We start from the raw sequence: 57,671 nt of genomic DNA, 5'->3' as shown, positions 1-57,671 counted from the left end.
CATTGCGGCAGTCGGTGGCATGATGCTCTTTATGCTGCTGATCCACCGCGTACCGCCGACAGATTTTTTAATGATTCCGCTGATTGGCATTGTCTTTGGTGGCATTATCGAGGCAGTAACGACCTTTATCGCCTATCAAACGGAATCGTTACAGATGCTTAGCGTTTGGCAATTCGGCGACTTCTCTTCGGTATTAGCTGGTCGTTACGAGTTGTTGTGGTTGACGGGCGCATTGTGCGTGCTGGCTTATATTATCGCCGATAAATTGACCATCGTTGGTTTGGGTGACAATATCGCGCTGAACTTAGGGATTAGCAAACGACAAGTGACCTGGCTCGGCGTTGGTATGGTAGCGATGATGAGCGCTGTCGTTGTCGTGACGGTTGGTATGATTCCCTTTATTGGCTTGGTCGTACCCAATATCGTCAGCCGCGTCATGGGCGATAAATTACGTCGTAGCTTGCCCGCAGTGGCGCTCTTGGGCGCATCAGCAGTTCTGCTCTGCGATATTATCGGGCGCTCGATTCGTTATCCTTTTGAAGTGCCTGTTGCGACAGTTTTTGGCGTCGTCGGCACGGTGCTGTTTTTATGGTTATTATTACGTGCGCCTGCTGAGCAATAAGCTATCTCACAATCGTGTCGCTCCTTAATTATTAACTCTTTTCTTAATTTATTCGTCCTGTTGTCTGATTAGATAAGCTTGGCGTTGTTACTAGTATAGGTAGCATAGTAGGATTTATTTATGTTCTCATCGTCTAAGCATGACTTTATAAATGGCAGCTCTACAAAGACGGGCTCAGCAGAAAAGAGTATTCAAGAAAATCGCATTTTAGAAAATGACAGCTACGCTAATACTTCTAGTCAAAACCCTTTAGCAAAACTTTGGACATTTATAGCCAGTCATCCGAAATCCATTGCCATCATTATATTACTAATTTCGATGGCGCTATTTTTGACCGTTAATGTCAATGGATATTGGGATTTCGCCCTGCCATTACGCGCTAAGAAGTTACTGGCACTCATGGTCGTCGGCTATGCAATTGGCGTATCGACCTTATTGTTTCAAACGCTAACCCACAATCCTATTTTGACGCCCTCCCTATTGGGTTTTGACTCGCTATATGTGTTATTGCAAAGCTTATTGGTATTCTTTTTGGGCGCAATTAGCTTTACCAGTATCAATCCTATCGTCAAATTTACCCTCGAAATCGTTTTGATGTTTGGCGCGTCGTTATTATTGTTTCGGTTGTTATTTTCAAAAAGCAGTCAGGATTTGACCCGGCTTATCTTGGTCGGCGTTATCTTTGGTGTATTGTTTCGCAGCTTATCGGCGCTCGTTGCACGGCTCATTAATCCTGATGATTTCGTGGTCGTACAATCGGCAAGTTACGCGCAATTTAATACGGTCAATCCGCAGCTCCTTGGTATTAGCTTCGTTATCTGTGCGATTAGTGCCCTGTTTATTTGGCGCTGGCGTTATCAATGCGATGTCTTAATGCTTGGCAAGTCGCAAGCGATTAACTTGGGCATTAACTACCAACGCCTAGCATTTGGGTTATTAACCGTCATTGCCGTATTGGTCGCCACGGCCACCGCACTGGTCGGTCCAGTGACTTTCTTTGGTTTACTGGTCTGCGCCTTGACCAATCGTATCGCGCGGCACATGTATCATAGTGAGCGCTTGATATTAGTCAGCTTGGTGGCGATGATTTGCTTGGTGCTCGGTCAGACGGTGTTTGAGCAAGTATTGGGTATGGCAGGCGTATTGTCAGTGGTGATTGAACTGGCGGGCGGCTTGGTATTTTTATTATTAATATTTATAACCTATCGCCGTTAATGATGGCTTTTTAAAACTCAACGGTCTAAAACTTTCTAAAAACAAGAACTGCTATGATTAAAATAAATAATGTCTCCCACCATATTGGCAAACAACAAATCCTGCATGACATCACTCTGTCTTTGCCGCCCTCGCAAATTATTGCCTTAATAGGCCCAAATGGTGCGGGCAAATCGACACTGTTTTCAGTGATGGCGCGTTTGCAGCCGCTACAATCGGGGCAGGTCAGTTTTGTTGTAGGTAACGAGGAGCACGATATTGCCAATTGTCCTGCACGGACGCTGTCTAAGACCGTAGCGATGCTTGGACAAGACAACCAAGTACAAGGACGACTGCGCGTGCATGATCTGTTGATGTTTGGTCGCTACCCCTATCATCAAGGGCAGCCGACTGCTGATGATCAGCAGAAAGTGCAAGAAATTATCGAACGCTTTGAGCTTGAACCGTTAGCCGAACGCTTTTTGTCGACGCTCTCTGGTGGTCAGCGCCAACGCGTATTGATTGCAATGATTGTCTGCCAAGATACGCCGTATTTATTGCTTGATGAGCCGCTCAATAATCTAGATATGTACCATGCTGGACGGCTGATGCGTGAGCTACGCGATTTGAGCCATACTGAGCAAAAAACCGTGGTCATTGTCTTGCACGATATCAATCAAGCCGCGCAATTTGCCGATACGGTAGTGACGATGAAAGAGGGGCGCGTGCTAGCAACGGGTGCACCCGTTAATGTCCTGACACATGAGACGATGAAAGAGTTATACAAAGTCGATGTGACCGTACTGAACCATCAAGGTCGTCCGGTGATTGTTGATACGGTTTAAAGATATAATTATCAGTTTTAGCTCAACTTTTGCAAAACCTTCAAACGTTGCTGTCGACCCTTATACCATAGATAGACACCCGTACCAGACAAGGCCACCACGGCTAACCCTAGCATTGCTAAGAATATTTGATACGCCAAATGTCCTACACCGTGACTAATATGTCCCATATGTAGCGTCGATATCCATTGGTCGATTTTATTACCAAATGAGCTTTGCGAACCAAAATTGATGCGCTCAACACCTCCTGTTTCTGCATCAACTGTGATAGACGAAGCACCACCGTGAGTGCCGATATCTTTGTCGGTTTTAAAGCGCATTTGCCATTGCCCTTCCTCCGCGACCCAGCGTATACTCAATAACTGCTCGACGGTTGCCCCATTTTTTTGCGCAGCAATATTCGCCTGCTCAGTTAAATACGCAATACTATTGTCTTTATTGACCTTGGCTTTATTAATAATAGCAGCACTACCCGTTTTATTGCTCACTGGCGCAATAGCTGACAGAACCTGCGCGCTCGATTGATCTGCTTTATTTGCCCTGCCCTTTTCTCTCTCCTTACCTTGCCTACCTTCAAATCCGACCACTGCTTGCATCACAGGTTGATACACCGATTTTAAATTAAAACCGACACTCGACCACGCAATGATAAACAACATCAGCCACAGCCATAACCCGAACGCATGATGCAAATCATAATTGAGCTTAAAGGTATTGGTTTTGCGGCGTATTTTCCACGCCGGTAACCAGCGCTTAATAAAGGACGCACGTTTTTTAGACGCAGCTTTTCGCTGTATTTTTTTATTATTCACCGCTCTAGGAAAAGTCAAATAAAAGCCGATAAAGCAATTAATCGTCCATAGCAGTGCAATCACACCTAATAGCAACTTGCCCATATCGCCAAGCAATAAATCACGGTGCAACCAAAACACTTTCCACATAGTATTGCGCCATGCCCATTCATCCTTATCACGGGTGCCTAATATATCGCCGTTATATGGGTTTACATAGACCTCTTGAAACGGGGCTTTGGGCTGATTTTTGGCGCTTTGACCTCGGACTCTATCGACTGAAAATACCGCAGATTTATCCGCTTCTAATGACGTTGGCATACTAGAAAAATTGTATTCTGGATAGGTGCTAATCACCTTATCATGCAGCGTTGCAATAGGTAGCTGTGGCATACTTTGCTTATCGATGTGAGCCAATTTATGATTAAACATATCATCTAGCTCGTTATGGAAAGCCAATAACGTGCCAGTAATGCCAGCCATGATTAAAAAGCCTGCCATCATAAGCCCAGTATAACGATGAATCCAAAGACAAATACGGCGCAGATTAAATGAAAAAGAAGACAATGAAAATAAGGTCATGAGTGCTGATTCTTTATGAATATATATGATTAATAGTGGTATAGCCAAAGCGCGAAATCTAAAAAAAAGAAAGCACAATTTCCAAAAAAGGGCGATAAAAAAGCCAGCTCTTTTTTATAGAAAGCTGGCTTTTCTGCTACTAAGAAATAAATGCAGGCTTAAAACTGATAGCTTAAAGAAGCTTTGATATTACGACCCGGCTCAAAGTCGGTACTCTCATCTTTTAGCGCATTGAATCTTGAGGCATGGCTGGCATAGGTTTCATCAAAGATATTGTATACGCCAACCGTAGCTTTTAAACCTTCCACTTGTGTTGGCGAATAGCTCATAAAGATATCATGCACATCATAGCTTGGCTTTCTGATGTCATCGCCACCTGTATTTGGCGTCACTGCAGCAACATAGGTGCTACGCCAGCCAAGATCTGTCGTCTCTGTTGGTTGATAAGCCAAGTTGACCATGTATTTATCACCGGTATCTGAGCTACTACCCGTTTGTGAATAGATACTATAACCAGTGTCTTTACCTTTACTACGAGCATGAGCATAGCTCAGCCCCATACTAAAGTTATCCATTTTATAATCAGCGGCAAGCTCAACACCTTTGATTTTATAATCTTCGTCTTTATTGATGGCACCTTGGCAGCTACCACCTAACGCGCCAGTCGCACAATCTAAACCTTTATGGCTACCACCACTACGCACGTATTCAATATAGTTTTCGATATTGGTTTCAAAGTATTTACCGCTTAACTGCAGCGCATCATTAGCGATGGTTAGATCGCGTAATGTAGTCACGATACCCACTTCAGCATTGTCACCCTCTTCAGCCTTCAAGTCTTTATTGACATAGGTACCAGTACCATTTCGATTAAAAATAGCTTGGCTTAAATCTGGACCATTGAACAGCTGGGTATAGCTGGCAAAAACCTGCGTTTGAGGCGCAATCTCATAGCTAGCCGCCAGCGCTCCGACGACGTTATCGTACGTTTTACCAGCAGCAACAAAATCTGGTGCTTCATAGCGATCATAACGCACACCTGGCGTCAGCGTTAATTTACCCATTTGCCATTGGTCTTCTAGATAGACTGAGGTATTTTTAGCAGAATCCTCACCTGATACGGGCAGTTTTGTACTACGATCGAGCGCGCTATAATCTGATTGTTTTTTGTAATGCTCTAACCCTGCAATCAGTTTATGGCGTCCTGAGGTTGCATCAATCACACTGGTGTTTTCAATTTTGCCACCGGTGGTTTTTACTTTTGCATTCCAATCATAGCCTGGCGATTTTTTCGGGTCATTATCACGCGAAATCTGTGTTTCGGTTTGATAAATAGTGGTATCAACGTCGATCAGCGAGTTGACTGGGTTAAAGTTATAGTCAAACGTATACGTATCACGTTTTACTTTTTGTGGAATTGGATCATCGCCGAGGCTTGGAAAATCTGGGCGGAATGGGAAAGTCCCTTCTTTATCAGTACGGCTAAAGCTGGCGCCTACGTGGTGGGCGTCAGCGATATAAGCACCGGCTTTTAATAAGAAACTCTCGCTTTCACTGTCTTCAAACAATTCGCGACCGCTACCATCTTCACCAGAGCTGGTATCACGCTTGCCATAATACGCCAATAAATCCACATTATCAGATGGTGCGCCAAAAACCGTGGCTGACGTCAGTAGCTCATCATTATTACTGGCATAACCTGCTTTTAGTTTGGCACCAATCTTTTGACCTGGTTTAAGTAAATCAGCCGCATCGACCGTTTTAAAAGCGACCGCACCGCCAATCGCATCATTACCGAGCGTCACTGAGTTATTACCTACCGCCACATCTGCTTGTTTGAGCAAATCAGGGTCAATGGTGATATCGCCCATATGATAGAACAGCTTGCCTTCTTGGCGCGCGCCATCAATAGTGACTTTTAGGTTGCTATCTTCAAGACCACGAATACGAATGCGCTGATTGACCGACGACGTACCGCCTATGGTCACGCCTGGCACCACATTTAAAAAATCACTCAAATGACTCGCTTGCTGCGCTGGGGTATAGTCTTCGACATCAACGCCGTCTTCTTGGACTTTTTCACGTACTGAGCTATTGGCGGTCACAGTGATAGTTTGTAAGGTAGTACTAGGCAAATCCGCTGCCGCAACCGCCAGCTGTGACCAGAGAACGGCTGAAACTGCCACCGATAAGACCGTTAATTGATTAGAAAACGTTGCTGACTTGATTTCACGCATAACACACTCACTTTACTTACTATTAGGATTGAAGGATTTAAGCGTCACTATAGAAAAATGGTTCGGGATTTTGCTTTCTTATTCTTTATTGAAAACCTTTGTTATTCGCTAACTTAAACAACTGCTGACTTAAGTAACTATCGGCTAAAAAAACCCATATACGAATAACATTATTAACACTAATGATAATGATTAGCATTTAAATAATGACAGGCATAATAACGAAGTATTAACAATTTGGCAATAAATAATGTGAGAAATTGAGCTTTTTGATAATCTTGCTCAAAAACAAGGGAGTGAGAGTTGCTAGAATTTATAAAAGCGCGATTAAAAAATAGTGGAAAGGACGGGAATAAAAGGCTTTGAACGCAAAGGCATCCCTGATATTAAGCTAATAATAAATTGATGAGAACATCGTGAATATAAAGGTTGGTCGCCATGCTAACGACATATCTCTCACCAATACGCTTATAACTTGTTTTTATTGTACTACTGTACTAGAATACTGAAACAAGACAGCATTTTGCTTATTATCCTGCCTACTACTAAGATTAAATATTATGAGCACCAATCCTTATCGCAGTTTACTGAACCATTTAGCCAACTGTAATGATAGCGCCGCTATCGACGAGCTATTTACTGCATTATTGACCGATAAAGAACAACAAGAAATCGCCAATCGTATTCGTATTTTTGACTTACTTGAACGCGGTATAACCCAGCGTGAGATATCTGAGCAGCTCGGCGTTGGTATCGCCACTGTGTCGCGTGGTGCTAAAGCCATGCAAGCGCATGATGTCAGCGCTTTACTAAAGTCTCATAGAGACAATATATCTATAAAAAGCATACCTATAAAAGACGCTTAATTCATCAAAAATTATGATTTCTTTTTTCCTGATTTTTATATGATAAATCATTGAACTATTTTGGATATTGTTATGACCTCTCCTACTTCTAAGCCTGATCAACCTGCTGCTATTGATATTCCTAGCAAGCCACAGCGTATTAAACTCACGCAAGATATTGACTTCTTTGCGTTATTTAAGCGCATTGAGCGTGCTTTTGAGACCTGTTATTTACTCGAATCATTGGGTGAAGACGGTCATATGGCGCGCCATCATGCCATTGGTTTTGACCCTGTTATGACCATTGCCGCTATCGACCGTACCACTTTAGCGATTACCGATAATAAAACGGCTGAAACCAGTCATTATCAAACGGACAACCCGTATCAGCTGCTACGCACAATCACCCCGCAACACGTCATTGCTCGCGACCAAAGCGGTGGACTAGTCGGCTATTTGGGCTATGACAGTGTCAATTTCTTTGAGCCAAGTGTCAATGCGAAGTCTAACGACGACTTTGAACCCTTTAAATTTGGCGTTTATTTAGATGGGCTGACGCTTGATAAAATGACCGGTGAAATTTTCTATTTCTACTATCCAACTGCGCAGCAAGACAATCGTATTGAGCAAATCAAAGCCTTGCTTGAAGCCCCAATTCCAAATTATGAGCCGCCCACCGTTGAGTTTTTAGGTGATGGTATGAGCCAAGAACAGCATGCTAAAGTTGTCATGCAAGTCAAAGAAGATATTATCTCTGGGCGTATCTTTCAGTGTGAGGTGGGCTTTAAGTCCAAATATCGCATTGCAGGCGATAAGATGCCGATTTATGAAAAGCTGCGTGCGGTAAATCCATCACCGCATATGTATTTTATGAAATTTGCTCAGCAGTGCATCATTGGCGCCTCTCCCGAGCTGCTGTTCCGCTTGCGTCAAGGTGAGATGGAAACCTATCCACTGGCAGGGACTGCTAAGCGCGGCGTCGATATAGTGGAAGACCGTAAGCTTGCCCGCGCGCTGCTTAATGATGCCAAAGAAATTGCCGAGCACAATATGCTTGTTGACTTGCACCGCAACGATATCGGTCGCGTTGCACGCTTCGGTACGGTAAAGGTACGTAGCCTAATGGATATCAAACGCTTCTCACACGTCCAGCATATCTCCTCAGAAATCGTCGGGATTTTGCATCCTGATGAGGATATGTTTAGCGCCCTTGCCAGCAACTTCCCCGCTGGCACATTATCAGGTGCGCCGAAAGTAGAAGCAATCAAGGTTATCAATGAGCTCGAACCCGATGGTCGAGGTGCTTATGGCGGTGCGCTTGGCTCATTTAATTTTAATGGCGATTGTATTTTTGCCATTCCTATTCGCAGTTTGTTTATCAATGGTGAGTCGGCTTATGCGCAAACCTGCGGCGGTAATGTCTACGACTCCAACCCTGCTGATGAATACCTAGAAATCCAGCGCAAACTGTCGGCTATGAAAGTAGTCTTAGACAGCTTTATGCCTGCGTAAATTCATTATATTTTTGCTAAAGAGCTTATGCCTTATGAATGTTTTAATTATCGATAACTACGATTCTTTCACCTTTAACCTTTATCAATACATCGGTGAGATTTTACAGACCATGGACAGTGATAAAGACGGCGCTAAAGAAGCAGCCAACGTCATCGTCAAACGCAACAATGAGATTACCTTGGCTGATGTACAGGCGATGAACCTTGACCGTATTATCATTTCGCCCGGTCCTGGTGCACCTGATGAACCCGCCTATTTCGGTATTTGTGCCGAAGTGATTGAGGTGATGGGCAAAACAACGCCGCTTCTTGGCGTTTGCTTGGGAATGCAGGGTATCGCCCACGTATTTGGCGGTGATGTGGTACGAGCCAGCGTGCCGATGCATGGCAAGGTTTCAGCCATTCGCCATAATAACGCAGGTGTCTATCAGGGCTTGCCACAAGAGATAGAAATCATGCGCTATCATTCGTTAATGGTAAAAGCAGATACCTTACCTGACTGCTTAACGATCACTTCAGTCGTTGCTAATGATAAACATCATGATTTAAGTTTGGCTGAATCAGCGCGAGCAGGTGATGAGATTATGGGGCTACAGCATACAGACTATCCGATTCAAGGCGTCCAGTTTCACCCAGAGTCGTTTGCTACCGAAGGGGCTAAGCGTTTATTAACGAATTTTTTATTACAGGTATAAATCATCATGCTTTTAAACCTAAATAAATCTCGCTTACTGACATATCAACGGCTGTGTTATGCAAGTGTATTTACCAGCCTAATACTAGCTGCTTCTGTTAGCTCAGCCGTGACGCCTGTAAAAGCAAATTTTATATTAGGGATGGACGTACAAGGTCAACGCTTAAACCTTTATCATGGTTGTGGTGAAGGCCGCGTCACTTGTGATGATATGCTACTGGTTGCGCCAGATTTGGGACGCTTATTACAAACAGAGCGGCTTGGAGAAAGACAAAGTAAATTGCCATATACCGTTAAGCTATATCCTGCCAAAACTAAGCATAGCTTATGCAACGATGGCGTGACTCCTTGCGGCTTTCAGGGCTATCGTTTCAAGGGTAAGGATCTCAATGGCTTTATAGATCCTGCAAATAGCGAAATATATATAGAGAATAATCGGACGCAAGAAAGCGCTACTTTCTCCTATAAAGAAGACTCAACTTATTTGCCATTAGCTTCGCAAGCTGAACTTATTGATAGGTTATACCAAAATTCTGATAAAGCATTAAACGATAACTATCTATCAGTTCGAGGTGACATAATAAAAGTATATGGACAAGTTTTGGCCAATAAATTCAAAGAAGATCAGCTTAAATGGGTTATGAATCGCTCAAAAGATTGCGGGGCTGATGCTAAGCATCTGCCAAGGACCCAAGCTGAAAAAGTCTGTTTTATTCAAAAGAATATCAAACAAATGGAAAATTATTTTTATTGGATTGATTGAGGCGTGTCCTCATTTTAATAATAGACTTCTTGCATAAGATCGATGTTTTAGCAGTATTTTTCAGGCAGTATCGAGTTACTTTGGCATCAATAATACCTATTTATGAGTCATCAAATACGTTCTGATATAAGTGGTTCCATTATAGCGGTCTGTTTTAAGTGGTCTATTAATAGATTTGAAGGGTGAAATAACTGGTTCCCTTGGGATATACCTTAATAGTTCTCATAAGTAAGTATGTGAAACTCAAAACCTCCTTTTCTATACTCGTATGGAATATTAATATCGGCATGTAAGCATTCTTCTAAAGTAACTGGATACACATAACTATAATTTTTATCGCCAGTATTATCTAGATTCTCCTTTAGTATAGAAAACTGAGCATGATTTAAAATAATTTCGTAAACTGCAAATTCATCACTTAAAGGATATATATGAATCTCTCTTATAATGTTACTCATGGTATTATCTTCCTATTTTTTATAGTAGGTTCTATATGCAGTCTAGTTTTAGGATCAAATAATCCAATATGATCGTCATACTTCTCTAATTTGCCATGCTAATAATACCGTAGAAAATAATCTATGAATTTTTAATCAGAAAGCTTAATGATAATGATCTACCTATCGGTTTAACAGTCATTGAAGTTGCATCTAACACTAGAAGCTCGATGCCTGTATAGCGCACCGAACGTATTCCCATAACACTTATTACAACAATTTGATTAGGATAAATAATGAATAATGATTTTCTCATTACAATCCATGATTATGAATCTGAAGAAAGAGGATGGATGGATATCGAAGATTTTATTGAAACCAAAGGTTTGCAATATATAGACGAATACTTCGATATAGAAACAGATTTTATTTCTAACATCCAAAACTTTAACAATTTTTTCTCAAAAAATAGATATTTTGATTCCTTAATTGCTAAGATTGAAGTTTATGAATACGACTCTGCTTATAATTTCTACAGGCTAGATGGGGATTATAAAAAACTTAAAGAGTTAAGTGAATGTAGTTTCAGCTACATATCTGATTATAACAAAGAATTTATTTATAGATGTCAATGTAGAGGAATGTGCAGCTTTTGGTTCATAGATGTTTCATCAATGTCCTATATGAAGAATGCTATGGATGCCTTTTTCTTACATGTACATCTTAGCCCTAAAATTGACTTTAAAAGTATATTTAGAAAGAAAAGCAATGTTCTTTATTATTATGATAAAGATACATTAAATACAGATGAAGATTATATATATCCTAAAAACTGTGGTGAAAAAATCTTGTTATAATTTGCGTTGTGGCTCTCTAATCCCTACCATCAATCCAGTAGAAATTAACTTATGATACTTTAATCATATTCTGTACTGTAGGTTTTATAACAGTTAAATTCATATCTAAAATTAGCAGTTTGTTACCCGTGTAGCGCATCAATCAAGATAGAATATGTATGGTAAGTACACCGTGACTATTTCAGATAGTTAAAACATTGATATCATTAGCCCACAGCCTAGTGTTCAAGTCCTCACTAGGGAACCATGCTCATTCCCATACCAGTCTTTATAGTAAACGATTTTAGAACAAAAAAGCCACTGGGTTGGTTAAACTAAAATAGCGATACATTCACACAGATAGGTTTAACGGATATTAGGGAATATTGAACATATACTCATTTCGAACGTAAACGATAAAGACTCATGCAAGTGGTTTAATGCTGATAAAAATAAGGAATGAGCCAAAAAAAATCATCAGCCGATTGACTGATGATTTTTTTATAGCTTAGTACCTGACAACTGAATATATGGCTTATAGCTGAATGCGCTGCAAGAATGCTTGCGTACGCGGATGCGTTGAATCTTCAAATAACTGCTTAGCACTGCCCTCTTCGACTATATGACCGTCTTCAATCAAGACCACATGATCAGCAACATCACGGGCAAAATTAATTTCATGAGTCACCACAACCATCGTCCAGCCTTCAGAAGCCAGCTGCTTCATCGTTCCAAGTACATCTTGCACCAATTCTGGATCAAGTGCCGAAGTTGGCTCGTCGAACAACAATAACGACGGCTCAATAGCGAGCGCACGAGCAATACCAATACGCTGCTGCTGACCACCAGACAACTGGAATGGATACAGATCTGCCTTATCAGATAAGCCGACTTTATCGAGTAATGCCAACGCTTGCATGCGGGCTTGCGCTTTACTTTGCCCTTGTACTACCGTCGGCCCAAGCATGAGATTTTCAATAGCCGTCTTATGAGGGAACAAGTTATAAGACTGAAACACCATGCCAGACTTGCGTTGCAGGGCGAGCAAGGTTTTCTTTTTCGGCTTAGTAGCAAAGTCAACCGTCAAGCTACCATCATCAAAAGCTATAACCCCTTGATCAGGAATCTCGAGCGCATTTAAACAACGCAAAAACGTGGTTTTACCCGACCCTGACGGCCCTAAGATGACCACCACTTTGCCTTTTTCGATGGTCAAGTCGATACCTTTGAGTACTTCATTGCTACCAAAGGCTTTATGAATGTTGCTGACTTGAATCATAAGGTTTCCTGTTGCACAGATAATGCTAAAACTATCATAAAATGAGTCAGTGAACTACTTAGCCACATAGCGATCGAGTCTGATTTCAAGCTTACCTTGGATAAAGGTCAAGAACAGACAGATACCCCAATAAATAATCGCCGCTTCAGTATAAACCAGCATAAATTCATAATTGCGGGCGGTGATAATCTGTGCTTGTTTAAACAGCTCAGTGACCAGCACTAATGACGCTAACGACGTATCTTTTACCAAACTAATAAAGGTATTGGATAACGGTGGCACTGACACCCGCAGCGCTTGCGGTAAAATGACATGGCGAAAAGTTTGCAGGTAAGTCAAGCCAACCGTCGAGCCTGCTTCCCACTGCCCTTTTGGAATAGACAAAATCGACGCGCGTACCGTTTCCGACGCATAAGCGCCAATATTTAGGGAAAAGGCGATAATCGCTGAGGGAAACGGATCAAGCTTGACACCGACACTAGGCAAGCCATAAAAGATAATAAACAGCTGGACCAGCATCGGCGTCCCGCGAATAGCGGACACGTATATACGGGCAAGCCGATAAATAATCTCATGAAACCAGCCCGCACGCGGCACGATACGAATCAATGCCACTGTCAGCGCAATCACCATACCAATTGCAAATGAGATCAATGCCAGCGGTATCGAATAATAGATACCGCCTTTGAGCATCGGCCAAAATGAATTGATAACGATTTGCGCCCGCGCCGCATCCATAAATGGCAATATGGCTAATAAATCAGTTAACACTGAGGTGATAGAAGCTAGCATTATTTTTGTTGACTTATATCAGCACCAAAGAATTCATCGCTTAGCTTGGTTAGCGTGCCATCAGCCACAAGCGCTGCCATTGCTTCATTTAGCTTTGCAACAACGGCGTCATCACCTTTGAGCAATACCAAGCCTGAACCCGTCTGCTCACTAGCAGGAGCCACCAATTTAATCTCAAGATTGGCGTCTGGGAATTTTTTTAGATAATCCAATACGGCAAGATTGTCATTCATCGTAAAGTCAGCGCGGCCTTGTTTGACCAATTGAATCGCCTGCGCCATACCATCGACAGGAACGATTTCGGCTTCGTAACGTTCTGCAAGCTCGCCATAGTTACTGCTCAGCGACTGTGCTGAACGTAGCCCTTTTAAGCTTTCCCATGAGCTATAACGACTATCAGCAGTCGGAGCCAATACCACAGCACCTGACCAGCTATACGCTTGAGCTTTATCATATTTTGCTAAGCGCTCAGGTGTGGTCAAACTGACCTGATTGGCAACCATATCAAAACGCTTGGAATCAAGTCCTGCCAGCATCGCATCCCACTGAGTTTCTTTAAACTCAACCTTTACGCCTAACTTGTCAGCGACCGCGCGTGTCACTTCGACATCATAACCGGTAAGCTTTCCGCTCTCATCATGATAAGTGAACGGCGGATAGGTTCCTTCAGTACCGACGTTAATGGTACCACCACTATTAATACGTTGTAGCAAATCGGAACCACCAGCCGCCGCACTGGTGTCAGAGTCAGTAGTAGGTGATTGATTACAAGCGGCAAGCAATACCGTGCTGGCAGCAAAAGCTAAAAGAGTACGACGTTTCATAAGACGTCCTTATAAAGTAGATGAATAATGCAAAAAATATCAGAACAACAAATAGGGAGAAAACCTAGCAAACTGTTTTGACTAAAAAGCGTACCTGCCTTCTGTCATGCTTGTGTCTATCATGCTTGGCTTTGGTTTCCCGATTTGAGGATACTACGACTATTTTTCAATGCTATTTTTATATTATGTTGCATCGTCCACGCTAAGTGACGGTTAACATTGATAATAATTTTAACGGTCAGCGCTGCTTATGCAACCAAGACTTGCTCATATACTATCGTACTTGGGTAAGAATAAACGTACAAAAACAGTGAGTATGCGTAAGATTGCTAAGATTTATGACGAATACTTTCGATGAAGCAAATACAGCCACTCTTCTATGCGCTATTTTTAAGAAAAAAGACATCAACTGATATACTCAGTTGATGTCTTTTTTACTATCTTTATAAATATGCCTGCTATTTTTTAAACTTATTGGCAAATGTCTTACCCGTTTTGGCATCGACATTTATACTGATAATCTTATTAGCTTTTAAAAGGTCAGCTTTATAGTATAAAGGATGGTCAGCATAATCACGGTTATTCTTAAATTCAATTGCTAATATTTTACCACCTGTTTGCTTTTCAGCAATATTCATCGCCGTCATAATAGTGGTTTTTGCTTTTTTCTGAACTTGGTAATCATTAATATCATCACCGTCTAAACGCTCAGATTCCGTTTTTACCACTTTACCAGTATTGGCATCAACTTTGATTTCATAACTCATGCTGTCTGTACTAAATTCTAACTCATAAACACCGCCCTTGCCCACGGCGTCGCTATCATCGTCATCAAACTCTGCACTGACCAAAATGCCAGAAGCCTTTTTACTAGCAATAGTAATGGCTTGTTTTAAGCCAATCTTTGCCGCTTGCGCAGCGCGTATTTCATTCGTATCACTGGATGCATTAGCAGTTGTACTTATTACACCTGTCGTTAAAGCCAATGTCAGACACGTACTGAGTGTCGCTATTTTAAAGCCATTTAAAACCTTACTCATAAGATTGTCTCCTTATTGATACTGTGTTTTTCTAACGATATTTCTGTTGTTCAATTTTTTATTTAACGTGGTTTTATTCTTTATCATAACCTTGATAAGGTAAGCCTGCGAGGTAAAAAGGTATCCAAGTGTATCGTCGGTGTTTGCAAATAAAAAACCGCGCCTACTTATCGAAGTAGACGCGGTTCTGTTTAATCGGGGAATATCAGCTATTGAGAATAGTATCAGGCGCTATTATATCTAGCGCCCATTAACGCTACTTAGTTCAAGATACCATAAGCACATAACGCATCAGCAACGCGTTTGAAACCAACAATATTTGCACCTGTCATATAGTCGATATAACCGTTATCCGTTTGATGATATTTCTCTGAGGCTTCAGCGGCGCAATCATGAATATTTTTCATAATGCACTTTAAGCGTTCATCAACTTCTTCAAAGGTTTTATATTGGCGTACTGAGTTTTGAGACATCTCAAGACCAGATACCGCGACACCGCCAGCATTGGCCGCTTTACCGGGTGCATAATGCACACGGTGTAAACGCACATGATCAATCGCTTCAGCGGTCAATGGCATGTTAGCGCCTTCGGCAATATACTTGATACCGTTTTCGACCATCAGTTTGGCATCGTCTTCATCGACTTCGTTTTGGGTCGCTGATGGAATGGCGATATCCCCTTTAAAATGCCAAGGTTTTTGATTAGCCAACCATTCGCCGCCAAACACACCAACATATTCAGCCAACGGCTTGTTGTGTGATTTTTGCTCTTTTAGCCAGTTAATTTTTTCTTGATCCATGCCGTTTTCATCATACAGCGTACCTTGTGAGTCAGATACGGTCAGTACCGTTGCACCCAGCATATGGGCTTTTTCAGCGGCATGTAGAGAGACGTTACCGGCACCTGATATCAGTACCTTTTTGCCTTTGATATTGTCGTTTTGGGCAGCAAGCATGTTTTCTAAGAAATATACGGCGCCATAACCAGTCGCTTCGGTACGCATCAAGCTACCACCGAAACCTACACCTTTACCAGTCAATACACCGCCATGCTCACGCGTCAAATTCTTATACATCGCAAACATATAGCTGATTTCACGGCCACCAACGCCAATGTCACCAGCAGGTACGTCAATGTCTTTACTGATATACGGATGCAGCTCACGCATAAAGGCATAGCAAAAACGGCGGATTTCATGATCCGACTTACCTTTAGGATCAAAATCAGTACCACCTTTACCGCCACCCATTGGCAAACCCGTCAAGGCGTTTTTAAAGATTTGCTCAAAACCTAAGAACTTAAGTACCGATTGGTTGACGGTAGGATGGAAGCGGATACCACCTTTATAAGGACCTAAAGCGTTGCTGAACTGTATACGCCAGCCGCGATTTACCTGTACTTCGCCCTTATCGTTTTCCCAATTGATACGAAAAGCGATCACACGGTCAGGCTCAACAAGACGCTCAAATATTTTGAACGTTTCGTATTCGGGATGGGCGTCGTATAGCGGAGCAATGGTGATTGCAACTTCTTTTACCGCCTGAATAAATTCAGGTTGATGGGCGTAACGTGCTTCGACTTTTTCGATTGCCTGACTGATACTCATATAGGTTCCTTAGGGTAAAAATGGTCATCATGCTGATTTACACCGGCGTTTTATCGCTTAAGCACAAACGATGGGAGTTAAAACGCGAATGTGGGATTGAAATCGCTCCTATACGTTATGAGCTATAGAAACTGCTGGGATGAGAAGCCAACTGCTCGTGTCTCTAAATCATAAACTCAGAAGCACAAACAATTTTTATCTCATATCTATATATCATTTTTTTAAGGTATAAGTCTAGTAAATATCGCCATCATCAAAAGTTATGAGGGATTTTTTTATAATTATAAGCTATCGATACCCTTAGCGTGGAAACTTGTTAGTCAGAAAATTTATGCGGATGGTGTAAATTGGTTGGTGCAATCTTATAAAAATCCGAGCGTTCTATAAACTTATTATTATGATATTTCCTGAAGCTTATAACCCTTATGAAACAGCCAAACCAATTTCAGCAAACACGAAATAATGAAAAATAGCATTTTAATCAACTTTTATTTGCTATTAAAACAAACTTAAAGATAGGCGGTTATAAAAACACGATAAAAGGTAAAAAACGGGCAATATTAAGGCTTTGATTGGCGTTCTACCATATCAATATTAATGGTAAGGGTTTATAATATTGCCCACTAGTTAAAGCCTAGAATTAGCACATTACCAATCCCAATTTACCCCTTTATTCATTCGTCACAGAGAAATCGTTATGCGTACAGATTCATTCCAACAAATCTTGGAAGACCTAAACAGCTCATCAGCCGATGTTGAAGCATCTGCTCTTATTTCTAACGATGGTCTTATGATTGCATCTGCGCTGCCAACAGGCGTTGATGAAGACCGCGTCGGCGCTATGTCTGCCGCTTTATTGTCACTAGGTGACCGTGCAGGTCGTGAATTGGCTCGTGGTAGCATCGACCGTATCATGATCCAAGGCGAAAAAGGCTACGTGATTATGACCTCATCAGGCGATGAAGCGGTACTGACCATTATGGCAAAACCAAACGCCAAACTGGGCTTGATATTCCTAGATATTAAACGTGCATCAGAAGCACTGGCAAAACTCATCTAATATTTATTTTTAAAGTTCTGTCGTTACGGTTTTATGCGGTATCAGCGCTACAAACTACTTCATTAATAACACTCTAAATGAAAATTAACGACTTGTCTTATAAAAAATTTTTAAGGTAATGCATACTGTTTATGTTGAATGAGTGATTAGGTTTTCTAAACACTTATTTCCCAAAAGCTTCGATTACCTTATTAAAAGCTTTTAGAATTTTGCACTCTTAATCAGCACAAAGTGTGTATTTAAAGCCTAGTTTTAAGCTTAGGTTTAAGTTTGAGTCTAGGCTTAAAAATTAACGTAAGACAGTATGCTTTAACCAATTCCGCTTTTTAATGATTATCATTAAGATGATAACTAAAGGAGATTACAATGGGTTCTCCACTCCCCGACGCCATGAAGCCTGACATGCCAGCCGAACAAGTCACCATGACTTATCACGATGGCACTTCGCGCACTGTCTATGACACCGGTATCGAACGCCCGTACCCTGACGGTAAATTGATTGTGTCACGTACCGATTTAGACGGCGTTTTGACCCACGTTAATGATGCCTTTGTCGAGATTAGCGGCTATGAAGTCGATGAATTAATCGGCAAGCAGCATTATATTTTGCGCCACCCTGACATGCCAAAAGCGGCCTATAAAGACTTATGGTCGACCGCTGCTGCTGGGCAAAAATGGCATGGTTATGTTAAAAACTTGTGCAAAGACGGTAGCCATTATTGGGTTTATGCCACTGTTGTGCCGAACGTCCGCCGCGGCGAAACCGTTGGCTATACTTCGGTACGCCGTAAGCCATCACGCAGCAAAATTGATGCGGCAATCGCTCAATATGCCCAAATGAAACAAGACGAGGAAGCGTAAATCATGACGACATATAATATGTTAATCGCCCCTGATTTTTCGCCGGAGCGTTTTGCAGGCTGGCACATGTTTAACATCTTGATTCAAAAACGTGCCAATCTTAACATGCATCTAAACATCCCCGCCTCGCATGCTGAACAAGAAGCCATTATCAATCAAGGCGATATTCAAGTCATTTATGCCAACCCTTTTGATGCAGCCACGCTTATCCGCGAGCAAGGCTACCGTGCGGTTGCGCGTCCTATCGGTAAATCTGATGAGATGGTCATCGCCGCTGCAGCAAATAGCGACATTAATCACTTAGAGGACATCAAAGCTGGCGCTACCGTGGCTATGGCTGATAACCGCGATGTAAAATTGATTGGTTTACGCCTGCTTGAAGCGGTCGATATCGAAGAAGCTGACCTCAATTGGACAGTCACTGAGACTTATCAAGCAGCAGCGCGCCAAGTGATTAAAGGTGAAGCACAAGCGGCTTTCTTTTTGGCAGAGATTTTTCATAGCTTTTCACGCTTAACCAAAGCGCAATTGTCGGTGTTAATCGAGAGTGATTTGGCAGATATCAGCCACGTCTTGCTCATTAAAGACGGCTTTCCTGATACAGAAATTCTTATGAATGCCATTCTGAATCTGCATAACGATGATGATGGCAAAGAAGCGTTGGCTGAACTTGGTATGCCGCAAGGTTTTGAAGCCATGGATGAAGAAGACGCTGAATTTATGATTGATTTGATGCAAACTTTACTTGATTAGCCTATTTGCGATTCATGGTTAATTGGCATCTTACTTAAGTCATAGTGGTTATTTAATAGCGTTCGTTTAACAGCGCTCTTTTAATGATGTTTGTTTAGCAGTAATTGTTTCATAGTAACTGCTTAACAATAAGCATTAAACGGCACTTATTGAATAACAGCTATGGCTAACAGGACACTCTTATGTCTGATTTAGATCTCATCAAAGAAAGTGAAATGGCGGCGCGGCGCGTCTATCGTCTTTACTCACGTAAGATATTTATCGCACCGAACAATCGTCATTTTCACGAACAACGTATCAATGCTGCGCTACTTTTAAACGAAAAAGAGCCGCTGCAAGGTGCCGTAGCCGATTTCTTTTATGGCTGCTGGTACGACATCCCCTATGATGTCACCAATATGTTTACCCGCTTGCAAGGTCGCATGCTGCCGCATATCGAGCAAGGCTTTCGTGATTGCATCGATAAAAAAAGCTATATTCAAAAAAACAGCATGCTAGCAACGCGTTGGAGCGTACTGGTATCGCCATCCTTAAATGAACAAACCCAGCGACTGCGTATCAGTAGTGATGACGCCAAAGAAATCGCGAAAGATATCACCAGCGATTTGATGCTCGCGCGTGATAATAAAGACTTTGACACCATAGAGCAAATCGAAAACGAGTTTTTTGCCCATTGTATCGCTCGTCATGACCGTCTAGCATTCTCCTTAGTTTGGTTTCGCTTGGGTAAAAGTGATTGGCAATTCAATGACCGCTGGAATCATTGTCAGCAAAAACTTGATCAAACCACCAAAGCCTAAATGGGTTATTTTTTAATACCATCACAAACCTTCATCTAACTGGTAGCCGCTATGTCTTCTTATTTAAACGCTGATAAAACCTATCTGACTTTGACCCCGGCCGGTATTTTTGAGGCATTTTCGCAAAGTGAACCGACGGCTGAGCAGCTATCCTTACAAGATTTATTGTCGCATAACGAGACACTGTTAGCCGCTGATTGGCTCGAACGCTATTCTGATCAGTGGTTAGATAGCTTTTTAGAACATGGTTGGATTGAAAAACTTTCGCTGTTTTTGCCAGCCCCCAACTTACCATTAGATCAGTTTTTACCCTATGTCGTTTCAAGCTTGTCTGGTAAACGCCGTGCGGCGATTGGTTCTGATGAAGGTTTTTGTCTGGCACGGATTGGTTATAGCCAAGAAGAAGCGGATATGCTCAGTGTGGCTGCTGCTGATTTTTCAGGCTTTATGCTGCGCCAAAAACAACGCGGCTGGGCGGTAGAAAGCCAAGCCATTTCTTTTTTTCAGCAAGTGGATTTGCTGATTCCTGAAACCAGTTTTGTATTTCTCTGGATTGATGGTTCAGGCTACGTGCTTATCATCGATGGTGAACCTTTAACCAACAATCGCGCCTTTGTTGAGCTGGTATGGGCGTTAAAAACATCTGGGCTTAGATTTACCAATTAACTCCTTACTTAATTAAGTTAGCGGCTTGATATAAATGCACCCTTTAATCACAAGGGGTGCATTTTTTATGCCTTGCTATTAGGTGGTCTCATGATGATGGTTGTATAACTGCTGCCACTATCCTTTCCACGCTTTGCTTTTTGCCATTAACACTGCTCCCTGCATAAACTCATACGGCAATAAGAACACCCTCAAAATTAACAGCAAGTTGTCAAATGTTAGGTCATACTGGCTATAACCATTTAACAGTTATCCGTGATAGACATCTACACATTTACGAGCTTCAAACCACCTTTTGTAATACATATATTCCTCGAAAGTGGCATCCTTTGCCAACCCTTGCATTCTTACTTATTTTTTAGGACAGTTTATGACTTCGCTGACCACCGTGCGCGTGCGTTATCAAACCATTGAAATTGGCAGTACCGATATCCATATTTGCACCCTACGTGACAATCAACAATTTAGTGACCCTGATAATGAGGCATTAGACCTCGGTATTTGCTCGGCTTCATGGCCGATGTTTGGCGTGATTTGGCCATCAAGTTTGGTGCTAGCCAATCATATGCTTGATTATGATATTGCTGGCAAGCGCATCTTAGAAGTTGGGTGCGGTATGGCATTATCCAGTTTATTGCTTAACCATCGTCACGCTGATATCACAGCGACCGATTATCACCCAACGGTTGAGTACTTTTTGGATCGAAACACCACGCTCAATAATAATAAAGAGATTAACTTTGAGCGCTTAGACTGGGCAGAAGACAATAGCCATCTTGGCAAGTTTGATATCATTATCGGTAGCGATTTGCTTTATGAAGACCAGCATATTGATATCTTGGCGGAGTTTATTGAACGTCATGCTTTGCCAACTTGTGAAGTCATCGTCGTTGACCCTGGTCGCGGACGCAAAAACAAGCTGACCAATAAAATGGTTGAGTTTGGCTTTAGCAGTAAGCACGTCAAACCTGAGGATACTTCTTATCTTGAGCTACCTTTTAAGGGGCATATTTTGACGTTTTCGCGCTAAACTCTTAGAAGACATGATTGCTTATAGAATAGCTTTTAAAATAAAGAAAGACGCCATTTTACGGCGTCTTTTTTATAAATTTTATAGCATGACTTATTGCTAGTGTCATTCATAAGCTTACGAGTTTATAAGCGGCTAACCAAAGGTGGTTGTACACGTGAATACATGATTAATGAGATACCATTAGATATCAGCTCAACCGCCAATAGGACGCCGAGAATATAGGTCGCTGACTGCGGATAGCTGGTAAAAATCATGATAGCCAACGCAATTGAGATAAGCCCTGAGATTAATATTGGCACAAAAGCTACCGTTCTACGTAAACCAAAAGCGACAACCACTCTGACGATACCTGTTGCCATAAATAAAATAGCAATAACCATAGTCAAGGTTAAGATACCTTGTAGCGGGTTTTGTAGCAGCTCAATACCGATAAATATGCCAAGTACACCACCAATAGCCGCCAGCACTTTACCCGTCGTGGTACAAGCACGAAACAGGGCGATAAACTGTAAAACACCAACGAGAAGAAATACAAATCCAGCCAATTGTTCGGCGGCGAAACTGGCGCTAAGAGGGTTAAAAAAAGCAAAGATACCACCCAAAATACTGATGATACCAACTACTAGCCATAATGTACGACTCATAAGACGCCCTTATTTCATAGTTAACAAAAATCAAATTATATATCAGACAATTTGCACTCTTGTACGACCGTAGTAATAGATTCGAGTATTCCTGTTACTATTTAAGTTTGGGCATTGCATTGTAATCATAAGCCTGATATCTGCTATTTGAGTGACACTCCTAGCTCTTCTCTCTTAACTATCTAATACCATATTAAGCCACATAGCACATCGTCAACCCAGCCCTGTTGTCTGGCATAAGCGAGCTGCTCTGAGGTATCGATATCGTAGCTAAGCTTAGGATTATTCACCACTGTCAATTGATGCGGCGGTAACGCTCTAATTAAATGACGTAGGCCTTTGTCTCCACTTAAATTAAACTGCCACTGTTTAAGTAGCAGATAATCAATAACCAATGGTAGACCAACGATAAGATTTGTCGACTCATGACTGGCACCAGCTTTACGCTCACTATGCCCATCTTTTGGCAACGTATCGAAAATCTGCCAATGCCCATAACCGCTGGCAACCACTAAATGCTTATCGGCTAGCAACTCTTTTGCATGTTCAAGATCCAATAGAATTTGGTCAACACCCATGATTAACACTCGATCAACCACTTTATGATTAAAGTTTTTATCATTAACAAATTGAGTTAGCGCCTCAATAGCAATATAAAGACTGTGTCCCATACCTGTTTCGGGAGTTTGGTTGATAATAATTTTGACATTTAGATGGGTGTCGCTCAGTTTTGCTATCTCATTGGCTATCTTCCCTGCTCCTTTAGGAATGACAATGATGATAGCTTGCGGACTTGTAGTTATTGCGAGTTGTAGCATATGCCTAATGAGAGGAACACCATTTTTACAAAGCAGCTGTTTGGCTTGACCAAGACGACGACTGAGTCCACTGGCTAGAATAATAATGGCATGATTGGTTTGCTGGTTAGAGTTTTGATTTGGTATTGCGGCGCTATTTGACGTCGAATCATTTTGATTCATATACAGCTCAATATTTCAGGTTTGGTATTATTGCTATCTAGAAAATTAACAGGCGCAGTCTGCTTATGCATAACGGCGCTTATTTGTGCCATGATGCCAAGTGCTAAGGCTTCAGGGCCGTCGCCGCCTAATTTATAACCAATTGGATAATGGAGTTTTTTCACGCCGTTATTTAGACACTCAGGATTATTTTTAACTGCACGAATCTCATTAACTAAGCGCTCGGTTCGATAACTTGGGCCTAATTGTCCAAGATACTTATAATGAGTAGGATGTTCTAATAATAGCGAAAGACGGGCACGGTCTTGGGTCAAACTGTGCGACATCAACGCGACAGCCGCATTATTACTCAGTTTAAGCAGTTTTTCATCATCGTCTAATGATACCGCCATCACGATATCAGCTTCGGGAAAACGCAATCGCGTGGCATATTGGGCGCGGCTATCGATAACGGTGACATGCCAGTCCTGTAGTTTGGCCATGCTCACAAGCGGCATCACATCATTACCAGCGCCGCAAATAAGCAAACGGTGTTGCGGCTGTAGACGCTCGATGAGCCATTCTGTGGTTATATCGCCATTTTTTAAGATAACGTATTCGGTGTTTTTGTCAGAAATCTCATACGTTGATAGAGTTTTAACTAACTCTTTAATCTCGTGAGTAAAAGCATTCGAGTCGTCAATCAAAGCTTGAGTGCAAGTGTTAACATTACTAATAAAAGTTGTTTTATCTTCAGCAATATAGTTTTCTAAATCAAGGCGCAGTCCAATCGGCAAATGGCGATTATCATTTGAGCGAATTAAAGTCGCTATCGTTGCAGGTTGTTGGCTACGACGAACATGGTTAATAACTTCTAAAAACGGCATTGCGGCCGTCAAACGCTCAAACAGCACATGCACCTTGCCGTTACAGCCCAAACCAAAATTTAGCTCACTGGTAAAGTTATTCTCGCTGTTAAAATCGCTATTATCGCCATATCCGACCTCTTCATCCAACTGCTCATCACCAGTTTGATAAACCTGCACATTAGCGCCGTTACGCGTCAACCAAAAAGCACGTTTGATAATATGCGGCTCCAAGCAGCCACCGCTAATCATGCCAACCGAGCGCCCATCAGCGCAGATAAGCATCATTGCGCCAGCCCGACGATATGCCGAGCCTTCGGTGCGCACTACCGTTGCTAACACCGCATCGATGTTGTGCTGCTGTACTTCGCTAGCTAGTTTCAGAATATCAGCGACCTGATTCATAACCCCTCTTATATGTTATTTATTCTTATTTTAGTTTTAATGATTAAATCCAGGATTTTTATCTCGTAAAAACCCACTAGTAATAATCGCTAGCGGGTTGCTGATATCAGTTATTAACTATGAGTTACCAACTCGTTTATTCCAATTATCCTATTTATCTGGATTACGTAAGGATAACTACTCGGGCAATTCATAAAGCAGCTTATCAAGCGTGATTGGGAAATCGTAAACGCGCACGCCAACTGCGTTATAAATCGCGTTGGCGATGGCTGCTGCCGCGCCAGAAATCGCCGTCTCACCAATCCCTTTGATATGCATGGGGTTGGTATAAGGGTCATCCTCTTCCACCAATATCACCTCTAGTTGCGGCACATCGGCATTGACCGGAATATGGTATTCAGCAAGGTCATGGTTACAGAGGCGACCATCGCGCTTATCATGGATGACTTCCTCCATTAGCGCCGAGCCGATGCCAAACACCATGCCGCCATAGCACTGCGAAGTAGCGGTTTTATGATTTAAAATTCGACCAGCGGCGAATGCACCTACCATGCGTTTCACGCGAATCTCGCCAGTCACTCTATGCACGGCCACTTCTGCAAAGTTAGCACCAAAAGACGCCTGACGGTGGCTCTTGGCATTTTTACCCGGCGCGATTTGACCTTTAGCACTAATCTTTTGCTCATCGTATTCAGCGATAATATCTGCCAGTGCATAAGACTGAAAATTGCTAAAATCGTATTTTTCTGCAGCAGACTTGGGTAATGCTAAACCTGTTTTTTCAGTGACTTGATGTTTTAAATCTAGCGCTTTATCTTTAAGCGCTTCTACCGCTGCTTCTAAAATACTAGGCTCATGCTCGCCTGCTTGTTTAATCTGACCTTTATCCAGCTGAATAGTATCTGGATAAAGACCAACTTTTTCTGCCAGCATTTCACGCAGTTGCTCACAGGCGAGATAAACCCCACTACCAGCGCTTGCTGCGCCCATGCTACCACCTGAACCAACTGCAGGTGGCAATTCACTATCGCCCAATTTCATCTCGATATGGTCTATCGGCAAGCCCAGTAAATCAGCGGCCACCTGAGAAAACACCGTATAAGAGCCAGTACCGATATCAGTCATATCGGTTTCGATAATGGCTTTAACGCCAAGTGCTTTGGAATGATCAATTTTCAGTGTCGCCCGCGCTTCTGAAGGTTTTAACTGGTTACCGCGGGCGGATGCTGCCATACCAGTGCCAATCCACCAATCGCCCTCTAACTGACTGGAAGGTTTAGGGTTACGCTGCTCCCAACCAAACTGCGCGGCCCCTTGCTCCATACAGGCAAGCAGTTGCCGCGTTGAAAACGGGATATCTTGGCTTGGATCTTGCTCAGGCTCGTTACGGCGGCGCAGCTCAAGCGGATCAATATTCAATTGCGTGGCCAATTCATCCATCGCACATTCAACCGCAATCATACCGACCGCTTCGCCAGGCGCACGCATAGAGCCAGAAAGCACCTGATTCATATCTACTTTTTTATAATTAACGCGGCGATTTTCACCGCGGTATAAATATTTAGTAGACAAAGCCGTCGGCTCAAAAAATGCCTCACCCGGTAAATTACTACTGACGGTATCGTGAATCATGGTATTGATGATGCCATCTTTATCACAGCCGATAGCAATACGTTGACGAGTGTTTGAGCGCCTGACGGTCGCTTCCATCACTTGCGGACGCGTCATACTAATCAGCACAGGGCGCCCAAGCTCTTTTGCTGCAATCGCTGCGGCAATCGATTCAGGTGCAATGCCTAACTTACTACCGAAGCCACCGCCGACAAAATAAGAGATCAATTGCACCTGATCTTTATTTAAGTTCAAAGCGTCCATCACTTGCTGCTTACAAGAGGCGATCATCTGGTTTGAGGTGTACATGATGAGCTTATCGTCTTCCCAATAGGCCAGCGTCGCGTGCGGCTCCATCGGCGAATTGCTCTGGCTTGGCGTATGATAAAAGCGGTCAAGCGTAACGGGAGAATCGGCAAGCCCTTGTTCTGGATCACCTTTTATAGCATTTTTATCTGCACCTTTTTTTTCATCGACATCATGGGCGCTTGCAAGCTCTTTGGTAAAGTTCAATGCCGCTTGTTCAGTTTCGTCTTTATAAATGACTTTGATAGCGTTAGCACCTTCGGTCGCCGCCTCAAAGGTTTCGGCAATGACCACGGCAATCGGTTGCCCATGATAAAAAATCTCGCTGGCGCCCTGTGTCGGCGCTTTGGTTTCGCCGCCTTGCTGTGAGTTTCGCAAAAAATGCTGCGGATCGGTAACGACTTTAATGATGCCAGGAATATCATCTAAAGCGCTACTATCGATATTTTCCACTTGTCCTTTGGCAATCTTGGCACTGACTAACACGCCATACACTTGATTTTCTCTATAAATCTCTGCCGAATAAGGCGCTTTTCCGCTGACCTTTAGTGAGCCATCGACACGGTTAATGGGTTTACCGACCAAATTGCTTGCCGTTTTATCAAAAAGCGAATCGACAGGCTCATTCATCATCATTTTTTTGGTAGGTTCTGACGGCAATACTGAGTCCAATAATGACATGATTATGCTCCCTCGCCCGCTAAAGCGCGCTGAATGACTTGTTTTAATAAACGACGTGTCAGTGGTATTTTAAAATCGTTTTGACCGTAACCTTTGGCATCTTGTAATAATAAATCTGCGGCTTGCCCGATAGTAGCGTCATCACCTGTGGTATTGGTTAATAATCGCTCGACCGCTTCATTGCGCCACGGCTGAGTACCGATACCGCCAAATGCCAAACGTACTGTCGCTAAATTACCATTATCATCGCTATCTATGACAGCGGCGCAAGAGACCAAAGCAAAAGCGTAAGAGGCGCGGTCTCGAACCTTGTCGTACGTATGCATACCTTTGATAGGGGCTGGTAGTACAATATGAGTAATAAGCTCACCAGACTCTAAAACGTTCTCGATATGCGGTGTGTCTTTCGGCAAACAATAAAGATCTTTAATCGCAATATTACGTGTGCTGCCATCTGCTTTCACCGTTTCAAGCGTCGCATCAAGCAAACGCATCGCCACCGCCATATCGGAGGGATGTTGGGCAATACAAGCATCACTGGTACCTAATATGGCAAGGGTGCGGTTCTCGCCATTGATAGCGGGACAGCCGGTACCGGGTTCACGCTTATTGCACGGGCTATCGGTTTGATAAAAATAATAACAACGCGTACGCTGTAAAAAGTTGCCGCCAGTCGTAGCTTTATTACGCAGTTGCCCAGTCGCGCCTGCCAAAATAGCCCGAGATAATACTGGATAATTGGTAATCACTTCTGGATGCGCCGCCAAATCACTATTGGTCACGAGCGTGCCGATACGTAATCCATTGTTAGCAGTCGTTTCGATTTGCTCGAGCTCTAGGCGAGTCACATCAACCAGTTTGATAGGCGTTTCAATTTCTAGCTTCATCAAATCAAGTAAGTTAGTACCTCCAGCGATAAATGACGCTTCCTTTGAACTGGCAGCAATCGCCGCTTGCTCAGGCGCAGTAGCACGGATGTATTCAAAGCGTTTCATGAACGACCTCCTACTTGCGCCGTATGGTTTTTATTTTGTGACGGCTTGTTTTTTGAAGGTTTGCTAAGCTGCGTTTCACTGGGCGGCGGTGACCAAATACCTGTGACGCTTGAAACATCGGAGCCTTTTTTGGTTATAGTTTTAGCAGCAGCTTTATCTTTTATCTCACTCTCCAAAACCTGCGAGATGGCATTAATAATATTTGGATAAGCAGAACAGCGGCAAATATTGCCACTCATACGTTCAGAGATTTCTTGTACTAGCAAGCCGTCAGGATTTTGCAAATCTGTAGTCACGTAGCTTGGCCAATTTTGCTTAATCTCTTCAATTAAAGCAGTCGCTGAACAAATTTGCCCCGGCGTACAGTAACCACACTGAAACGCATCGTGGTCTTTAAACGCTTGCTGCAAGTCTGAGAGCGACTCTGGCAAGCCAATGCCTTCGATAGTGGTAATGTCATCACCGTCGTGCATAACCGCAAGCGTCAAACAAGAATTGACCCGTCGGCCATTAATCAGCATGGTACAAGCGCCACATTGACCGTGGTCGCAACCTTTTTTGGGTCCAGTTATTTGTAGATGCTGACGACAGACATCGAGCAATGTCGTGCGCGCATCGAGATTATCAAAGTGATAATCTTGCTTATTAATCGTTAACGTCAAAGTAGACATGCTGGCTTCTCGCTGGCAGATAATAGATGAAAGTGATGAAAGTGATGAAAGAATAGTTATAGACGCTTTTGAACAAGCGTTAATCAATTTATTATGTCTTATCAAAAACGGCGCTTTGTTTTTACTTTGTTGTCATTACAGTGTAGTTTTTTAATCAAACTTAGTTGACAAACATTTTTTACCCTGCATTAACCTTAGTTCTAACCTACTTAATACCTGCTCTCGGTCATGTTAATTTTTAAATAGAACCTGTAACTCAGCAACCATTGTAATCATCTTCTCATTCTCCTAGTATTGATTGAATTAGCTCTCTCAACTCTTTATACAGAACTGTTATAAAAAAACTTCATAAATAAATAAAGCATCACCAATAAAATAGGTAGGAAAATATGGACAATTCAAAACAGCCACTGCGCATAGATATCGTCTCAGACGTGGTTTGCCCTTGGTGTATTATCGGCTACCGTCAATTGGCTGAGGCGCTTAAGCAAACCAATACCGAACATGAAATATATTGGCATCCGTTTGAGCTAAACAGCAATATGCCAAGCGAAGGACAAAACTTACGCGAGCATATTATGGAAAAATATGGCTCTAGCAAGGAAGAATCAGATGCGAGCCGCATTAGAATGACGGAAGCAGGCTCTGAAGTCGGCTTTGAGTTTAATTTCAACGATGACACGCGTATGCACAATACTTTTAATCTGCATCAGTTGTTGTACTGGGCTGGTCAGCAAGGGCAAAAGCCGATGCATGATTTAAAGCAGGCGTTATTCAGTGCTCACTTTACCGATGGTCGCAACATTTCTGATAATACAGTGTTGGCCGATATCGCAGCGGAAGTAGGACTTGATCATGACGAGGCGCTCGCGGTATTAGAAGAGCAGCGTTTTGCCAAAGAGGTACGCGCAGAAGAGCGGCACTGGCAGCAGCAAGGTATTCAAAGTGTACCAGCGATGATTTTTAATGAGCGGCATTTAGTCAGTGGCGCACAAGGCGTAGATAATTACGTCAATATTTTAGAACAATTGGCCACTATGCAAGATTAGGTAATGAAAAAACATAGCTCAGCTTAAGGGTTATTTATCATGTAGATACCCTTTAAATTTCAGCCATTATTCAAACCACTTAAATATTAGACATCGTCATTGGCATGTCTATTAGGACAGTTTTATATGAGCAAAGACAAACTGATCACCTTATCAGATGAAGCAGAAGAAATCGTTTTGGATAAGCTTAGAGATTATATAAGCGAGGAATTTGATGTCGATATTGGTAATCTGCCCGCTAAGTTTTTATTAGACTTTATCATCGAAACCATAGGACCACATCTATACAGTCAAGTGATTGATGATCTTGAACCTTGGCTATACGATAGGTTTACGGCAGTGCTAGAAGATATGCATAGCTTTAAAAAAGATTAAAAAAATAAAAAAATGCCGCCCTGTAATAGGAGCGGCATTTTTATTTAATAACGCTAAAACAAACCTAGCTATACTTTTAGAAATGCACCACAGAGCGAATACTCTCGCCTTTATGCATCAAGTCAAAGGCTTCGTTGATATCTTCTAAGGGCATGGTATGGGTAATAAAATCTTGTAATGGAATCTCACCCGCTAAATAACGCTCAACGTAGCCTGGTAACTCTGAGCGACCTTTGACACCGCCAAATGCTGAACCGCGCCAGACGCGCCCAGTCACTAATTGGAACGGACGAGTTGAGATTTCTTTTCCAGCACCGGCAACACCGATAATAACTGATTCGCCCCAACCTTTATGACAGCACTCTAGCGCTGAGCGCATGATATCGACGTTACCGATACATTCAAATGAATAGTCAACGCCGCCATCTGTCATCTCAACGATGACATCTTGAATGGGTTTGTCGTAATCTTTTGGATTGATACAGTCAGTTGCACCAAGTTTTCTTGCTAGCTCAAACTTGCTTTCGTTAATATCAATAGCAATGATACGGCTGGCTTTGGCCATTTGCGCGCCAATAATCGCTGATAGTCCAATACCGCCCAAACCAAAGATAGCAACCGTTGCACCTTCTTCAACTTTCGCCGTATTCATCACAGCGCCCATACCAGTGGTCACGCCACAACCAAGTAAGCAAACTTCTTCTAACGGTGCTTCTTTATTAACCTTTGCCAATGAAATCTCTGGCAACACCGTATATTCAGAAAAGGTTGAGCAACCCATATAATGGTAAATTGGCTGACCATCTTTGTAAAAACGGGTGGTACCATCTGGCATTAAGCCCTTGCCTTGGGTTTCGCGTACCGCTGAGCAAAGGTTGGTTTTGCCCGATAGGCACATTTTACACTCGCCACATTCTGCGGTGTATAACGGGATAACGTGATCACCGACTTGGACGCTAGTCACGCCTTCGCCGATTTGCTCAACGATACCGCCACCTTCGTGGCCCAAAATCGCTGGGAACACACCTTCTGGGTCTTCACCAGATAACGTAAACGCATCGGTATGACAAACGCCGCTAGCAATGATTTTGACCAATACTTCGCCTTTGCGCGGTAGCATCACGTCCACTTCTTCGATAGATAGTGGCTGATTAGGACCCCATGCAATAGCGGCTTTTGATTTAATAAATTTGTCTGACATATTATTCTCTCTTTTTTAATTAATTTTATCGTTTATTACCTGCAGACTAATTTAGCTTATAGCGCTTGCTTGATAGAGGCAAGTACTAGTTATATCAGTCTGTAAAGCGTTAATTTTATACTGTCCATTATAGTTGTTTCTGCTGTGATAACAATATGCTATATTTGCAAATATCTTTTACACACTGGTAATAATCATGCGCTGGGATGGCATTAGCGAGTTCGTTTATGTGGCGGAGTACGAAAGCTTTACGCGGGCGGCAAAAGAATTGGGCATCTCAACCGCGCAGGTCAGTCGCCAGATAAGCGCTTTAGAAAAACGCCTTAATATTAAATTGCTCTATCGTACGACGCGCAAGGTATCACTGACAGAAGAAGGCCGGGTGTTTTATCAGCATTGCCGCGGTGTGCTTGACGGCTTGGATGCAGCTGAGCAAGCTGTGAGCAACTTACAATCAAAACCACAAGGTAGGATTAAACTGACCGCTCCTGTCACTTATGGCGAGCAGCAATTATTGCCCCTCGTTAATGATTTCATGGTGCAATACCGTGATATTGAAGTGACAGCTTTTTTGAGCAATCAAAAAATTGACTTGATTGAGGGTGGTTATGACTTGGCGATTCGTATTGGCAAATTAAGCGACTCAACGATGATGGCAAAAAAACTTAGTCATCGAACCAATTTTGTCTGCGCCGCGCCCGCTTATCTAGAAAAATACGGCATACCATATTCTTTAGCCGATCTAAGACAACATAACTGCTTGCTTGGCACGCGTGATTATTGGCACTTTATAGAAGATAGCGACAATGCTAACAATGCTGATAAAGAAACAAACCTACGCGTCTCTGGTAGCGTGCAATATAACAGCGGTCACAGCCTAGTTGATGCCGCTTTAAAAGGGCTGGGTATCGTGCAGCTGCCTGATTATTATGTGCAAAAACACTTAGCGTCCGGTGCACTGGTTAGCGTATTAGATGATTATAGAGAGCCCGAGGAAGGCATTTGGGCGATTTATCCGCACAATCGTCATTTATCACCAAAAATTCGCTTGTTAGTGGATTTTCTTGCGCAGCATTTGGCTTAAATATAAAACGTATTTATTGGTCTTACTTAAAATAAATATTATACAGTATGGTTAAGAAATATCTGTAGTATGAGAAGAAAAGTATGTAACACCGCCAATCGTCATTAAGTAAAATATGCTAATAAAAGGACTTTTTATGCTTAAAACTATCTCTTTCGCGGCCTTAGCTTTGACCCTATCTTCTTGCGCCAGTGTTGAAAATATTTTAAATTCCTCTAACAACAGTGCTGCCATTAAAGACGTGACCACTTCTGTTGATGGCAAAAAGGGGTTGGTAACGCTGCAAAGCAATCACTCCGTCAAGGATACCGCTGATAAACTGGTGTCAATTATCGAAAGCAAAGGCATGAAAGTATTTGCGCGCGTCGATCATCAGAAAAACGCCCAAGGTGTCGATTTAATATTAAGACCGACGCAAGTGATTATGTTTGGTAACCCGACAGCCGGTACGCCGCTGATGAATTGCGAGCAAAGCGTCGCCATCGATTTGCCACAAAAAATCCTGATCAGTGAGGATACTGACAAAAAGGTTTGGCTCTCGTACAACAATCCTGAATATCTAAAAACCCGTCATAATATTAAAGGTTGCGACACCGAGATTGCTAACATCGCGAAAGCGCTTAACAGTGTTAGTAAAGCCGCTGTTGCAAAATAAGCTATTAGTAAGAATTTGAATAAATAAAAAGGTGGCTGAGCAAAAGCATCATCCACTTTTTTCATAAGTTTGATTTTTACATCTTGAAAAACAATAACTTCTTAGCAATGCTCAGACCGTGCTATTTGCTCATGCAATTCTAGCTTTAACTTCTTTGCACATTCGATAATTTTTTTGCGACCAGCTGGTATAGCGCCATACTCAAGCGCCGTTTCGCGCATTTGTACCGTGACATCATAATGTGGATAACTGGCGTTTCGATGGAATAAGCGCTTATCTACGTTAATCAGTGCGGCAAAATCATGCAATTCTTGCAAGGTATCCGCCAGCATATGGCACCATTTATAGCCTTTAAATTCTATCTGCATAAAATCTACATAAATTGCCATAGAGCTGACTCCTTGGTACTTCTACTTTTCGTCTTAACATTTATTTGCTTCAGCTAACAATCTTAGCTTGTTATTTTAAAGCATTTACTACTCACCAATCAATTTAGCCTGGGTAAACGAAGCTTGCTAAGCTAGCATTGAATGTAAGAGCTGTTTTAAGCTAACTACTTTAAGGAATAGGAAACACCTTGTCATAAATCCAGTTGTAAACAAAGGTATAAACCAGATAAAAGGTCGACATCGCGATATCCATCTTAAACGCTTCCCTCAGGCTGATATTCAAATACCATGCAATCACGGGTAAAAATAGCAACAATAGCGCGCCCTTAAATAAAACTGCCTGAAGCACGCGTATTGCTACGGTCTTTTGCACCGCGCCGCGTAGCCTGAGCATAGCTCGGTCAAACAAAATATTATAAAAGTAATTTCAAAAAGTCGCGACGATAGAGCCCGCCACTGCCATTACACCCATCAGATGCAGCTCAAACTCCAATACTAAGCTCGCTAGCGGTGCAAAGATATTAGACCTATAACCTCAAACCTTAAGGCGTGACGAATTCGGTCTTTTTTGTTACGCATGAAACTTCCTACTTTATTTATCAGCTCTTTTTATAGACTTTGCTAATAGCTTATCCTCTTACCACTGCGCCTAAAATCGTTTGATTTTTTGATGTAATGAATCCTAGCACTCATAATTGATCAGATAAAAAATTGCTTTATAGAAAAAAGATGCAAACCAGTTCATGGGTTGCATCTTTTACAGTAGAGATTCAGAGATTACTATTATGAGTTTTCGTGTTTAGCGCAAGAAGCAGGTTTCCAATAAACCTCTGATACACCAAAAGCATCATCTCGCATTCTGCCTTCATAGCCTTTATCAAAGATGATTTTATATTGGCAAGTCTCTACCTTATTGTTAGCATCATAGAACTTAAGAATATAATCCCATTCGCGCGCATTAAAGCCTTCACTAAAATGAGGAGTTCCTATTAATTTATAAATCTCATCTTTGGTAGTCCCTACTCTAATTTTTGCCACATCCTGATGATTAACGATCGTGCCACCTTTCTGCCAAGCTTTATTAGGGTCAGGGAATACTAAGTCATCAGGATTGACAGCGCCTTTTTGTGCGCTAGGTGTCAAATGCCAAGTTGGCATTATATTTTTTTGCGCACAGCCAGACACCGTGAAAAGCAATGCGGTCGTTACTAACAAACCATAATGAGCGACAGGTTTTTTCATTATTCATTCCTTAATATTTTTTATGGGTAATATGGCAACGCATCTCTATTACAAATAAGCGCTGCCATAAAAAGATATAGCAATACTAGTTCTAGAAATGAAAGCCTGCGCCAATCGCTCCGCCCGCATTCCCCTGTGTATCTGCTGTACCATTTGCCTTAATTACCCAGCGACCATTATCAGAGACTTTAGATACACCAACTGCAACAGCACTTTGACCATTATAGGTAGCGATACCACCACCTACCATTGACTTACCAGGTATATAAGCTTGTGGAAGAGATGACATTGCCATAGCAGCTGAGATGCCTGCATTCGCATCATCTTCTACTTCATTAATTTTATAACCTAGCTCATTGATACTGTTACCAAGACGCTTATCTAAAGCATTTAACTGCCCAAAGTTGACCGCATCTTTCACTTCGATACCATCAGCGACTCCAGTAATGGTTTTGTCACCAGCATATATGCCATCGACAGTCATACTCGGACCATCTTTAATAATCACACCTTTATTGTTGATCGTCGTATTGCCAGTCGTCACACTATCGACACTAATATTACCGTTTAAATCAAACTTAATGCCGTTACCAGTCGCCGTGGTGGTGATATTATTGCCGCCTTCAAACTTAAGAGCAGTACTACTACCTATTGGCTTGTTAATATTGTCACCATTATCAGCACCAAAGCTTAGACCAGCATCAAGTCGGTCGGTATTGGCTTTAATATTATCAGTATTAACTTTGATATTTTCATTATTGGCTTTGATGTTGTTAGCATTAGTTTTAATACTGTCAGTATTGGCTTTAATACTTTCATTCGCCTGAGCGTTACCATTATTAATAGAAGCGATAGCATCATGAATAGTGGCTTCACCTGTATTGCCAATGCCATTACTACCAGCTACCAATTTGCCATTTTCATATTTAGCGCCACCACCGATAATACCAGCGACACCACCACCCAGACTATCTAGTTGTCCTTTATTGACTGCATCTGATACCTTTAATCCATTGGCGACGTTGGTAATAGTAGTTCCTCCACTAGTAACAACAATATTGCCATTGTTGCCGGTGCCAGTCGAAACAGAAGTGCCAGCCAAGGTAATATTGCCTTTATTGATATTGCCATCTTTTTTATCATACTGAACGGCCGCATCATTAAGTGTGGTATTGCTCCCACCGATGTTATCAATTTTGGCATTGACGGCCTTTAGCTGAGAGACGTTAACGGCATCAGAATCGGCAGTACCAGCAGCCACACCAGTGATTTGACGGTAAATACCAGCCTCCGCATTACCTACAGCAACCGCGCCTCTATTACTCCTAGTCGCTAGTATGAGATCATTGATATCATTAATATTTGCTAGATAACCGATAATGCCACCTTTGGTAGTTGTACCGGATTCGCTACCCAATACTACTGAACCAGCGACTGTTTGTGTAACATTATTCCCTAGAACAAAAGTATCGTCACTATCGATATTATTGTTGTTACCTACAGAATAACTACTACTACCGTCGATAATATTTGGATCACCAAAAGCGCCAGAGTTATCGCCATTAACAATATTGCCAGTACCAATGGCAATGGACTGATTACCGTTAGCTTGAGAGCCGTTACCAATGGCAACCGAAGAAGCGCCTTCAACACGTGTGTTATGACCTAAGGCAATCGAAGACTCAGCGTTTCTAGTAATAATGGCATTGACGCCAATCGCAGTTGAGTTATCTCCACCAGCACTAGAATCGTTAGTTAATGCATCGCCAACCGGAGGAGCAACTCCATTAGTATGAGAGAACTTCACACCCTCAGTATTCATTTTTTGTACAGTTTCACCAATAGTTAGGCGATCTGTTACTCCTTGCCCTCTAACATTATAAGTCAGGAATAAGGAGTCTAAATCCTCATTATTCACATTATTGTTAACAATTTGGTCCGCGATATTGACGGTGATTTCATCACCATTTTTATCAAATATCTTGACTTTAGTGACGTTATCTAACTGACCTTTATTCACTGCATCAGCAGCATTAATACCGTTTGCAATGTTAGTAAGCGTAGTTCCACCACGGACAACAATATTATTATTATTCTTGTCTTTACCAATAATAGTTGATGCGCCCGCAAAACTGACTCGGTCGTAATTCACCGTATTATCCGTATTACGATCATACTGAACTCCACCTGCTGTTATATTCCCAGTAATGGCATCTAACTGGCTTTTATTTACAGCGTCTGTTGCGTCCTCTCCCGCTAACACACCGGTGATCTTCTTGTTGCCAGCATTGAGACCAGTCTTGGTCACGCTTGGTCCACCAGTAATGGTTAAACCGTTAGTGTCCAATAGGCTGTCACCTGTTTGAACACTGGTCAATACCAAATCATCTTTGGTCTTAATAATATAATTGGCTGAGCCATCATCATTGGTATCAGCTGTGACTTCGACATTCTTACCAGAAGTAACGGTGGTCTTAGATTTGATAATGTTGCCAGCATTCGCAGCGATGTTAGTCGTATTGGTTGTAGTACGAGTATCAAGATTGCCTAACGCATCACCAACGTTATTGAATGTATCTGGCGTCGCTGTGCCGTTAGCAAAGGTGTATGTTGGCGCAGTGACTGTGCCAGTAGTGGCATCATACGTTGCACCGCCACCTAAGTTGGTTGCAATAGAACCAGCCGTAGTATTCAGCTGACCACCATTGATGGCGTCTTTACTGCCACTCGTGGTCGCACCGTTAGCCACATTCACAATCTTCTGACTGTTTGCATCAAAGCCATTGGCTTTTACTTGACCGGTAAACGTTGGAGCATCAACAAAGCCAATCACAACGTTGTTGCCTGTTTTTGAAGCAGTCAGGTTGTCATTACCAGAGGTGATGGTTTGGACGGCACTGTCCGCTTTACCAAGACTTGCTTTACTCGCCGCATCTAACTCAACGGCATAGTCTGTCACGTCATTAACAGTGGTACCTGTCTGAACAGCTAACCCACTATCAGTAGCGGCAGATACGGTGCTCTTTGCAGCATTGACAGTGTATTGGGTGTTGCTTCCAGTGGTGATATCACTCACTGTGGTGTTGTTACCAGCAACGACAGAGCTGGTTTTTAACTGGGAAACGTTGGCCGCATCTGTGGGGGCTATGCCATCAGCAACCCCTGATAACACACGGTTGCCCGCCGTACCCGCGAAATTAACGCTGGTGCCAGCAGTTTGACCGCCTACAGTAATCGGTGCTGTACCATTTGCTTGCTTTACTAAACCCGCCGTACCATTGGTTAAACCTGCGATGTTGCTGGTGTTGGTGGCGATGTTAGTCGTATTGGTCGTAACTTTGGTATTGATGGCATTAAGCTGGCTGCCATTCACCGCATCAGTGCTGGTATCACTTAAGGTACCTGCGGCCACATTGATGATTTTGTTGCCGCCGTTATTGAGACCGGCATTGGTTAAGGTAATATCAGTAATACCAACAGGGCTAGTAGCCGCTTTGGTAATTGTGATGCCTGTGTTGCTTAGTTTGCTGGCACCAGTGGTGACACTACCTGTTGTACCAAGATCAAGGGTTTTATTTAAGCTGACTTGCACACCGTCAGTTGTCGTGGTGCTGGTTAGGTTGTCATCACCTTTTACGTTGATGGTATCGCCTAAAGAAAATTGGTTATTGGCTGTACCATTACCTACTTTAATGCCAAGGTTCGCTTTACCCAATGCGGTATTAGCAGTTGTGTTCGCGGTATTAGCAGTCGTATTTGCTGTATTGGCCGTAGTTTGTGCAGTGGTGACGTTTTGGTTGGTGCTGTATAACTGACCACCATTCACAGCCTCGGTGCTGGCGGCCGCAACGTTGCCATTTGCAACCCCTGATAACACACGGTTGCCCGCCGTACCCGCGAAATTAACGCTGGTGCCAGCAGTTTGACCGCCTACAGTAATCGGTGCTGTACCATTTGCTTGCTTTACTAAACCCGCCGTACCATTGGTTAAACCTGCGATGTTGCTGGTGTTGGTGTTTACATTCGTATTAGTAACAGTTAAAGCTGAGTTAGTGGCGGCCAATTGACTACCATTAATTGCATCTGTACTGTCAGTGCTAATTTTACCACCAGCGACATTCCTTATTTGACGTTCAAACCCTGCTGAACCAACTGACACTTGCGCACCTGTTTTAACAGGACCATTTACACTATCTAATACATTACCAGCGAAATTGTAAGTAACACCATTGATAATAATAGACTTTTCGGATGTAGCATTTTTATCTGTCGCAGCGCCTGCACCAATCGCAACAGAACCTTCTTTAGAAGCATTTGCTGATACACCAAACGCTGCAGAAGCAATACCACTGGCCTTAGTCTGAGTACCAAATGCGGTGGACAGCGCTCCACTTGAAACCGATTGCACACCAATAGCTACTGAAGCTTGACCACTAGCTGCTGTGTTGGGAAACTGTGGAATGTCAACTAAATCACGACCAGAATACTTCCTGAATGAAGTATTGACATTGCCAGAGTTATTGTTAGTGCCAGTACTAGTGACATTACCATCCGCATCTACATTAGTTCTAGAAGCTTGGTTTAGATCATCACCACCAATAGCTATTGATGAGCTACCAGATGACACAACATTAGCACCAAGAGCTATAGACTGATCACCGCTAGCTGTAGTGAATTGTCCTCCCGCTGCACCTCCAATGGCGATCGACTGACCAGCGGTTGCCTTAGCATTCTGACCTAATGCTATACTGCTAGAGCCAGTAGCCGCAGCGCCTGCACCACAATCGATTGCATCGCCGGTTGCGCATAACGCAGTTGCTTGCATGCTAAAACCCGCTGCAATCAGTCCCGTACACACAGCACTCCAACGCAAAATATTCACGCCACTTGCAACTACGCTACCATTAGATACTGTTGTACTTGAAGTAACAGCACTGCCAGACGACTTGCCACGACTTTTTGCATATTCTGCAACGGCCATAAAACAATTTAATGAGGCATTCCAAATAACTTTGTAATTACGGTTCATACTGAATTTTCCTGTCTTCATTAAAAGATGAATAGCTTAGTGGTTATGGCGGAACATAGATGAGCACAAACTACTAATACGCTAAACTGCTATATCTAAAAATTACTTAATTAAGATTTAAAAGCCTATAAATATTTAGAACTTTTGTTTATTACATTTTAATACATATATATACAGAAGCACAACGTCACTCATCTTAGTATTAGAACCGTTCATCAGGTTTTTCAGTAAGATAGAATTTATTTGTTCAAAATATATATTCGTTTAAATACATATATAAAAAATAGCATTCTATTAACAAAGGTAGGGAATATAGAACTAAAGTTTATATTAGGTATATAACTAAATAGTCATTCACCTCCTAGCTAAAATAAACCTCAAAAACGACTTTCTTTTGATAGCGTAAATCTCCCGTTTAAATTTAGTTAGTTATGATGGATGCAAAAAAGCCCCAATCTTGTGATTAGGGCCTCTTTGTATAATTTAAGTGACTAAGTGGTTCTTTTAAAATTATTTAGAACAATTCACTTGCATCTTTCTTGAGCTGTTTAAGCAAAGTTCGATATTCGCTATCACTGGTTGCAAGGGTGCTTAGACGTCCATAACGCAGCTGCCGATAAGCTTGTTGAATCTGTATGATTTTTGCTTGGACGTTTTCAGGTTGACCGTTAGCGGTTAGCTTATTAGTTTTATTAATCTTAGCACTATTTTGACTACTGTAATCATCAATTGCGCTTGCCAAGCGCGCAAGCCAGGCTAATTGCCCTTCGCTATCATCACGAGCAAGCGATTTATCCGCTTTACCAATGCGTTTTGAGAGTTGTGCAATTGGTAGGTCTACTGGATGCCAACGTTTGCGACGACGTTGCCAGATAGCGAAAACAAGAATGACCATCACTGTAATGGCACTCGCCGCCAACCAGACAATCTGCTGCATGATTGAGCTAATATTAAACCATTTGAGCAATGAGTCAGCTTGTTTGTCCTGATCATAACCAACGACGTCTTTTTGCCAATAGTAGCTGGCTTGGTCTGATAGACGGCGTAAGGTTTGTAACATTTGATACTGCTGATAGCTGATTTGCGCACTAGCGCCATCACCGAACATCGCCGCTCCTTGCGCCTGCGTCAGCGCATCCATGCCTTGCTCAACGCGCTCAGGGGCGACAAAAGCCGTTGGATCGATACGTACCCAGCCTTGACCGTCAAGCCAAACCTCAGTCCAAGCATGGGCATCCTTTTGCCGTACCTCCCAAACATTGCCGCCGCGGCTCAGCTCGCCACCTTGATAGCCAGCGACGACGCGTGCTGGAACACCAGCGGCGCGCATCATAAAGGTAAAGCTGGAAGAATAGTGCTCGCAAAAACCTGCCTTGGTGTCAAATAAAAACTCATCAATACGATTGTTATTCAGCCTTGGCGGTGACAATGTATAGCGAAATTCCGTTTGGTTAATCCAGCGTTCGAGTGCTTGTATATAACGTACTGGGTCTGAACCTGACTGAGCAAAAAGCTGCTGAGCCAGCGCTCGTGCTTGCGGATTCCCTTTATTAGGCAGTGTAAGGTTTAAACGGCGCGACTCCTCAGAGAGAATTGGATCGATACGCATCGGCGCAAACTGCAATACATCGTAGCGCAGCTGTTGGGTAACCGGCTGGTCCTTTAATAAAGTAAAGTTTGAGGTAATACTGATATCTTGCTGCTGAGCAAAAGGATAATCGAGTCCAAACAGCCAGTTTTGCTGCGTCGGCTCTAGAATAATCTGATAGCTAGTAGGCGCAATTTTCACCTCATTAGGGACAGTCGCCAAAGCATTTTCAATCCAAAATGGTATTTGCTGCGTCGGCTGCCATTGTCGTTGCTGAGGACTAGGACGCCACGTTACCCCGTCAAAATCGCTAAATACCAAACCGCGCCAATACAACTGCTGCTGTGGCGGACGCTTATCTGCAAATTCCACCCGAAAAGCCAGCTCAGTCGACTGACTCAAATTAGCAAAGTCACCGGGCGACATACTATCAGAGACGCCCGTAGTCGCTTGCTGTCCCGACAGCTGCACTGACCATAGTGGCGGCAAGCGCGGAAAGAATAAAAACAGTACAACTAGTAATGGCAATGCTCCGATGCCGAGCACGCCTAAAGTACGCAGACGACCATCACCGCGAGTATTGCCATCATCGTTGAGCGCAATAAATGCCAATAATACAATGACCGCGCCCAAGACCACTTCTAAAGTGGTAACAATACCTTGATCCATCAAAAACAGCGACGCCAGTACGAACAGTGATAAATTGAGCACCACATAAGCATCACGGCGCTTGTACAATTCCCACAGCTTACTGATAAGGCACAGGACTAAAAATGCCACGCCCATATCCAGTCCAAACGCCGTATTATAAGTAAGCCACAACCCCGCCAGCCCCAATAAAAAGCCGAGCATCTGCATGCCTTGATAGACACGTTTTAAATGCGTCAGTTTTTTAAACTTAGCCTTAAGACTCGGTAGCTGGGCAAAAATACTGACCACTGCGAAACCGATTAGCCACAACGGCAAATGCGCGGCATGAGGTAAAATGACGATAATTTGCGCAATTAATACCCAATAATAGGCTGGCAAGGCGAGTAGCTTGCGGTACCATTTATGATTACCAACAAGAGCCGTGGGAACATTACTGTTTTGACCTAAGGCCAATTGTTCAAAGCTTGCAAGACTTATCTCTGTATCATTTGCAGGGTAACCTTTTAAGTTGCTCATGGTAATTTTGCTAACCTTAATAAGCAGGTTTGCGCAAACACCTCACCTTCACCCATCTTTGCAGCAGAATAATTATCAAAGGGCGTATCATTGGGTAAGCGCATATTAAATGGCACGCCTAGTTCACCTAATTTAAGCGCCCCATACGCCATTTGCGCTAATTTTTGTTCATGATGTGCCGCTGGCATATCGGCATAGTCCAACGTTTGCTCATGACCGACCGGATCAGCAAAATGCTTGGTAAACATTCCCTGACCGCGCGCCACATGCCCCCAAGAAACCCGTGCTAGCGACTCGCCTTCGATATAATTATCGAGCCGCTCAAAGTCATCTTGGCCTTGTCGATACTGTCCGCCTGTTGGTAAATCTTCCTGACTTACGATGGCATATTGCGCCTGCCAATCAAACGTTTCAGGTTTTGGATAAACCCACGCGCTACGGGCAAAATAAACATAAGACCATGCGCGCATGATACCTAATGGGTAAACGGTTTTGATTTTTAATCTTGGTAGTTCAAATGCTCCACGAGTATGTGTCTGCACCGGCAAACGAATAATTTGCTCGCCTTGTAGTCGTGTGACCAGTATTGAGTTTTGATTATCAGCGCTAGATTTATTTTTTTTATGGGCTTTTTTGCCCGTCTTTTCGCTTTTTTGCTTAGCTATCTGCTCAAAGCCTACTTGATCAAAGCTTAATAATAACTGCCGTCTTGGCTGGCGGCTTTCATTACGCAGCTGCAAAGTGACCCAAACAGGCGCACCTGCTTCTGCCATCGTCACGTCAAGCAAACGTACTTGCAGACCCGAAATGTGAGCAAAGGTTAAATGAAAACTGATAAGCCAAACGCTAACCAGATAAAAACACAGACCCAACACCAAGTTATTGCCATAGTTGATACCAGCGATAAAGGTAATAATCAATAACAGCGCAAATAGCATGCCTTCGCGACTAAAGAAAATATAGACGTTACGCAAATTCAGTGTAGCGCTATCGCTTTTGGGCGCACGCGCGGCAAACCAACGGCTTAATAATGAGCTAGCTGGTACGGTTAAGGCTTTTGGCAAAATGCTCATGACTACCCTATCCTTACCATAAAAAAATTTAAACGATTAAACAACGACAGCCACATCTACCAATATACGTTGGGCGATGGTTTGCGTCGCTTGTCCACCAGTCACATGCGCCGGTACAAAGCGCTGCCCGAGGCGATGATCCGTAACAGCAGCAAATACCGCTTGGATATCCTCAGGCGTTACCTCCATATGCCCTGACACATAAGCATGAGCCTGTGCCGCACGCTGTAGCGACAGCACACCACGCGGTGATAAGCCATGATACTCTTGGCTTGCGCGTGTCTTAGCGACCAGCCTTTGCAAATAATCTAATACCACATCAGCGACGTATACCTGCTTAACCCCTTGCTGCGCTAATAATACCGCTTCGGTATCAAGTACCGCAGGCAACTCCTTTAATAACGCACGGCGGTCTTGACCTTTTAGCAGCTCGCGCTCTGCAGCAGGCGATGGATAACCGAGTGACAAACACAATAGAAACCGATCAAGCTGCGATTCAGGAAGCGGATAGACGCCCGCTTGCTGCAATGGGTTTTGGGTAGCAATGACAAAAAACGGCTGCGGCAATGGATAGGTTTGCCCATCTTGCGTTACTTGTCGCTCCTCCATCGCCTCTAATAATGCACTTTGGGTCTTAGGACTTGAGCGGTTAATCTCATCAGCGAGTAACAGCTGAGTAAAAATTGGCCCAGAGCGAAACTCAAACTGCTGTTTACTTTGATCAAAGATACTCATACCCAAAATATCGGCTGGTAGCATGTCATTGGTAAACTGCACGCGGCTAAAACTCAAACCGAGTAGTTGTGCCAAACCTTGCGCCAAGGTCGTTTTACCCATACCCGGTAAATCTTGTAGCAACAGATGCCCGCCTGCCAAGATACCGCTAAGTGCCAGTTTAACTACTTGCGGTTTGTCTAGGACGATTTGATTTAATTGGGTCATTAACTGAGCAATTTGTTGCTGATTATAAAGATAGTCGTTAGCAGTATGGCTCATTATCGATTCTTGGCTCATTTTTCAAAGGAATGGTTTATGAAATAAATCCTGTTAATTTAAACATTATTTTATATCATCAGTTGTTGGTACTGGTGCCCGCAGCGTTGATAAATAAGCAATCACATCAGCACGTTCCTTAGCATCTGGCATCGGGTCTGAAAGCATTTTTGAATCTGGCACGGCTTTCTCGGCATCAGCGATATAAGCATCAAGCGTCTCAGCATCCCATACCCAACCTGATGTCTTAAGCCCTTCACTATAGGTGTAGTCTTCTAGCGCTCCTGCGTGCGCACCGTAAATATTCATCAACTGCGGACCTTTTTTATTGAGTCCAGGATTTAGCTGATGACACTGACCGCAAGCATCTTGATATATCAGTGCCCCATTATCAGCATCACCCTCAGTATATAGTGGTAATGTCACAGGAGCGCGATAATCAGGGGGTGTTTTTTCACAAGCACTGAGCAATAACAAAGCGGCAAACATAGCGCCTAATTGATATTTTTTGACAATAGACATGTTGTGGTAATCTTTCATTGAGGGGCGTTGGCTATGTATGCGTCTAGCTCGACTATAATACAAGGTAAAGATTGACAAACATACATAGCACTGGATAGAAAATATATGTGTAGTTGCTAAAAGTTGAATCTACTTATTTAGCCAGATTTAACTCTCGCCTGATACTTTTATGCTATTGCTAGGCCCTTCTAAATAATAACCCTGTAGATAGCGTGCGCCCACGCTCCAAGCAACCGACATGGTCGCGGCATCCTCAATATAAGGCATCAAGACATCAACATTAATCTCACTCGTACGAGCGATAAGTGCTTTGACCGTTTCTAAGTTCTCAGGGTTATCAATGCCTTCTACATAGCTGCGAGCTAGGCGCACCATATCAGGTTGCACAAAGTTAGCAAGTTCAACCGACTTAGCTGATGAACCAAAATTATTGATACCAAGCTGACAGTTAACTTGACTAAGGGCTGCAAATTGCGATTTTGCCACGGTTAAATGGTCAGCAATGTCTTTTTCATTAAACTGTAAGGTTAATGCAGCCGCTTTACCGCCTACCGCATTGATTAGTTGACTGGCAACGCTCGGCAGTTTTTTATCTATCAATGAAGCATTGGTCAGTTGCACCAATAAGCGCGCATCCGGATGGGATTTACGTACCTCATTGATTTTCTTACAGGCGTTAATAAGTATCCAGCGATCTATTTTTTCAAGCAGTTTATGCGCTTTAGCCACTGCCATAAACTGATCAGGGGTTAATACCGTATTGTCTGCATCTGCCAGTGGCAAGCGCAGATATACTTCAAAGAAATCACTGCGATCGTTATTAATATCATAGATCGGCTGGAATGACAGCTCAAAGCGATTGTTGGCAATAGCATCGACTAAAGATTCGGCAAGGGCATGATCATCACTATTGGCATGTTCACTGGCGTCGTATAAATGATAGGTTCCGCCATGGTTGGAAGTCTCAATCATAATCTGACTGATGGCATCTAGCGCCCGCTCAAGCAACACTCTTGGCTCAGGGGTATTTTTCTCTATCTTAACGATAGCAATACTTGCCGTGGTATTTGTCGTCCGCTTATCAACCTCGATCAACATCTCACTGATGGTCAAAACGATTTTCTCAGCCAGTTGTTCAAGCGCGGCGCTGGTTTGATTCTCTACCAACACCGTAAAAGCCGTGTCACTAAAACGACTGACATGGTTTCCTTCCACGATCTCGTCTGTTACCAGTTTATCTAAGGCATAAGCGACTTGCTGAACGGTGATATCGACGCCTTGTAAACCCAAACTACTTCTGATTTTACCAATATTATCAAGCTGAATGTAGAGTAACCCTGCTGTCAACGCGCCTTGTTTTGCCTGTTGATAGAGCGTTGCCAACTGCTCTTCAAAGCTGCGGCGATTATCAATACCCGTTAAGCTATCCTTACGCTCAGCCTCTGCCAAGCGCTTCGCAACTTCGGCGCTATTGCTGTTGTTTTGCTGAATAATAATTTGGGTGACCGGTTCACCGTCCAGAGTTGCCGAAGCTAACTGTAATTTTGCCTCAAACGTACTGCCATCGGTGCGCTTGCTTTCAAAGTTAAACTCAACGTCTTTACGACTGCCTTTCTCAAATTGACGCAGAAACTGCTTAAAGCCTTTTACATTCTCTCCGCCAGAAATTAAGTCAACAACGGGAACACCTATCGCATCATTTAAAGACTCAAAACCAAATAGTTGCAAATATGGGTCATTAGCAAAAATATGAATACCTTGATCGATATAAGCGACGGCACTTTTTGAGTTTTTAATGAGCACGTTTGCGCGTTGTTCGGCCCCAGACAGTACATGACGTAGGGTTGTAAGCTGGCGACGAGCAAGCAAATTATCATGCAGCAAGCAAATAGACATAATAACGGCGGTTTCCTCCTCCGCACAAAGTGCCTTAACCATCGTGCTATTTACAATTGATGGCAAGCCTTCTTCATTATGAGCGTTGGCCGCAGTGTCTTTATTTATCAAGCAAACTGAGGGTAAGTCAATATTTTGCTCTTGAATGATACCGACTACATCGGTAAAGTTCATATCATAAGCCTGACCAAAAACCAACACATCCCATGGTTGACGTAGCGACTTTAACAGCTCTTCCTTATCATCCAAAAAACCTAAGTTCACACTATCGTAATATGAACCTAACAAGTCGACAAGACGCTCTGCATAAAGCTGGTCAGCATCGATGACTAATAGGTTTAAGATGGACTGAGTACGCATAGGAGGCCTTTTAAATCATAGGAGCAGTTTCGTCATTATAAACAATAATTTAACTCACTGCTGCTTAAGTTACAATTGCAATGCTATGTTATAAACTATTAAACAAACTTAAACCAAATACGCTTAACCTATTATAAATTCTTAAGTATTGACTGTCCCAAATTTACCTAAAGCATTTAGGGATAACCGTTTAAAGTTGCACCACTTCATATTGGCTAAACTCATCAGTCGTCAACAGACGCCGCCCTAAACGCAGCGTTTTTTGTTTGGTATTGATACGCATCATGACTTTATCACCTTCTTGAAAATAAGAGGTGGGTACTATGAGACTACAATCAGTCTGTAGCTGCTCATCGTCACCGATGACAAACGCGGGTACAAAATGGCGACTGCGACTGTCTCTATCTTGCAGGCGAATACCACAAGCGATGAGCTGATGGCCAAGGACTTGCCAATCAAGTTCAGGCTTTTCACGGTCCATATCTAACCAGCGCACCACTCCTATTGAACACTCATGTGAGGCTGATTTATCAGAGCGACATAATAAGAAAAGACTCATGATTCTCAATGGCGGCGGTGCAATAACATCTAGCACGTCATTTTCTGCAAAATCTACTGTATCTCCTCCTTTTTTGCCGCTATATTTTGCTTTAGGCGTAGTTTTTCCATCATTGCTTACACCGACATCTGGCTCTTCTGAATCTATTAGAAGGCGCAAGGTGCGAAAGTCGGACAAGTCATTATGGCTATCAAACGTTTCTACCCTGAATATTGTATTAGGAGAAATGGTATTGGCAGACTGTTTTTTTGGCAAGGTGTCATAGCGAGGCTGCTGCTGGTCAGGTAGGTTTTTGGCGCAAATCAACATTGATAAGCTTTGCTCACTACTAAGTCGATAGTGAATATTATTAAAGCCAGTAATGAGCTGTGCCTCTTGTGCGGCACTTTGTTTGATGGGTAGCGTCAATGGCGGCTGGATATAGCGGTAGCTTAACGTCATGGCGATAGTGTTCAGTAAATAACACTCAACCCCTTCTCGACCTTCCTCGATGAGTTTGAGAGACCGTGATTTTAAATAGACGATTAGCGGTGCCAGTTCTATAAACACACAATCGTGATGGGCGTCGTAGGGGTTGATGGCAGAATGAGCGGTCAAATACGTCGGTGGATTGTCACTGTGCAAATTAACAAATACCTTTGTCTCAGTCTGCGGCTCTACGGAGGTGACGAGATGCTCGCTCCACTCTAGTAGCAAACGCTGTACCACTAAAATATTGGCTCGGCGCATAGCGCGTACGTTCAATAAACTATGCAAGCATAGCTGACTATATAATCGATGAATATTATCCGCACAGTGGGTAATGATATAAGGGTTTAAGTCAATATTAACGGTATGCTGTTGGCAAGCCCTATAATACAGCTGATTGATATTGGACCATAAATAGGCGGCGGGCTTTTGATAACAAAGTGCGTCTTCAAACAACAGCTTTTGATAGATCAGCAGCGTCTGATAGCTAGCGACGGCCAAAGTAATCGGTGAGGATCTTTCATTAGTAAAATAGCGCTGCCAAAGATTGGATGATGGTTGCTGCTGTTTATCTGCTAGAAAAGCATTCTCTCGCTGTATGACGCCATCATATACCATAATTATTAAATAATACAGCGACTTAACCTGTGCCACATAACCGAGCTGATAATCGTTAAAAGCCGCTGTTTCATATATATAATGCTGACGTAACGTTGCAATCAGCTGATTGGCGGCATCGATCACCATACTGAGCAATGTCAGGCGCTGCCGATCATCTATATTTGCCACGCGCAATTCTGTGAGCACTTGTTCTAGCTGCTCTATTTGCTGCGCCTCTGTTTGCATAGGCAATAGCAACGCCCATTTACGCAAATGCTGCTCATCGCTATTCATTGATTGCGTTAAATTAAGCGACTTCGTCAATGCCTGCAGTGTGGGCGCATCAGTATTTAGATATTGTTGAAACGTCGATAAATTTACCATTACTATCCTTAGTAATTACGCACGTTATCAATAGGTTTATGGACATTTAATGCGTTATTTGCATGAGCAACATTAATTCTGCACATGAGAACTAACTGACATACTAATGATTCATCAGAGGCAAAAATTTTAATCGTTATTTGTTCACTAAATTTTTAATACCCTATATTGCCCATTTTAGGCCTCATTGTAAATATTAATCGGTACTTTAAAGGGCTTATTTGGCAACTCTCTGACCAATTTTGGCACTAAATAACCAGGCAATATTGCAAGTAACGACCAATAAAGCGCAATCGCGGCGCGCTCGTCACTATCAAAATGAGCCGCGCCTGCCACTTTATCTAACACATGCAGATAATAAGGCAGTACTCCAGCCGCAAACAAGCGCTGATTGAGTGCCGTTTGCACCGCTACACTATCATTGATATGCTTTAATAGTACCGCTTGGTTTAATAAGGTGACGCCAGCCGCGCGCGCACGTTGCAAATATTCAGCAGTTAGCGCATCAATTTCATTAGCATGGTTACAATGAATCACCATCACGATTTGGCAGCGACTTTGCGACAGCCTATCCAATAGCGCCTCATCTAGACGCGCTGGAATGACCAATGGCAAACGAGTATGCAGCCTAATTGTGGTCAGTTGTGGAATCGCTTCTAAGATATCGAGCCAAGCAAATAAGCGTCTGTTGGTGACATTTAATGGGTCGCCGCCGCTCAAAATCACCTCATTGATTTCAGGATGGGCGCTGATATAGTTGATAATATGCTCTTTGGCATCGGCGGTTGGCATATTGGCGCTATAGTCGAAATGCTGGCGAAAGCAATAACGACAATGAATCGCACAGGCACCGGTAATCGTTAACAATACTCTTGATTGATATTTATGCAATAAACCTTTCACCGGATTGTGCGTATTTTCACTTAAGGGATCTGCCACGTAACCGGTCACAGCGATTTGTTCTTTTTTATGGGGCAATACTTGTTTGAGCAAAGGATCCTGACTGTCACCGATGGTCATTTTTGCCACAAAACCTCGTGGTACACGCAGCTGAAAGTGCTCAGGTATATAGATCTCTGAGCGCAGTGATTCTAGCTTTAACAGCTCGAGCAGCTCATCAATAGAGGTTATCGCTTCGGATAATTGCGTTTGCCAGTTTTTTTGTGTGATTAAATGGTTTATCATGACAACCTTATACCTGTGCCCAAAAGCCGATATTATACGCTCTTAGTGCGTCCGCTATCAAAGCGTACGAATTATTCATAAAACCTTGAGCGTCATAGGCGGTTTTAGCACAGCAAGGCGCAACCCCCACATCCAATTATTGATGACAATACTTACAACCCTTAGGAGTGTTCCGTGGCAAGTTTTTCTACTAACGAATTTAAAGCTGGTCTCAAAGTCATGCTCGATGGCAATCCGTATGCCATTCTAGAAAATGAGTTTGTCAAACCTGGTAAGGGGCAAGCCTTTAACCGTGTCAAAATGCGCAACCTACGCAGTGGTCGTGTGCTTGAGCAGACGTTTAAATCAGGCGATAGCTTAGAGGCGGCGGATGTTATCGATACTGAAATGAACTATCTTTATAACGATGGTGAGTTTTGGCACTTTATGCACCCTGAGAGTTTTGAGCAATTACAAGCCGACAAAACCGCGATTGGTGATGCGCTAAAATGGTTAAAAGAGAACAGTAACGCCCTTTGCACCATTACTTTATTCAATGGTTTGCCGTTATCAGTTACTCCGCCTAACTTTGTTGAATTGCAAATTACCGAAACCGATCCTGGTGTCCGCGGTGATACGTCAGGTGGTGGCGGCAAACCTGCAACCCTAGAGACAGGTGCGGTGGTACGTGTGCCATTATTTGTCCAGCAAGGCGAAGTTGTCCGTGTTGATACGCGCACCGGTGATTATCAAACGCGCGTTAGCTAAGCGTCTTGAAGTTCTATATGCATTATTAAAAATAAAAAAGCTTAACCACTTATTAGCGGTTAAGCTTTTTTATTTTTAATAATGCATTTTTAGGTTAAGAACTATTCTTCCATTGATTGCTTATGCATTAGCCAATATTGCACCAACGCATTAAGCTGTTCTTGTTTAAATGGCTTGGTGCAATAATCCTGCATACCGACATCAAGGTATTTTTTGCGCTCGCCATCCATCGCATTGGCGGTCAAGGCGATAATAGGTGGTAGCTCTTGTGGATCATAAAGCTCATGCAGTTTAATAGTTGCCTGTACACCATCCATAATCGGCATATGATGATCCATCAAGATAACATCATACAACTCAGGATTTAAAGCAAAAATCTCAATCGCTTGTTGCCCATCGGTGACATGAGTGACCGTATGACCGCTATTATTGAGCGCTTTTTTGGCAATCATGGCGTTAACGCTATCATCTTCGACGAGCAAGATATGACCGATAAGCTCATGACTGGGTTCTGCCATACCAAAGTCATTTGAATCTTGCCATTTCTCATAAGCGCCGTTATCGATAGTAGGTAACGGCAGCAATACAGTAAAGGTCGTCCCAATACCGACGGCACTGTCCACTTCGATATAGCCACCCATCAACTCAACTAAAGACTTACAAACAGACAAGCCAAGTCCTGTCCCGCCATAAAGGCGATGGGTCGATTTATTGGCCTGATCATAAGCGTCAAAGATCGCTTCCAATGATTCAGGCTTGATGCCGACGCCGGTATCCGTCACTTCGATACATAATGTCATGCCTTTATAATGAACCATGCCACTATCATCGGTGTCGTAATGAACGCTATTATCATTATCTATACGCTGTTCTAATAAACTTTCTTCATAACCTGTAGAGCCATGGCAATTATATTTATCCTCACAAGGATTGTTTTGCATATGCTTAACGTCAATCGTCACTCGACCACCCTCACGGGTGAATTTGATGGCATTATTGACCAAATTGACCATCACTTGTTTGAGCCTTACCGGATCACCTTTGATATAAGGCGACAGTGATTCTGTATAATGATAATCTAAAATCAAGCCGCGCTGACGGGCTTTAACAGCAAATAAGCTCACCACTTCATTACAAAGGCTCGAGAGATTCATCGGAATAGAATCGATGGTCATTTTGCCCGATTCTACTTTTGATAAATCTAAGATACCGTTGATAATCGCCAGCAAATGCTCATTTGAGACTTTGATATTATCAACATATTCTTGTTGCTCAGCACTGAGCTTGGTTTCACTTAACATCTCAACCATGCCAATAATGCCATTCATTGGGGTACGAATCTCATGACTCATATTGGCCAAAAACTCAGACTTCATCTCATTGGCATGTTTCGCATGGCGCTGTTGGTCTTGGAGCTGCAAAGCATCGGCAGCCATAGCGGCAAACTGCGCTAATATCTTTGCATCCTTATCTGTAAAATCATGATGCGGTTGTATATCCATCAAGCACAATGAGCCTAAACGGTAAGTTTTGCCATCCTCATGCATAATAATCGGCGCGCCAGCATAAAAACGCAGATGCGGTGATTCCGTTATCAAGGGATTTTGGCCAAAGCGGCTATCCTTTGTCAAATCAGGGACAACAAAGACCTCATCCGACAGCACGGTATAATTGCAAATAGCGACTTTGCGCGTTGTCGTACAAATACCGCCAAGCCCATGTACCGATTTTAGATACTGGGTTTCTTCGTCCATAAAAGTGATGGTGACTATGGGCATATTAAAGAATAGTTTAGCAAGTGCGGTTAAACGCGCAAAAGCAGGTTCCTCATTATTATTAAGTACCTGATATTTTTTAAGCTTATTGATACGCTCAACTTCATCGGCTGCGATGGGATAACCGTTTTTTGGCAAATTAGATGTAGACAAAATGGACTCCGTTAATTCGTATCAGACGCTTGGCTTAACCGCCGCCTGCTTAAGCAATAATTGTAATGCCTCGCTTACCATTAGCATCGCGACCACCGAAGTAACGACAACCGCCGAGCCATAGCCGCCGCAGTGCAAACCGCCTGTCTGGCAACTTTTATCGACGCGCGGTGGCTCTGTCGAATAAACGCATTTGATGCCAAACTTTTCTTTAAGCGCACTATTGATGCCTTTTTCGTGACGCAGTTTATTGCGTAACTTAGCCAATAATGGATCTTGATAACTGTCGCGTAAATCGCTCACCTTAATCTGGCTTGGGTCTATTTTACCGCCCGCCCCGCCCGCACAAACCAATTTTAATTTATTAAAGCGGCAATGCAGCGCGATGGCAAGCTTGGCGTTCATGTCATCGACGCAATCTAAAATCACAATCGGATTGTTTTGCGCCGCCGCTTTAGCTTGCGCGCGACTGGGCAGTAATGCCCCAACGTTCTCAGGAGTCAAAAAATCATCTATCAAATGTAGCGTTACTTTTGGGTTAATCTCGCGGATGCGGGTCGCCATCGCCGCAATCTTACTTTGCCCAAAGGTGCTGTCTAACGCTGGCAGCTGACGATTGACATTAGAAGCAACCAATATATCTAAATCAATCAAAGTAATAGTGCCAACTGCGGTGCGAGCGAGCGCTTCTGCTGCCCAAGAACCAACACCACCGACACCAATCACATAAACATGCGCTGCAGCAAAAGTATCGACAGCAGATGCGCCATAGAGGGTTTGCGTACCTTTAAAGCGGCGCTCATACTGCTCATTAGAATCATCAGTCATATCAGAGCTTTCAGAAATAATTTGGCGCTCACTGTTATCAATGACATCTGAATCAACTAGACTAGTTAAAGTATCTGACTTTGTTGTTCTGTTCTGCTGTAATTGCACTTTTTCACTCATAACAAATTAAAGCTCGGTTAAAGAATTTCTATTATCAATCAATATCTTTTGCTATTACTAGATTGTATAACGCCAATCGGTGCGCAAAGCGTTGCAACTGTTGTGCCACAATTTCTCAGCTAAAATCGCCAGCGGTACATCGAGTAGCTCACTTAAGCTACTTAATACATAAGGTAAGTTAGCGGGAACATTTCTATTATGAGCCGGCGCATCGCCCCATTCATTATCTGGGCTTTGTCCGAGCGCCGACTGACTACTGCCAAAATCCTGACACATAATAGGCGTCATATCCGGGCAGTCCGTTTCAATCACCAAACAGTCAATGCCGTAAGTATCGACAGCTGCCTGAATCGCGCGGCGTAACTTCTTGGCATTTGGATTGGTCACTTGACCAGTCACCCCAAGCTTAAAGCCCAGTTTTGCAAATGCTTTCGCCTCTTGCTCGCCACCACTAAAACTATGAGCAATACCGCCAAGCTTATGCGCATCATAGTCATGCGTTTTTAATAAAGCCAACGCCTCAGCGTGCGCTTTACGAATATGCAACATCACCGGTAACTTGTGCCTAACCGCCATGTCCAGTTGTGCCTTAAAAAAATACTCTTGCTTTGCAAACATCTCAGGCTGTTTCATTTCCTCAGTAAAAGTATCAAAGCCGATTTCACCAATGGCCAAAGGACGCTCTTTATCCAGCATCTGCGCCATACTTTTTAGATGCGCCTCAGTATGCTGCTCTATATAAAAAGGATGTAAACCTAAGGCAATATGCGCATTAACAGGTGTTTCTTTTTGCTCAGTCGCCTTCTCTATCATAGAGTGCGGCTGTTTATTAATAAATTCTTTAGTTTCGTATAAACGGTCAAAATGCCGGTGTAAATACCCCACCAACACCAGATGGCGTACGCCTTGCTGATAAGCCTTTTGTAGTTGCTGATTTCTATCAACGTCAAAAACTGGTGCATCAAAATGCGTATGGGTGTCGACTAAAGGGTAAATGGTGGGTAGTTTCTCATTAGCGTTAAATGAGGCATCAATCGCAGTCATCAATAGACTCCCAATTTAATTATTTTTATAACGTTTTTTCAATAGAAATATATTTTTATCAGCAATACAAAGAGCAGCTATAAAAGCCACTATTTTAGTGCTGATTGCTATTCTTTAATCATCTTCTTTAGGCGTCTTATTATTAACTTTCTTTTTAGCGTTATCTGCTAATTTTCTATCTGCCTTTAGGCTACTGCGGCGCGGAATAAGTAACAGAGCTATACCAACCACACCTAAGGTCAACCATTTATTTTTATTATTATTATTGTTATTGTTAGAATTACTCATTATTTTTGCCTATATTTTTTGGCTAGTTTTTACTTGTTATCTTAAAAATCACTTATTATTATAAAAATCATGCTATTCAAAACTATAGTAACTTAAGCATAGCTATAGAAAATTGTTTATAAAAGCAATATGTTACTAAATTCACTTTGATTATACGCCGCTTGAAGATTCACTGTGTTTATCTGTGTTATGAATACACAAGCTAATGTACGGCAACTATATCATGCCGTACATTTAAATATGATTTCGGTTTAATATTATTTTAAGAGTGACAGTTTAGGAAGGTCACTTGTAAATCATACGCCATTTGCTTTTAGCGCTTTAATGGATAAGTCGTGATACCGCTGCTGCTTGGGCTATCTACTTTGGTAAAGCCTTGAGAAGACGTTTTTGGCGTTTGGTCACGTTTAGGCACCAAAGGATTAAGCGGCATCAGCTCATAGTCGGCACTGACATCACCATTCCAACCTTCTGTACCACTAAGCGGCAACTGTTTAATCGTACCGTTTTTGTCGATAACCAGTTGCAGGACACGCATCTGATTGTATTTGCGCTCAGTTACACTAGCGACAGCCCCACCGTCACGTAAGATAGTTGGTTGTAAAAATATGATTAAGTTACTCTTTTGGGTCGTGTCATTGTCAGAGCGAAACAGGCGACCAAACAAGGGAACATTACCCAAACCGGGGACTTTTTGTTGGCGTGTAGTGGTGTTATCGCGCATCAAACCACCTAATGCAATGGTCTGCTGATCATCGGCTAAAATCGTGGTATTAATCAGGCTTTTATTGGTAATAAGACCGCTAGCATTGCCCGCGCTGCCCGGTACCACCGACGAGACTTCTTGCGAAACCTCTAAACGTACAGTGCCATTTTCACCAATATGAGGAATGACATTTAAATTAATACCAATGTCTTGACGGTCGATGGTCTGGAAAGGGTTGGTCGAAGAATCACTGCCTGTGGTATAAGAACCGGTGACAAAAGGCACGTTTTGACCAACTAAAATACTGGCCTTTTCATTATCCAAGGTTAGAATCGAAGGCATCGACAGCAAATTGGCACTGGTCGATGAATCAAGTGCTTGTAAGATAGCGCCATAAAACTGAGTATTGCCTTTGCTGTCTTTCTTACTATCACCGATTCCAATTAAAGCCCCTGCAATCGAACCTGCTGCGGCACTGATACCTGCACCACCTGACAAGGCGGCTGCTGCAAGTGAAACGGCACTCGCACCAACGTTATTAAAATTCACCACGCCATAGCCACTATTGGCATTACCCAGCGCCCACTGTACGCCAAGCTGAGTAGCATCATCGCCTGATACCTCAACAATCGCCGCTTGAATCAAGACTTGTGCGCGACGGCTATCGAGCTGATTGACGGCATCTTCAATCTCAAACATCAGCTCAGGCGCGGCATTAACGATAACGGCATTTTGGGTTTCATCAGCGATAATACTAAAAGGTCGACCACCGATACCGGTGCCTGCACCACCCGAACTGCTAGCGGATAAAGCTGCACCAGTATTGCCAGTAGTGTTGTTAGTAGCACTATTGGCAATCGCACTAGCGCCGCCACTATTGAGTGAGGAGCCTGTACTAGCCGCATCATTTAAAGAAGCAGACTCCAAGGTTGATGTCGCACCAGAGCTATTAATAGATTGACTGGCAAGTAAGCCGCG

At 42.8% G+C, this 57,671-nt stretch carries 50 protein-coding genes and 1 pseudogene (2 of these 51 only partly in view); 19 read left to right on the top strand and 32 right to left on the bottom strand.

Annotated features, from left to right (window positions below; all coding sequences use genetic code 11):
• The 3 genes from JMW39_RS06085 to JMW39_RS06075 form a co-directional block, all read left to right on the top strand.
• A protein-coding gene (locus JMW39_RS06085; RefSeq protein ID WP_265088445.1) for an ABC transporter permease crosses the window boundary here: on the top strand, positions 1–622 show its 3' portion. Its footprint begins 488 nt before the window's first position; only the last 622 of its 1,110 coding nucleotides appear in the window; the start codon falls outside the window, past its left edge; it ends in the stop codon at positions 620–622.
• A gap of 120 nt (positions 623–742) precedes the next feature.
• The gene (locus JMW39_RS06080) at positions 743–1,837 is read left to right on the top strand and encodes an iron chelate uptake ABC transporter family permease subunit (protein ID WP_201544826.1); all 1,095 of its coding nucleotides are present in this window, start codon (positions 743–745) and stop codon (positions 1,835–1,837) included.
• A gap of 53 nt (positions 1,838–1,890) precedes the next feature.
• A complete protein-coding gene (locus tag JMW39_RS06075) occupies positions 1,891–2,661 on the top strand; it encodes an ABC transporter ATP-binding protein (RefSeq protein WP_201544824.1) in 771 nt (256 codons plus the stop codon).
• 17 nt (positions 2,662–2,678) lie between these two features.
• On the opposite strand, the gene JMW39_RS06070 is transcribed toward JMW39_RS06075, so the two are convergent.
• On the bottom strand, positions 2,679–4,034 hold the full coding sequence (locus JMW39_RS06070; protein WP_201544814.1) for a PepSY-associated TM helix domain-containing protein: 1,356 nt from the start codon (positions 4,032–4,034) through the stop codon (positions 2,679–2,681).
• Between the two features lie 158 nt (positions 4,035–4,192).
• Positions 4,193–6,271 carry a TonB-dependent receptor domain-containing protein gene (locus tag JMW39_RS06065; RefSeq protein ID WP_201544812.1) on the bottom strand — a complete coding sequence of 693 codons (2,079 nt, stop codon included), beginning with the start codon at positions 6,269–6,271 and terminating at the stop codon, positions 4,193–4,195.
• A 560-nt stretch (positions 6,272–6,831) separates the two neighbouring features.
• Between JMW39_RS06065 and JMW39_RS06060 the strand changes: the two genes are divergently transcribed.
• The 4 genes from JMW39_RS06060 to JMW39_RS06045 all read left to right on the top strand — a co-directional run bounded on the left by JMW39_RS06060 (position 6,832) and on the right by JMW39_RS06045 (position 10,087).
• On the top strand, positions 6,832–7,137 hold the full coding sequence (locus JMW39_RS06060) for a Trp family transcriptional regulator (RefSeq protein WP_201544804.1): 306 nt from the start codon (positions 6,832–6,834) through the stop codon (positions 7,135–7,137).
• Between the two features lie 72 nt (positions 7,138–7,209).
• Positions 7,210–8,628: an anthranilate synthase component I family protein gene (locus JMW39_RS06055; RefSeq protein ID WP_201544802.1), complete on the top strand. Its 1,419-nt coding sequence runs from the start codon at positions 7,210–7,212 to the stop codon at positions 8,626–8,628.
• A 34-nt stretch (positions 8,629–8,662) separates the two neighbouring features.
• Positions 8,663–9,325, top strand: coding sequence for an anthranilate synthase component II (locus JMW39_RS06050; RefSeq protein WP_201544800.1), 663 nt, complete (start codon positions 8,663–8,665; stop codon positions 9,323–9,325).
• A gap of 108 nt (positions 9,326–9,433) precedes the next feature.
• Complete coding sequence (locus JMW39_RS06045; RefSeq protein WP_201544798.1) at positions 9,434–10,087, top strand: hypothetical protein; 654 nt, start codon at positions 9,434–9,436, stop codon at positions 10,085–10,087.
• A 212-nt stretch (positions 10,088–10,299) separates the two neighbouring features.
• Here the strand turns inward: JMW39_RS06045 and JMW39_RS06040 are convergent, their stop codons facing one another.
• Positions 10,300–10,545: a hypothetical protein gene (locus tag JMW39_RS06040; protein ID WP_201544796.1), complete on the bottom strand. Its 246-nt coding sequence runs from the start codon at positions 10,543–10,545 to the stop codon at positions 10,300–10,302.
• Positions 10,542–10,631, bottom strand: a pseudogene (locus tag JMW39_RS13390) (hypothetical protein); the annotation flags it as partial. The gene JMW39_RS06040 and the pseudogene JMW39_RS13390, both read right to left, overlap by 4 nt.
• A 189-nt stretch (positions 10,632–10,820) precedes the next feature.
• Here JMW39_RS13390 and JMW39_RS06035 point away from each other — a divergent pair.
• Complete coding sequence (locus tag JMW39_RS06035; protein WP_201544794.1) at positions 10,821–11,381, top strand: hypothetical protein; 561 nt, start codon at positions 10,821–10,823, stop codon at positions 11,379–11,381.
• 514 nt (positions 11,382–11,895) lie between these two features.
• Here JMW39_RS06035 and JMW39_RS06030 read toward each other — a convergent pair.
• The 5 genes from JMW39_RS06030 to gdhA all read right to left on the bottom strand — a co-directional run bounded on the left by JMW39_RS06030 (position 11,896) and on the right by gdhA (position 16,902).
• The gene (locus JMW39_RS06030; protein WP_201544792.1) at positions 11,896–12,639 is read right to left on the bottom strand and encodes an amino acid ABC transporter ATP-binding protein; all 744 of its coding nucleotides are present in this window, start codon (positions 12,637–12,639) and stop codon (positions 11,896–11,898) included.
• A gap of 54 nt (positions 12,640–12,693) precedes the next feature.
• A complete protein-coding gene (locus tag JMW39_RS06025; protein WP_201544979.1) occupies positions 12,694–13,377 on the bottom strand; it encodes an amino acid ABC transporter permease in 684 nt (227 codons plus the stop codon).
• Between the two features lie 53 nt (positions 13,378–13,430).
• Entirely contained in the window at positions 13,431–14,255 is an 825-nt protein-coding gene (locus JMW39_RS06020) for an amino acid ABC transporter substrate-binding protein (RefSeq protein WP_201544790.1), read from the bottom strand.
• Positions 14,256–14,713: 458 nt separating this feature from the next.
• Positions 14,714–15,295 (bottom strand): PepSY domain-containing protein, encoded by a 582-nt coding sequence (locus JMW39_RS06015; protein ID WP_201544788.1) that lies wholly within the window; start codon positions 15,293–15,295, stop codon positions 14,714–14,716.
• Positions 15,296–15,555: 260 nt separating this feature from the next.
• The gene (gdhA, locus tag JMW39_RS06010; RefSeq protein ID WP_201544786.1) at positions 15,556–16,902 is read right to left on the bottom strand and encodes an NADP-specific glutamate dehydrogenase; all 1,347 of its coding nucleotides are present in this window, start codon (positions 16,900–16,902) and stop codon (positions 15,556–15,558) included.
• Positions 16,903–17,599: 697 nt separating this feature from the next.
• Between gdhA and JMW39_RS06005 the strand changes: the two genes are divergently transcribed.
• From JMW39_RS06005 to JMW39_RS05980, 6 genes are all read left to right on the top strand, one after another.
• Positions 17,600–17,962 carry a roadblock/LC7 domain-containing protein gene (locus JMW39_RS06005; RefSeq protein WP_010201036.1) on the top strand — a complete coding sequence of 121 codons (363 nt, stop codon included), beginning with the start codon at positions 17,600–17,602 and terminating at the stop codon, positions 17,960–17,962.
• Positions 17,963–18,328: 366 nt separating this feature from the next.
• On the top strand, positions 18,329–18,823 hold the full coding sequence (locus tag JMW39_RS06000; RefSeq protein WP_201544784.1) for a PAS domain-containing protein: 495 nt from the start codon (positions 18,329–18,331) through the stop codon (positions 18,821–18,823).
• 3 nt (positions 18,824–18,826) lie between these two features.
• Positions 18,827–19,576, top strand: coding sequence for a PhnD/SsuA/transferrin family substrate-binding protein (locus JMW39_RS05995; protein ID WP_201544782.1), 750 nt, complete (start codon positions 18,827–18,829; stop codon positions 19,574–19,576).
• 182 nt (positions 19,577–19,758) lie between these two features.
• Positions 19,759–20,376 carry a hypothetical protein gene (locus JMW39_RS05990; protein ID WP_201544781.1) on the top strand — a complete coding sequence of 206 codons (618 nt, stop codon included), beginning with the start codon at positions 19,759–19,761 and terminating at the stop codon, positions 20,374–20,376.
• A 51-nt stretch (positions 20,377–20,427) separates the two neighbouring features.
• Positions 20,428–21,042 carry a hypothetical protein gene (locus JMW39_RS05985; RefSeq protein WP_149488847.1) on the top strand — a complete coding sequence of 205 codons (615 nt, stop codon included), beginning with the start codon at positions 20,428–20,430 and terminating at the stop codon, positions 21,040–21,042.
• A 370-nt stretch (positions 21,043–21,412) separates the two neighbouring features.
• The gene (locus tag JMW39_RS05980) at positions 21,413–22,072 is read left to right on the top strand and encodes a class I SAM-dependent methyltransferase (protein WP_201544780.1); all 660 of its coding nucleotides are present in this window, start codon (positions 21,413–21,415) and stop codon (positions 22,070–22,072) included.
• A gap of 125 nt (positions 22,073–22,197) precedes the next feature.
• Here the strand turns inward: JMW39_RS05980 and JMW39_RS05975 are convergent, their stop codons facing one another.
• The 6 genes from JMW39_RS05975 to JMW39_RS05950 all read right to left on the bottom strand — a co-directional run bounded on the left by JMW39_RS05975 (position 22,198) and on the right by JMW39_RS05950 (position 29,213).
• The gene (locus JMW39_RS05975; protein ID WP_201544779.1) at positions 22,198–22,719 is read right to left on the bottom strand and encodes an HdeD family acid-resistance protein; all 522 of its coding nucleotides are present in this window, start codon (positions 22,717–22,719) and stop codon (positions 22,198–22,200) included.
• Between the two features lie 182 nt (positions 22,720–22,901).
• Positions 22,902–23,699, bottom strand: coding sequence for a nucleotidyltransferase family protein (locus JMW39_RS05970; RefSeq protein ID WP_201544778.1), 798 nt, complete (start codon positions 23,697–23,699; stop codon positions 22,902–22,904).
• Positions 23,696–24,949: an XdhC family protein gene (locus JMW39_RS05965; RefSeq protein ID WP_201544777.1), complete on the bottom strand. Its 1,254-nt coding sequence runs from the start codon at positions 24,947–24,949 to the stop codon at positions 23,696–23,698. The genes JMW39_RS05970 and JMW39_RS05965 overlap by 4 nt, the downstream gene beginning before the upstream one ends.
• Before the next feature lie 177 nt (positions 24,950–25,126).
• Positions 25,127–27,547, bottom strand: a complete 2,421-nt coding sequence (locus JMW39_RS05960; protein WP_201544776.1) for a xanthine dehydrogenase family protein molybdopterin-binding subunit — start codon at positions 27,545–27,547, stop codon at positions 25,127–25,129.
• Positions 27,548–27,549: 2 nt separating this feature from the next.
• Entirely contained in the window at positions 27,550–28,542 is a 993-nt protein-coding gene (locus tag JMW39_RS05955) for an FAD binding domain-containing protein (RefSeq protein WP_201544774.1), read from the bottom strand.
• A complete protein-coding gene (locus JMW39_RS05950) occupies positions 28,539–29,213 on the bottom strand; it encodes a 2Fe-2S iron-sulfur cluster-binding protein (RefSeq protein ID WP_201544772.1) in 675 nt (224 codons plus the stop codon). The genes JMW39_RS05955 and JMW39_RS05950 overlap by 4 nt, the downstream gene beginning before the upstream one ends.
• Before the next feature lie 389 nt (positions 29,214–29,602).
• Here JMW39_RS05950 and JMW39_RS05945 point away from each other — a divergent pair, with 389 nt between their 5' ends.
• Both JMW39_RS05945 and JMW39_RS05940 read left to right on the top strand, forming a co-directional pair.
• Positions 29,603–30,262 (top strand): DsbA family oxidoreductase, encoded by a 660-nt coding sequence (locus JMW39_RS05945; protein WP_201544770.1) that lies wholly within the window; start codon positions 29,603–29,605, stop codon positions 30,260–30,262.
• 126 nt (positions 30,263–30,388) lie between these two features.
• Complete coding sequence (locus JMW39_RS05940) at positions 30,389–30,637, top strand: DUF2164 domain-containing protein (RefSeq protein ID WP_201544768.1); 249 nt, start codon at positions 30,389–30,391, stop codon at positions 30,635–30,637.
• A gap of 76 nt (positions 30,638–30,713) precedes the next feature.
• On the opposite strand, the gene JMW39_RS05935 is transcribed toward JMW39_RS05940, so the two are convergent.
• The gene (locus JMW39_RS05935) at positions 30,714–31,838 is read right to left on the bottom strand and encodes an S-(hydroxymethyl)glutathione dehydrogenase/class III alcohol dehydrogenase (RefSeq protein ID WP_201544766.1); all 1,125 of its coding nucleotides are present in this window, start codon (positions 31,836–31,838) and stop codon (positions 30,714–30,716) included.
• Between the two features lie 196 nt (positions 31,839–32,034).
• On the opposite strand from JMW39_RS05935, the gene JMW39_RS05930 reads away from it, so the two are divergent.
• Together JMW39_RS05930 and JMW39_RS05925 are read left to right on the top strand one after the other, a co-directional pair.
• The gene (locus JMW39_RS05930) at positions 32,035–32,922 is read left to right on the top strand and encodes a LysR family transcriptional regulator (RefSeq protein ID WP_227679417.1); all 888 of its coding nucleotides are present in this window, start codon (positions 32,035–32,037) and stop codon (positions 32,920–32,922) included.
• Positions 32,923–33,058: 136 nt separating this feature from the next.
• Complete coding sequence (locus JMW39_RS05925) at positions 33,059–33,577, top strand: DUF302 domain-containing protein (protein WP_201544764.1); 519 nt, start codon at positions 33,059–33,061, stop codon at positions 33,575–33,577.
• Positions 33,578–33,678: 101 nt separating this feature from the next.
• Here JMW39_RS05925 and JMW39_RS05920 read toward each other — a convergent pair whose 3' ends face one another.
• From JMW39_RS05920 to epmB, 11 genes are all read right to left on the bottom strand, one after another.
• On the bottom strand, positions 33,679–33,966 hold the full coding sequence (locus tag JMW39_RS05920; protein WP_201544762.1) for a DUF4031 domain-containing protein: 288 nt from the start codon (positions 33,964–33,966) through the stop codon (positions 33,679–33,681).
• A 169-nt stretch (positions 33,967–34,135) separates the two neighbouring features.
• Positions 34,136–34,360 carry a chlorhexidine efflux transporter gene (locus JMW39_RS13315; protein ID WP_201544760.1) on the bottom strand — a complete coding sequence of 75 codons (225 nt, stop codon included), beginning with the start codon at positions 34,358–34,360 and terminating at the stop codon, positions 34,136–34,138.
• Positions 34,361–34,749: 389 nt separating this feature from the next.
• Positions 34,750–35,208: an outer membrane protein assembly factor BamE gene (locus tag JMW39_RS05910; protein ID WP_201544758.1), complete on the bottom strand. Its 459-nt coding sequence runs from the start codon at positions 35,206–35,208 to the stop codon at positions 34,750–34,752.
• 91 nt (positions 35,209–35,299) lie between these two features.
• Positions 35,300–40,237 carry a YadA-like family protein gene (locus JMW39_RS05905; protein WP_201544756.1) on the bottom strand — a complete coding sequence of 1,646 codons (4,938 nt, stop codon included), beginning with the start codon at positions 40,235–40,237 and terminating at the stop codon, positions 35,300–35,302.
• Positions 40,238–40,751: 514 nt separating this feature from the next.
• The gene (locus JMW39_RS05900; protein WP_201544754.1) at positions 40,752–42,992 is read right to left on the bottom strand and encodes a transglutaminaseTgpA domain-containing protein; all 2,241 of its coding nucleotides are present in this window, start codon (positions 42,990–42,992) and stop codon (positions 40,752–40,754) included.
• A complete protein-coding gene (locus tag JMW39_RS05895; RefSeq protein WP_201544752.1) occupies positions 42,989–44,065 on the bottom strand; it encodes a hypothetical protein in 1,077 nt (358 codons plus the stop codon). Before JMW39_RS05895 ends, JMW39_RS05900 begins: the two co-directional genes overlap by 4 nt.
• A 36-nt stretch (positions 44,066–44,101) precedes the next feature.
• Complete coding sequence (locus JMW39_RS05890; RefSeq protein ID WP_201544750.1) at positions 44,102–45,061, bottom strand: AAA family ATPase; 960 nt, start codon at positions 45,059–45,061, stop codon at positions 44,102–44,104.
• A gap of 63 nt (positions 45,062–45,124) precedes the next feature.
• On the bottom strand, positions 45,125–45,580 hold the full coding sequence (locus JMW39_RS05885; protein WP_201544748.1) for a c-type cytochrome: 456 nt from the start codon (positions 45,578–45,580) through the stop codon (positions 45,125–45,127).
• A 147-nt stretch (positions 45,581–45,727) separates the two neighbouring features.
• On the bottom strand, positions 45,728–47,836 hold the full coding sequence (locus JMW39_RS05880; protein WP_201544746.1) for an EAL domain-containing protein: 2,109 nt from the start codon (positions 47,834–47,836) through the stop codon (positions 45,728–45,730).
• A gap of 190 nt (positions 47,837–48,026) precedes the next feature.
• Complete coding sequence (locus JMW39_RS05875; RefSeq protein ID WP_201544744.1) at positions 48,027–49,847, bottom strand: hypothetical protein; 1,821 nt, start codon at positions 49,845–49,847, stop codon at positions 48,027–48,029.
• Between the two features lie 177 nt (positions 49,848–50,024).
• Positions 50,025–51,032 carry an EF-P beta-lysylation protein EpmB gene (gene epmB, locus JMW39_RS05870; protein ID WP_201544743.1) on the bottom strand — a complete coding sequence of 336 codons (1,008 nt, stop codon included), beginning with the start codon at positions 51,030–51,032 and terminating at the stop codon, positions 50,025–50,027.
• Between the two features lie 174 nt (positions 51,033–51,206).
• Here epmB and efp point away from each other — a divergent pair, with 174 nt between their 5' ends.
• The gene (gene efp / locus JMW39_RS05865; protein WP_201544742.1) at positions 51,207–51,779 is read left to right on the top strand and encodes an elongation factor P; all 573 of its coding nucleotides are present in this window, start codon (positions 51,207–51,209) and stop codon (positions 51,777–51,779) included.
• 101 nt (positions 51,780–51,880) lie between these two features.
• Here the strand turns inward: efp and JMW39_RS05860 are convergent, their stop codons facing one another.
• The 5 genes from JMW39_RS05860 to gspD form a co-directional block, all read right to left on the bottom strand.
• On the bottom strand, positions 51,881–53,707 hold the full coding sequence (locus JMW39_RS05860) for a GAF domain-containing hybrid sensor histidine kinase/response regulator (protein WP_227679415.1): 1,827 nt from the start codon (positions 53,705–53,707) through the stop codon (positions 51,881–51,883).
• A 21-nt stretch (positions 53,708–53,728) separates the two neighbouring features.
• Complete coding sequence (locus JMW39_RS05855; protein ID WP_201544976.1) at positions 53,729–54,535, bottom strand: ThiF family adenylyltransferase; 807 nt, start codon at positions 54,533–54,535, stop codon at positions 53,729–53,731.
• 177 nt (positions 54,536–54,712) lie between these two features.
• Complete coding sequence (locus JMW39_RS05850; protein WP_201544741.1) at positions 54,713–55,699, bottom strand: TatD family hydrolase; 987 nt, start codon at positions 55,697–55,699, stop codon at positions 54,713–54,715.
• Positions 55,700–55,813: 114 nt separating this feature from the next.
• Positions 55,814–55,987, bottom strand: a complete 174-nt coding sequence (locus JMW39_RS05845) for a hypothetical protein (protein ID WP_201544740.1) — start codon at positions 55,985–55,987, stop codon at positions 55,814–55,816.
• 313 nt (positions 55,988–56,300) lie between these two features.
• Positions 56,301–57,671 carry the 3' portion of a type II secretion system secretin GspD gene (gspD, locus tag JMW39_RS05840; RefSeq protein ID WP_201544739.1) on the bottom strand. The gene runs 897 nt beyond the window's last position, so 1,371 of the gene's 2,268 nt are visible here — the last part of the coding sequence; the start codon falls outside the window, past its right edge — the gene reads right to left on this strand; the stop codon is at positions 56,301–56,303.

The sequence above is a fragment of the Psychrobacter immobilis genome (assembly GCF_904846175.1).
GTDB lineage: Bacteria > Pseudomonadota > Gammaproteobacteria > Pseudomonadales > Moraxellaceae > Psychrobacter > Psychrobacter immobilis_E.
Note: the sequence above shows the minus strand (reverse complement) of the source record. Positions and strands in the feature narration are given on the sequence as shown.

What these genes read in the sequence shown, in the direction of transcription:
- JMW39_RS05940 (WP_201544768.1), top strand. Translation starts at nt 30,389, where the DNA reads ATGAGCAAAGACAAACTGATCACCTTATCAGATGAAGCAGAAGAAATC.
- JMW39_RS06030 (WP_201544792.1), bottom strand. Translation starts at nt 12,639, where the DNA reads ATGATTCAAGTCAGCAACATTCATAAAGCCTTTGGTAGCAATGAAGTA.
- JMW39_RS05930 (WP_227679417.1), top strand. Translation starts at nt 32,035, where the DNA reads ATGCGCTGGGATGGCATTAGCGAGTTCGTTTATGTGGCGGAGTACGAA.
- epmB (WP_201544743.1), bottom strand. Translation starts at nt 51,032, where the DNA reads ATGATAAACCATTTAATCACACAAAAAAACTGGCAAACGCAATTATCC.
- JMW39_RS06075 (WP_201544824.1), top strand. Translation starts at nt 1,891, where the DNA reads ATGATTAAAATAAATAATGTCTCCCACCATATTGGCAAACAACAAATC.
- JMW39_RS05960 (WP_201544776.1), bottom strand. Translation starts at nt 27,547, where the DNA reads ATGTCATTATTGGACTCAGTATTGCCGTCAGAACCTACCAAAAAAATG.
- JMW39_RS05980 (WP_201544780.1), top strand. Translation starts at nt 21,413, where the DNA reads ATGACTTCGCTGACCACCGTGCGCGTGCGTTATCAAACCATTGAAATT.
- JMW39_RS06035 (WP_201544794.1), top strand. Translation starts at nt 10,821, where the DNA reads ATGAATAATGATTTTCTCATTACAATCCATGATTATGAATCTGAAGAA.
- JMW39_RS05845 (WP_201544740.1), bottom strand. Translation starts at nt 55,987, where the DNA reads ATGAGTAATTCTAACAATAACAATAATAATAATAAAAATAAATGGTTG.
- JMW39_RS06070 (WP_201544814.1), bottom strand. Translation starts at nt 4,034, where the DNA reads ATGACCTTATTTTCATTGTCTTCTTTTTCATTTAATCTGCGCCGTATT.
- JMW39_RS13315 (WP_201544760.1), bottom strand. Translation starts at nt 34,360, where the DNA reads ATGCTCAGGCTACGCGGCGCGGTGCAAAAGACCGTAGCAATACGCGTG.
- JMW39_RS06055 (WP_201544802.1), top strand. Translation starts at nt 7,210, where the DNA reads ATGACCTCTCCTACTTCTAAGCCTGATCAACCTGCTGCTATTGATATT.
- JMW39_RS06050 (WP_201544800.1), top strand. Translation starts at nt 8,663, where the DNA reads ATGAATGTTTTAATTATCGATAACTACGATTCTTTCACCTTTAACCTT.
- JMW39_RS05895 (WP_201544752.1), bottom strand. Translation starts at nt 44,065, where the DNA reads ATGAGCATTTTGCCAAAAGCCTTAACCGTACCAGCTAGCTCATTATTA.
- JMW39_RS05965 (WP_201544777.1), bottom strand. Translation starts at nt 24,949, where the DNA reads ATGAATCAGGTCGCTGATATTCTGAAACTAGCTAGCGAAGTACAGCAG.
- JMW39_RS06040 (WP_201544796.1), bottom strand. Translation starts at nt 10,545, where the DNA reads ATGAGTAACATTATAAGAGAGATTCATATATATCCTTTAAGTGATGAA.
- JMW39_RS05975 (WP_201544779.1), bottom strand. Translation starts at nt 22,719, where the DNA reads ATGAGTCGTACATTATGGCTAGTAGTTGGTATCATCAGTATTTTGGGT.
- gdhA (WP_201544786.1), bottom strand. Translation starts at nt 16,902, where the DNA reads ATGAGTATCAGTCAGGCAATCGAAAAAGTCGAAGCACGTTACGCCCAT.
- JMW39_RS05950 (WP_201544772.1), bottom strand. Translation starts at nt 29,213, where the DNA reads ATGTCTACTTTGACGTTAACGATTAATAAGCAAGATTATCACTTTGAT.
- JMW39_RS05850 (WP_201544741.1), bottom strand. Translation starts at nt 55,699, where the DNA reads ATGACTGCGATTGATGCCTCATTTAACGCTAATGAGAAACTACCCACC.
- JMW39_RS05885 (WP_201544748.1), bottom strand. Translation starts at nt 45,580, where the DNA reads ATGTCTATTGTCAAAAAATATCAATTAGGCGCTATGTTTGCCGCTTTG.
- JMW39_RS06020 (WP_201544790.1), bottom strand. Translation starts at nt 14,255, where the DNA reads ATGAAACGTCGTACTCTTTTAGCTTTTGCTGCCAGCACGGTATTGCTT.
- JMW39_RS05990 (WP_201544781.1), top strand. Translation starts at nt 19,759, where the DNA reads ATGTCTGATTTAGATCTCATCAAAGAAAGTGAAATGGCGGCGCGGCGC.
- JMW39_RS06025 (WP_201544979.1), bottom strand. Translation starts at nt 13,377, where the DNA reads ATGGATGCGGCGCGGGCGCAAATCGTTATCAATTCATTTTGGCCGATG.
- JMW39_RS05880 (WP_201544746.1), bottom strand. Translation starts at nt 47,836, where the DNA reads ATGCGTACTCAGTCCATCTTAAACCTATTAGTCATCGATGCTGACCAG.
- JMW39_RS05925 (WP_201544764.1), top strand. Translation starts at nt 33,059, where the DNA reads ATGCTTAAAACTATCTCTTTCGCGGCCTTAGCTTTGACCCTATCTTCT.
- JMW39_RS06080 (WP_201544826.1), top strand. Translation starts at nt 743, where the DNA reads ATGTTCTCATCGTCTAAGCATGACTTTATAAATGGCAGCTCTACAAAG.
- JMW39_RS05875 (WP_201544744.1), bottom strand. Translation starts at nt 49,847, where the DNA reads ATGGTAAATTTATCGACGTTTCAACAATATCTAAATACTGATGCGCCC.
- JMW39_RS05920 (WP_201544762.1), bottom strand. Translation starts at nt 33,966, where the DNA reads ATGGCAATTTATGTAGATTTTATGCAGATAGAATTTAAAGGCTATAAA.
- JMW39_RS05985 (WP_149488847.1), top strand. Translation starts at nt 20,428, where the DNA reads ATGTCTTCTTATTTAAACGCTGATAAAACCTATCTGACTTTGACCCCG.
- JMW39_RS05955 (WP_201544774.1), bottom strand. Translation starts at nt 28,542, where the DNA reads ATGAAACGCTTTGAATACATCCGTGCTACTGCGCCTGAGCAAGCGGCG.
- JMW39_RS06015 (WP_201544788.1), bottom strand. Translation starts at nt 15,295, where the DNA reads ATGAGTAAGGTTTTAAATGGCTTTAAAATAGCGACACTCAGTACGTGT.
- JMW39_RS05910 (WP_201544758.1), bottom strand. Translation starts at nt 35,208, where the DNA reads ATGAAAAAACCTGTCGCTCATTATGGTTTGTTAGTAACGACCGCATTG.
- JMW39_RS05905 (WP_201544756.1), bottom strand. Translation starts at nt 40,237, where the DNA reads ATGAACCGTAATTACAAAGTTATTTGGAATGCCTCATTAAATTGTTTT.
- JMW39_RS05855 (WP_201544976.1), bottom strand. Translation starts at nt 54,535, where the DNA reads ATGACTGATGATTCTAATGAGCAGTATGAGCGCCGCTTTAAAGGTACG.
- JMW39_RS06065 (WP_201544812.1), bottom strand. Translation starts at nt 6,271, where the DNA reads ATGCGTGAAATCAAGTCAGCAACGTTTTCTAATCAATTAACGGTCTTA.
- JMW39_RS06005 (WP_010201036.1), top strand. Translation starts at nt 17,600, where the DNA reads ATGCGTACAGATTCATTCCAACAAATCTTGGAAGACCTAAACAGCTCA.
- JMW39_RS05890 (WP_201544750.1), bottom strand. Translation starts at nt 45,061, where the DNA reads ATGAGCCATACTGCTAACGACTATCTTTATAATCAGCAACAAATTGCT.
- JMW39_RS06000 (WP_201544784.1), top strand. Translation starts at nt 18,329, where the DNA reads ATGGGTTCTCCACTCCCCGACGCCATGAAGCCTGACATGCCAGCCGAA.
- JMW39_RS05945 (WP_201544770.1), top strand. Translation starts at nt 29,603, where the DNA reads ATGGACAATTCAAAACAGCCACTGCGCATAGATATCGTCTCAGACGTG.
- JMW39_RS05935 (WP_201544766.1), bottom strand. Translation starts at nt 31,838, where the DNA reads ATGTCAGACAAATTTATTAAATCAAAAGCCGCTATTGCATGGGGTCCT.
- JMW39_RS05995 (WP_201544782.1), top strand. Translation starts at nt 18,827, where the DNA reads ATGACGACATATAATATGTTAATCGCCCCTGATTTTTCGCCGGAGCGT.
- JMW39_RS05970 (WP_201544778.1), bottom strand. Translation starts at nt 23,699, where the DNA reads ATGAATCAAAATGATTCGACGTCAAATAGCGCCGCAATACCAAATCAA.
- JMW39_RS06060 (WP_201544804.1), top strand. Translation starts at nt 6,832, where the DNA reads ATGAGCACCAATCCTTATCGCAGTTTACTGAACCATTTAGCCAACTGT.
- JMW39_RS05900 (WP_201544754.1), bottom strand. Translation starts at nt 42,992, where the DNA reads ATGAGCAACTTAAAAGGTTACCCTGCAAATGATACAGAGATAAGTCTT.